General features: G+C 73.6%; 54 protein-coding genes (1 of these 54 only partly in view). 31 read left to right on the top strand and 23 right to left on the bottom strand.

Annotation, left to right across the window (positions count from 1 at the left end; all coding sequences use genetic code 11):
* Positions 1-553: TetR/AcrR family transcriptional regulator C-terminal domain-containing protein (locus tag ACH9D3_RS11515; RefSeq protein ID WP_396411019.1), on the bottom strand; the 553-nt coding region annotated here is incomplete at its 3' end.
* 185 nt (positions 554-738) lie between these two features.
* On the opposite strand from ACH9D3_RS11515, the gene ACH9D3_RS11520 reads away from it, so the two are divergent.
* The 3 genes from ACH9D3_RS11520 (at position 739) to ACH9D3_RS11530 (ending at position 2,437) form a co-directional block, all read left to right on the top strand.
* Entirely contained in the window at positions 739-1,032 is a 294-nt protein-coding gene (locus tag ACH9D3_RS11520) for a hypothetical protein (protein ID WP_396411020.1), read from the top strand.
* A 107-nt stretch (positions 1,033-1,139) separates the two neighbouring features.
* A complete protein-coding gene (locus tag ACH9D3_RS11525; RefSeq protein WP_396411021.1) occupies positions 1,140-1,361 on the top strand; it encodes a hypothetical protein in 222 nt (73 codons plus the stop codon).
* Between the two features lie 356 nt (positions 1,362-1,717).
* Positions 1,718-2,437 (top strand): GAF domain-containing protein, encoded by a 720-nt coding sequence (locus ACH9D3_RS11530; protein WP_396411022.1) that lies wholly within the window; start codon positions 1,718-1,720, stop codon positions 2,435-2,437.
* Between the two features lie 295 nt (positions 2,438-2,732).
* Here ACH9D3_RS11530 and ACH9D3_RS11535 read toward each other — a convergent pair whose 3' ends face one another.
* Positions 2,733-2,993: a hypothetical protein gene (locus ACH9D3_RS11535; protein ID WP_396411023.1), complete on the bottom strand. Its 261-nt coding sequence runs from the start codon at positions 2,991-2,993 to the stop codon at positions 2,733-2,735.
* Between the two features lie 121 nt (positions 2,994-3,114).
* Between ACH9D3_RS11535 and ACH9D3_RS11540 the strand changes: the two genes are divergently transcribed.
* Positions 3,115-3,984: an NAD(P)H-binding protein gene (locus tag ACH9D3_RS11540; RefSeq protein ID WP_396411024.1), complete on the top strand. Its 870-nt coding sequence runs from the start codon at positions 3,115-3,117 to the stop codon at positions 3,982-3,984.
* Positions 3,985-4,110: 126 nt separating this feature from the next.
* Entirely contained in the window at positions 4,111-5,148 is a 1,038-nt protein-coding gene (locus ACH9D3_RS11545) for a zinc-dependent alcohol dehydrogenase family protein (protein ID WP_396411025.1), read from the top strand.
* A 282-nt stretch (positions 5,149-5,430) separates the two neighbouring features.
* On the opposite strand, the gene ACH9D3_RS11550 is transcribed toward ACH9D3_RS11545, so the two are convergent.
* Positions 5,431-6,372 carry an ornithine cyclodeaminase family protein gene (locus ACH9D3_RS11550; protein WP_396411026.1) on the bottom strand — a complete coding sequence of 314 codons (942 nt, stop codon included), beginning with the start codon at positions 6,370-6,372 and terminating at the stop codon, positions 5,431-5,433.
* A gap of 413 nt (positions 6,373-6,785) precedes the next feature.
* Here ACH9D3_RS11550 and ACH9D3_RS11555 point away from each other — a divergent pair, with 413 nt between their 5' ends.
* Positions 6,786-7,682: an NmrA family NAD(P)-binding protein gene (locus tag ACH9D3_RS11555; RefSeq protein ID WP_396411027.1), complete on the top strand. Its 897-nt coding sequence runs from the start codon at positions 6,786-6,788 to the stop codon at positions 7,680-7,682.
* Positions 7,683-7,810: 128 nt separating this feature from the next.
* On the opposite strand, the gene ACH9D3_RS11560 is transcribed toward ACH9D3_RS11555, so the two are convergent.
* Entirely contained in the window at positions 7,811-8,527 is a 717-nt protein-coding gene (locus ACH9D3_RS11560) for a prolyl oligopeptidase family serine peptidase (protein ID WP_396411028.1), read from the bottom strand.
* Between the two features lie 200 nt (positions 8,528-8,727).
* On the opposite strand from ACH9D3_RS11560, the gene ACH9D3_RS11565 reads away from it, so the two are divergent.
* On the top strand, positions 8,728-9,849 hold the full coding sequence (locus ACH9D3_RS11565) for a DUF808 domain-containing protein (protein WP_396411029.1): 1,122 nt from the start codon (positions 8,728-8,730) through the stop codon (positions 9,847-9,849).
* 59 nt (positions 9,850-9,908) lie between these two features.
* On the opposite strand, the gene ACH9D3_RS11570 is transcribed toward ACH9D3_RS11565, so the two are convergent.
* Positions 9,909-11,897: a VWA domain-containing protein gene (locus ACH9D3_RS11570; protein ID WP_396411030.1), complete on the bottom strand. Its 1,989-nt coding sequence runs from the start codon at positions 11,895-11,897 to the stop codon at positions 9,909-9,911.
* An 86-nt stretch (positions 11,898-11,983) separates the two neighbouring features.
* Positions 11,984-13,399 (bottom strand): magnesium chelatase, encoded by a 1,416-nt coding sequence (locus ACH9D3_RS11575; RefSeq protein ID WP_396411031.1) that lies wholly within the window; start codon positions 13,397-13,399, stop codon positions 11,984-11,986.
* 118 nt (positions 13,400-13,517) lie between these two features.
* Here ACH9D3_RS11575 and ACH9D3_RS11580 point away from each other — a divergent pair, with 118 nt between their 5' ends.
* On the top strand, positions 13,518-14,162 hold the full coding sequence (locus ACH9D3_RS11580; protein ID WP_396411032.1) for an MSMEG_4193 family putative phosphomutase: 645 nt from the start codon (positions 13,518-13,520) through the stop codon (positions 14,160-14,162).
* A gap of 10 nt (positions 14,163-14,172) precedes the next feature.
* Positions 14,173-14,868 carry an SCO1664 family protein gene (locus ACH9D3_RS11585; protein WP_396399460.1) on the top strand — a complete coding sequence of 232 codons (696 nt, stop codon included), beginning with the start codon at positions 14,173-14,175 and terminating at the stop codon, positions 14,866-14,868.
* A gap of 116 nt (positions 14,869-14,984) precedes the next feature.
* Here ACH9D3_RS11585 and ACH9D3_RS11590 read toward each other — a convergent pair whose 3' ends face one another.
* The gene (locus ACH9D3_RS11590; RefSeq protein WP_396399459.1) at positions 14,985-15,947 is read right to left on the bottom strand and encodes a helix-turn-helix transcriptional regulator; all 963 of its coding nucleotides are present in this window, start codon (positions 15,945-15,947) and stop codon (positions 14,985-14,987) included.
* Between the two features lie 6 nt (positions 15,948-15,953).
* Positions 15,954-16,913, bottom strand: a complete 960-nt coding sequence (locus ACH9D3_RS11595) for an AraC family transcriptional regulator (protein WP_396399458.1) — start codon at positions 16,911-16,913, stop codon at positions 15,954-15,956.
* 359 nt (positions 16,914-17,272) lie between these two features.
* On the opposite strand from ACH9D3_RS11595, the gene ACH9D3_RS11600 reads away from it, so the two are divergent.
* Positions 17,273-18,961 (top strand): ATP-binding cassette domain-containing protein, encoded by a 1,689-nt coding sequence (locus ACH9D3_RS11600; RefSeq protein WP_396411033.1) that lies wholly within the window; start codon positions 17,273-17,275, stop codon positions 18,959-18,961.
* Between the two features lie 8 nt (positions 18,962-18,969).
* Here ACH9D3_RS11600 and ACH9D3_RS11605 read toward each other — a convergent pair whose 3' ends face one another.
* Positions 18,970-19,869, bottom strand: coding sequence for a serine hydrolase (locus ACH9D3_RS11605; RefSeq protein ID WP_396411034.1), 900 nt, complete (start codon positions 19,867-19,869; stop codon positions 18,970-18,972).
* Positions 19,870-20,070: 201 nt separating this feature from the next.
* Here ACH9D3_RS11605 and ACH9D3_RS11610 point away from each other — a divergent pair, with 201 nt between their 5' ends.
* The 5 genes from ACH9D3_RS11610 to ACH9D3_RS11630 all read left to right on the top strand — a co-directional run bounded on the left by ACH9D3_RS11610 (position 20,071) and on the right by ACH9D3_RS11630 (position 25,417).
* A complete protein-coding gene (locus tag ACH9D3_RS11610) occupies positions 20,071-20,283 on the top strand; it encodes a hypothetical protein (RefSeq protein WP_396411035.1) in 213 nt (70 codons plus the stop codon).
* Positions 20,284-20,354: 71 nt separating this feature from the next.
* Complete coding sequence (locus ACH9D3_RS11615; RefSeq protein ID WP_396411096.1) at positions 20,355-21,035, top strand: YqjF family protein; 681 nt, start codon at positions 20,355-20,357, stop codon at positions 21,033-21,035.
* A 193-nt stretch (positions 21,036-21,228) separates the two neighbouring features.
* Positions 21,229-21,672 (top strand): hypothetical protein, encoded by a 444-nt coding sequence (locus tag ACH9D3_RS11620; RefSeq protein ID WP_396411036.1) that lies wholly within the window; start codon positions 21,229-21,231, stop codon positions 21,670-21,672.
* A gap of 308 nt (positions 21,673-21,980) precedes the next feature.
* On the top strand, positions 21,981-22,823 hold the full coding sequence (locus tag ACH9D3_RS11625; RefSeq protein WP_396411037.1) for an FAD:protein FMN transferase: 843 nt from the start codon (positions 21,981-21,983) through the stop codon (positions 22,821-22,823).
* A gap of 95 nt (positions 22,824-22,918) precedes the next feature.
* Complete coding sequence (locus tag ACH9D3_RS11630) at positions 22,919-25,417, top strand: ABC transporter (RefSeq protein ID WP_396411097.1); 2,499 nt, start codon at positions 22,919-22,921, stop codon at positions 25,415-25,417.
* A 192-nt stretch (positions 25,418-25,609) separates the two neighbouring features.
* On the opposite strand, the gene ACH9D3_RS11635 is transcribed toward ACH9D3_RS11630, so the two are convergent.
* The 3 genes from ACH9D3_RS11635 to ACH9D3_RS11645 all read right to left on the bottom strand — a co-directional run bounded on the left by ACH9D3_RS11635 (position 25,610) and on the right by ACH9D3_RS11645 (position 27,225).
* Positions 25,610-25,819: an Rv0909 family putative TA system antitoxin gene (locus tag ACH9D3_RS11635; RefSeq protein ID WP_396411038.1), complete on the bottom strand. Its 210-nt coding sequence runs from the start codon at positions 25,817-25,819 to the stop codon at positions 25,610-25,612.
* Between the two features lie 117 nt (positions 25,820-25,936).
* Positions 25,937-26,437 (bottom strand): deaminase, encoded by a 501-nt coding sequence (locus tag ACH9D3_RS11640; RefSeq protein WP_396411039.1) that lies wholly within the window; start codon positions 26,435-26,437, stop codon positions 25,937-25,939.
* Positions 26,438-26,475: 38 nt separating this feature from the next.
* Positions 26,476-27,225, bottom strand: a complete 750-nt coding sequence (locus ACH9D3_RS11645; protein ID WP_396411098.1) for an FCD domain-containing protein — start codon at positions 27,223-27,225, stop codon at positions 26,476-26,478.
* Positions 27,226-27,347: 122 nt separating this feature from the next.
* On the opposite strand from ACH9D3_RS11645, the gene ACH9D3_RS11650 reads away from it, so the two are divergent.
* From ACH9D3_RS11650 to ACH9D3_RS11670, 5 genes are all read left to right on the top strand, one after another.
* Entirely contained in the window at positions 27,348-28,727 is a 1,380-nt protein-coding gene (locus ACH9D3_RS11650) for a GntP family permease (protein WP_396399450.1), read from the top strand.
* A gap of 8 nt (positions 28,728-28,735) precedes the next feature.
* Positions 28,736-29,503: an SDR family oxidoreductase gene (locus tag ACH9D3_RS11655; RefSeq protein ID WP_396411040.1), complete on the top strand. Its 768-nt coding sequence runs from the start codon at positions 28,736-28,738 to the stop codon at positions 29,501-29,503.
* 55 nt (positions 29,504-29,558) lie between these two features.
* Entirely contained in the window at positions 29,559-30,581 is a 1,023-nt protein-coding gene (locus ACH9D3_RS11660) for a zinc-binding dehydrogenase (RefSeq protein ID WP_396399448.1), read from the top strand.
* Positions 30,581-32,128, top strand: a complete 1,548-nt coding sequence (locus tag ACH9D3_RS11665; protein WP_396411041.1) for an FGGY family carbohydrate kinase — start codon at positions 30,581-30,583, stop codon at positions 32,126-32,128. The genes ACH9D3_RS11660 and ACH9D3_RS11665 overlap by 1 nt, the downstream gene beginning before the upstream one ends.
* A gap of 139 nt (positions 32,129-32,267) precedes the next feature.
* A complete protein-coding gene (locus ACH9D3_RS11670) occupies positions 32,268-32,591 on the top strand; it encodes an antitoxin (protein WP_396399446.1) in 324 nt (107 codons plus the stop codon).
* A gap of 131 nt (positions 32,592-32,722) precedes the next feature.
* Here ACH9D3_RS11670 and ACH9D3_RS11675 read toward each other — a convergent pair whose 3' ends face one another.
* From ACH9D3_RS11675 to ACH9D3_RS11685, 3 genes are all read right to left on the bottom strand, one after another.
* Complete coding sequence (locus ACH9D3_RS11675) at positions 32,723-33,559, bottom strand: alpha/beta fold hydrolase (protein WP_396399445.1); 837 nt, start codon at positions 33,557-33,559, stop codon at positions 32,723-32,725.
* A gap of 128 nt (positions 33,560-33,687) precedes the next feature.
* Complete coding sequence (locus tag ACH9D3_RS11680; RefSeq protein ID WP_396411042.1) at positions 33,688-34,356, bottom strand: class F sortase; 669 nt, start codon at positions 34,354-34,356, stop codon at positions 33,688-33,690.
* Positions 34,357-34,377: 21 nt separating this feature from the next.
* Positions 34,378-35,148, bottom strand: coding sequence for a hypothetical protein (locus ACH9D3_RS11685; protein ID WP_396411043.1), 771 nt, complete (start codon positions 35,146-35,148; stop codon positions 34,378-34,380).
* Between the two features lie 303 nt (positions 35,149-35,451).
* On the opposite strand from ACH9D3_RS11685, the gene sigK reads away from it, so the two are divergent.
* From sigK to ACH9D3_RS11700, 3 genes are all read left to right on the top strand, one after another.
* On the top strand, positions 35,452-36,060 hold the full coding sequence (gene sigK / locus ACH9D3_RS11690; protein WP_396399442.1) for an ECF RNA polymerase sigma factor SigK: 609 nt from the start codon (positions 35,452-35,454) through the stop codon (positions 36,058-36,060).
* Complete coding sequence (locus ACH9D3_RS11695; RefSeq protein ID WP_396411044.1) at positions 36,057-36,863, top strand: anti-sigma factor; 807 nt, start codon at positions 36,057-36,059, stop codon at positions 36,861-36,863. Before sigK ends, ACH9D3_RS11695 begins: the two co-directional genes overlap by 4 nt.
* 413 nt (positions 36,864-37,276) lie before the next feature.
* Positions 37,277-38,236 carry a hypothetical protein gene (locus tag ACH9D3_RS11700; RefSeq protein ID WP_396411045.1) on the top strand — a complete coding sequence of 320 codons (960 nt, stop codon included), beginning with the start codon at positions 37,277-37,279 and terminating at the stop codon, positions 38,234-38,236.
* 106 nt (positions 38,237-38,342) lie between these two features.
* Here the strand turns inward: ACH9D3_RS11700 and ACH9D3_RS11705 are convergent, their stop codons facing one another.
* Positions 38,343-38,501, bottom strand: a complete 159-nt coding sequence (locus tag ACH9D3_RS11705; RefSeq protein WP_396399439.1) for a hypothetical protein — start codon at positions 38,499-38,501, stop codon at positions 38,343-38,345.
* 84 nt (positions 38,502-38,585) lie between these two features.
* Positions 38,586-39,224 carry a hypothetical protein gene (locus ACH9D3_RS11710; RefSeq protein ID WP_396411046.1) on the bottom strand — a complete coding sequence of 213 codons (639 nt, stop codon included), beginning with the start codon at positions 39,222-39,224 and terminating at the stop codon, positions 38,586-38,588.
* 329 nt (positions 39,225-39,553) lie between these two features.
* Here ACH9D3_RS11710 and ACH9D3_RS11715 point away from each other — a divergent pair, with 329 nt between their 5' ends.
* Positions 39,554-40,690, top strand: a complete 1,137-nt coding sequence (locus ACH9D3_RS11715; protein ID WP_396399437.1) for a Gfo/Idh/MocA family protein — start codon at positions 39,554-39,556, stop codon at positions 40,688-40,690.
* A 221-nt stretch (positions 40,691-40,911) separates the two neighbouring features.
* Positions 40,912-41,274 carry a YciI family protein gene (locus ACH9D3_RS11720; RefSeq protein ID WP_396411047.1) on the top strand — a complete coding sequence of 121 codons (363 nt, stop codon included), beginning with the start codon at positions 40,912-40,914 and terminating at the stop codon, positions 41,272-41,274.
* A gap of 96 nt (positions 41,275-41,370) precedes the next feature.
* Here ACH9D3_RS11720 and ACH9D3_RS11725 read toward each other — a convergent pair whose 3' ends face one another.
* From ACH9D3_RS11725 to ACH9D3_RS11745, 5 genes are all read right to left on the bottom strand, one after another.
* On the bottom strand, positions 41,371-41,919 hold the full coding sequence (locus ACH9D3_RS11725; RefSeq protein WP_396411048.1) for a gluconokinase, GntK/IdnK-type: 549 nt from the start codon (positions 41,917-41,919) through the stop codon (positions 41,371-41,373).
* Complete coding sequence (manD, locus tag ACH9D3_RS11730; protein ID WP_396411049.1) at positions 41,916-43,145, bottom strand: D-mannonate dehydratase ManD; 1,230 nt, start codon at positions 43,143-43,145, stop codon at positions 41,916-41,918. The genes ACH9D3_RS11725 and manD overlap by 4 nt, the downstream gene beginning before the upstream one ends.
* Positions 43,146-43,214: 69 nt before the next feature.
* Positions 43,215-44,591 (bottom strand): mannitol dehydrogenase family protein, encoded by a 1,377-nt coding sequence (locus ACH9D3_RS11735; RefSeq protein WP_396411050.1) that lies wholly within the window; start codon positions 44,589-44,591, stop codon positions 43,215-43,217.
* Positions 44,588-45,994 (bottom strand): glucuronate isomerase, encoded by a 1,407-nt coding sequence (gene uxaC, locus ACH9D3_RS11740; RefSeq protein ID WP_396411051.1) that lies wholly within the window; start codon positions 45,992-45,994, stop codon positions 44,588-44,590. The genes ACH9D3_RS11735 and uxaC overlap by 4 nt, the downstream gene beginning before the upstream one ends.
* A gap of 27 nt (positions 45,995-46,021) precedes the next feature.
* Positions 46,022-47,074 (bottom strand): substrate-binding domain-containing protein, encoded by a 1,053-nt coding sequence (locus tag ACH9D3_RS11745; RefSeq protein WP_396411052.1) that lies wholly within the window; start codon positions 47,072-47,074, stop codon positions 46,022-46,024.
* A 251-nt stretch (positions 47,075-47,325) separates the two neighbouring features.
* Here ACH9D3_RS11745 and ACH9D3_RS11750 point away from each other — a divergent pair, with 251 nt between their 5' ends.
* The 4 genes from ACH9D3_RS11750 to ACH9D3_RS11765 all read left to right on the top strand — a co-directional run bounded on the left by ACH9D3_RS11750 (position 47,326) and on the right by ACH9D3_RS11765 (position 52,931).
* Entirely contained in the window at positions 47,326-48,342 is a 1,017-nt protein-coding gene (locus ACH9D3_RS11750; protein WP_396411053.1) for a TRAP transporter substrate-binding protein, read from the top strand.
* Positions 48,339-48,974 (top strand): TRAP transporter small permease subunit, encoded by a 636-nt coding sequence (locus ACH9D3_RS11755; protein ID WP_396411054.1) that lies wholly within the window; start codon positions 48,339-48,341, stop codon positions 48,972-48,974. The genes ACH9D3_RS11750 and ACH9D3_RS11755 overlap by 4 nt, the downstream gene beginning before the upstream one ends.
* Before the next feature lie 6 nt (positions 48,975-48,980).
* On the top strand, positions 48,981-50,288 hold the full coding sequence (locus ACH9D3_RS11760; protein WP_396411055.1) for a TRAP transporter large permease subunit: 1,308 nt from the start codon (positions 48,981-48,983) through the stop codon (positions 50,286-50,288).
* Positions 50,289-50,537: 249 nt separating this feature from the next.
* Positions 50,538-52,931: a glycoside hydrolase family 3 protein gene (locus ACH9D3_RS11765; RefSeq protein ID WP_396411056.1), complete on the top strand. Its 2,394-nt coding sequence runs from the start codon at positions 50,538-50,540 to the stop codon at positions 52,929-52,931.
* Between the two features lie 141 nt (positions 52,932-53,072).
* On the opposite strand, the gene ACH9D3_RS11770 is transcribed toward ACH9D3_RS11765, so the two are convergent.
* Positions 53,073-53,897: a hypothetical protein gene (locus tag ACH9D3_RS11770; protein ID WP_396411057.1), complete on the bottom strand. Its 825-nt coding sequence runs from the start codon at positions 53,895-53,897 to the stop codon at positions 53,073-53,075.
* Positions 53,898-54,057: 160 nt separating this feature from the next.
* Between ACH9D3_RS11770 and ACH9D3_RS11775 the strand changes: the two genes are divergently transcribed.
* Together ACH9D3_RS11775 and ACH9D3_RS11780 are read left to right on the top strand one after the other, a co-directional pair.
* Positions 54,058-54,606, top strand: coding sequence for a CueP family metal-binding protein (locus tag ACH9D3_RS11775; RefSeq protein ID WP_396411058.1), 549 nt, complete (start codon positions 54,058-54,060; stop codon positions 54,604-54,606).
* Between the two features lie 25 nt (positions 54,607-54,631).
* Positions 54,632-54,837 carry the 5' portion of an alpha/beta hydrolase gene (locus ACH9D3_RS11780; RefSeq protein WP_396399433.1) on the top strand. It continues 706 nt past the right edge of the window, so 206 of the gene's 912 nt are visible here — the first part of the coding sequence; the start codon lies at positions 54,632-54,634; the stop codon falls past the right edge of the window.

The raw sequence follows: 54,837 nt of genomic DNA on the forward strand, positions 1-54,837 counted from the left end.
CGTCCACGACGATCTCCTGGAGCTCGTTGAGGATGTGGCCGTAGAGGAACCCGTAGTAGGCCCGGTAGACGTGCAGGGCATCGGCCGGGGCGAATCCGGCGTCGATGAGCAGGGCCAGGATGTTCTCCAGGGGGCGCAGGGTGCCCAGCGGGCGCAGTCCCAGCGGGGTGGACAGCGGCCGGGTGACCAGCAGCGGCACCACGTGCGGGTGGGCCAGGGCCAGGGCGCGGACGTCGTGGGCGGTGGCGCGCAGCTGGTCCTGCCAGTCGTCGCCGTCGGTGGGGATGACGAGCTGGTCCAGCACCCGTTCCGTGATCCCGTCGAGGAGGTCCGCCCGGTTCTTCGCGTAGCGGTACAGGGCCATGGGGTCCCGGTCCAGTTCGGCGCCCAGCCGGCGCATGGAGAGGGCCTCCAGGCCTTCGGCGTCCACCAGTTTCAGGGCGGCGGTGAGCACGACCTCCCGGCTGAGCCGCGGCTTGCGCGCCCTGACGTCGGAGGTCTGTGCGGGGTCCTCGACGGGGCCGGTGTCGGGGTCTGCGGCAGGGGAGCTCATGGGCATCAGGGTCCTTCAATCAGGGGGCTTTGCTTAATCTGTAGTCTACACGTACAGTCTACGGCGTAGGCAAGACGTCGAGCACACGGCGTCCACCGCCTTCCACTGACTGCGCCGACGGCGATCTGCTGTCCGGCGCCCTGCCGAATCCGGCGACCCCTTTTTCACTTCTTCAGGAGAATCCCTTGACGAACACTGCTTCCCACACCGCTGCCACGACTGCTGCCACTGCCGACACCGGAGTGCGCCGGGCCACCGAGACCAAGGCCGCGACCAAGACCACCGAGTTCATCGCCTACCTCGGAGTGCTGGTGGCCATCGTCGTGACGGCCATCCTGGTCGGTGACGGCGGAGCCGAGGACGGCGCCGATCTCTTCGACGCCCGTCAGGCGATGGAGTACATCACGTACCTGACCATCGGCTACCTGGTGTCCCGCGGGCTGGCCAAGTCCGGCAGCCGCGAGTACTACACCGCCTGATAGCCCCTTCCGGTCTGCGGGGATCCCCGCCCTGGACCAGGGCGCGGATTCCCGGGGCCGTGCGCAGCACGTTGAATCTCCCCGGACGAACTCGAACAGGAAGCATCATGACCACCACTGATCCATGGATCCATGACCTGGACCGGGTGCGCCCCGGGGACCGGATCGAAGTATGGGACCAGCACCACCTGCGCCATGCCGGCACCGTGAGCGAGGTGGCAGACCACCTCGGGGTGCTGTGGGTGCGCGAGGCCAGCAGTGGGCTCCCCAAGCTGGTTCCCACCGAGGGTCATCGCCTGCGCCACGCCCCGGTGGCCCAGGCCGTCTGAAGCGGCCGCAGACGCCCCGGTGACCCGTGCTTCCCCGTCGGCGGAGGCTTCCGGGTGGGGTGATGCACCAGGACGCATCGTGACACCCGCCTCGGCCCGGCCACCCCGTGCCGGGGCGGGCATCACCATCTCTGAAGGCCACCCGTGTCTCCGGATTCCCGACCCGCCGCGGCCACGGCAAGAAAAGCGGCGCCCACTCCGTGGTCAAACACCGGTCGCCAGGTCCTGTACGGCCCGGCGTATCCCTGAGCAACGGGGCAATCATCGTGCGAGAAACCATCGGCCATCGGGGCCGTCATGACGGCGCACGGTGCCCCGTGGACCCGACCCGCCCCGTCGGACCGAGAGAGGTCCTCATGCCACCCGAATCCTCCGCGACGGAGTCGACCACGGTCATCGCCCGCATCCAGAACATGCTGCTGTCCCAGGAGCACGCTGCGGTCGCGGTGCACCAGCTGGCCCAGGTCGTCCGGGACCTCATCCCCGCCGCCGCCGGGGCCGGGGTCCCCCTGCTCGACGCCCAGGGCACCAGGACCAGCACCGGGGCCACCGACCGACTCGTGGAAGCCGCCGACGCGCTCCAGTACGACCTCGGGAACGGCCCGTGCCTGAGCGCCTGGGCCACCGCGACGCCTCAGCGCATCAACGACACCACCGACGACGACCGCTGGCCCGAGTGGTCGACGGCCGCGGCAGCCTCGGGGATCCGCTCGATGCTCAGCGTCCCGCTGGTGTTCCAGGACCGGTGCCTGGGCGCCATGAAGGTCTACGCCACCGTTGATGATGCCTTCACCGACCACGAGGAGCAGCAGCTGGGCCTGCTGGCCGCAGTGGCGGCCACCTTGCGGGGTGCAGCTCAGACCCGCGACGCCCCGCAACGGCTCAGCGCTGTGCTGCAGGCCGGGTTGGAGGACCGGCAGGCGATCGACCGGGCCACCGGGATGCTGATGGAACAGCGGGCCACCGACCCCGACGACGCCCATGCCGTGTTGATCACCGCCTCACTCGCCCACGGGCGCCCCATGGCTCAGGTCGCCCGCCAGATCCTTCAGCGGCATCCGGACCCGGAGAACTGAGGTCCGGTGATGGATCACGACGAGGTCGGGGCGGAACAAGCCCGCCTGCTGCTCCACCGCGAGAACTCCGACGGCGCAGAGTGAACACCTCTTCCATGGGCGCTGCACCCCGCTTCCCGGAAACGGTTCCAGGTAGGCCGTAGACAGCAGAGCCGAGAGCGGATCCGTCCCCTCCGCTTCACACATGGCCGGTTACCGGACATGTCCCACGAGAACGACATTGCAATAAGGGTCCCCCACTGCTGGGGCTGATGCAGGGTCAGATCTCACCTTGTGCATCATCCTCAGCCGCCTCTCATGGGTCCGCGGTGGCGTGGGTGGAGGACGAGTTGGACGAGGGCGGCAACCGCTCCGTCGCGGCGACGGCGGGCCGGTGCCGCACGACGAAATTCAGCATGGCTCCATCGGTCAGTGCCACGGCGAGCTCGGCGGGTACGCCGTCGAACCCGCTCGCCCGCAGCAGGCGCTCGGTCTGATCTTCGACGGCACGGTGTTGACGGGACAGCTCAGCGCTGAGGTCGCTGCTCTCGCGCGTGGTGTCGATGAGCCAGCCCATGGCCCCACGCAGCCCGGTCCCGCCTCCTCAACGGCCGTTCCTGTCGGAACCTGCATCCCCTCCGGCCCGCCCGGCGGTCGGACACCATCCGGGCTGGGGTGAATCCGGTCATGGAAGCGAGATGAACGAGGGCAACAGCGTGGCAACGATCGCCGTCACCGGAGCTACCGGACAACTGGGATCCAGGGTCGCCCGCATGCTCGCCGGGCGCGGAGTGCCGCAGCGGCTCGTCGTGCGCGATCCCTCTCGCGCACCCGAGCTGGACGGCGCGGAGGTCGTGGTCGCCTCCTTCGAGGAGGAATCCGCGATGCGCACCGCACTGGCCGGTGTGGACACGCTGTTCCTGATCTCCGCGCCCGAGAGCGTGGACCGGATGCCCGTGCACCGCAGTGCTGTGCGCGCGGCTGAAGCGGCCGGGGTGAGCCGGATCGTCCACACCTCCTTCATGGGTGCGTCCCCGCAGGCCACCTTCACCTTTGCCCGCGACCACTCGCTGACCGAGCAGCTCATCGTCGAGAGTGGGCTGGGGCTCACCGCCCTGCGCAACTCCCTGTACGCCGACGAGGTGCCGGAACTCGTCCAGGACGGCGTGATCCGCGGCCCGGCCGGGCGGGGCAAGGTTGCCTGGGTGGCCCGGCACGACATCGCCCGGCCGGCGGTGGAGACCCTGCTGGACCCGGTGCACGCTGACCGCATCTACGACGTCTCCGGTCCCGAGCCGATCGACCTGCACGAGACGGCGCGCATCCTCAGCACGGTCACCGGCCGCACGATCGGCTACCTCGCCGAGACCGACGAAGCGGCCCGCGCCTCCCGCGCAGGTGCCGAGGAGTGGGAGATCGCCGGGTGGAGCGGCTCCTACCAGGGAGTCGCCACCGGCGAGATCCCGGTGACCAGCCACACCATCGAACACGTCACGGGCCACCGTCCCTGGACGCTCGAGGAGCTCCTGCGGAACGAACCAGCGACCTGGCGGCACCTCGCTGCGTGAACCGGTGGGGCAGACGCGGAGGACCCAGGGCTGCCGCCCACGGCCGACGGACCGGCCGCCGGCCGCGGGGACGCCCGGAACCTGGTCACCTGGCTCGGTGCCGCGCGGCCGTGCGAGGATCGGTGCATGCGCGCAGTGGTGGTCGATGCCGTCCGTGGTCAGCCCGAGGTCCGGGACGTGGCCGAGCCCACGGCACCACCGGACGGGGTGGTTGTCCGGGTGATGGCCACGGGCATGTGCCGCAGCGACTGGCACGCGTGGGCCGGGCACGACGACATCGTCCTGCCCCACGTCCCGGGGCACGAGCTGGCGGGAGAGGTCGTCGCCGTCGGCGCGGGCGTGCGCCGGTGGAGGACCGGGGACCGGGTGACCGTCCCGTTCGTCTGCGGCTGCGGTCGGTGCGAGTGGTGCCGATCCGGGAATGCACAGGTCTGTCCCGCTCAGGAACAGCCGGGCTTCACCCACTGGGGATCCTTCGCTGAGTACGTCGCCCTGCACGCCGCCGACACGAACCTCGTGGCCGTCCCCGAGGGCGTCGACCTCGCCACCGCGGCCGGTCTGGGGTGCCGGTTCGCCACGGCGTACCGGGCCCTGGCCGACCGGGCGCGCGCCGTCGAGGGGGAGTGGGTGACCGTGGTCGGCGTCGGCGGTGTGGGTCTCAGCGCGGTGATGATCGCCCGCGCGCTGGGCGGACGGGTGATCGCGGTCGACCGCAACGAGGAAGCACTCACCACCGCCCGCCGGCTCGGCGCGGAACACACGCTGCGCGCGGACGGGTCCGACATTGCTGCGGCTGTCGCCGACCTCACCGGCGGTGGCAGCCACGTCGCCGTCGACGCCGTGGGCACCGAACAGACCTGCGCCGATGCCGTCCTCAGCCTCCGCCGACGAGGACGTCACGTCCAGATCGGTCTCCTGCCGCCGGTCGACGGCCACCCGCGGGTGCCGATGGCGCGGGTCATCGGCTGGGAGCTCGACCTGCTCGGCAGCCACGGCATGGCGGCGGCCGACTATCCGGCCATGCTGGCGCTCATCGAGCAGGGCGTCCTGCACCCCCAGAAGCTCGTCGAACGCACCATCGGACTCGAGGAGGCAGCCGCGCTGCTGCCGGTCTTCGACACGGCGACGGTCGCCGGCATGACGATGGTCGACCCCGCGCTGTAGACGGAGTCCTGCAGGGTCGCGGTGAGCAGGCGGTGGCGCAGCCGCTCTTCGCGCTCAGGTCCCCGGCCACCACGCAGGGCTCCAGCCCGGCGGCGCTCATGGCGGCCTCGTCGGCGTGCAGGGCTTCGCGCACCGGGGTGCTCGAGGCGTCGAGCTTCTGGACGATCTCCCCGTTGGAGTACGTGGAGCCCGGCGCGAGTCCTCCCCGGACGCCGTGCGCGCGGACGAACCGCGGGTCGACGGTGGGGTGACGCAGAGCGGTCTGTCCCGGCGCAGCAGACCTCAGCCCCGGGCCGGGGCGATGTTCTCGTACGCGGCGCGGGCGGTGATCAGGTCCTCCCAGCCCATGCCGACCGACTTGAAGAACGCGGGGCCCGACCGTGTGCGGGGTCCGGAGCGGACCAGCGAGGAGAGGTCGTGCAGGTCCTCGCTCGTGATGGCTCCGTGCTCGATGCCGATGATCACGTCGCCGGCCTCGCGGAGGGCGGTCTCGACGTCCTCGACGTAGACGGTGCTGCGGATCAGCAGGGCGTCGTCGACCTCGCGGGCGTCCGCTTCGTGCGATCCCATGGCGACCACCACCGCGTCCTCACGCACGAGGGCGCCGTCGAAGAGCGGTTCCCGGGCGCTGGTGCAGCACGTGATCAGCTCGGCCTCGGCCACGTCGGCGGCGGTGCCGCGGCGGGCGTCGTGGCCCTCGGCGCGCAGCCGTCCGAGCAGAGCCTCGGTCCTCGCCTCCGACCGTCCCACCACCGTGACCGTCGTCAGGTTCCGCACGGCCGCCACGGCTCGCACGTGATACAGCGCCTGGGGCCCGGTGCCGAAGACCAGCAGCGAGGAGGCTCCGGCCGGGGCGAGCCGTTCGACGGCCAGCGCGGAGACGGCCGGGGTGCGGACGGCGGTGAGGACCTCGCCGTCGATGAGCGCGAGCGGTCGCAGGGTGTCGGCGTCGAAGAGCAGGTAGTTGCCCTGGATCTTCGGCAGTCCCCGCGCCGGGTTTCCCGGTGCCACGGTCAGGACCTTGACCCCGGCGTAGGCGCCGTGCTCGCCCGGCATGAGCAGGAAGCTGCCCTGTTCCAGTGGGACGCTGGTCCGTGCGGGAGAGTTCTGGGGGTCCAGCCCGGACCGGAGGGCATCCTCCAGGGCCGCGATGGCAGTGCCCATGGGCAGGTGGTCGGACACCTGATCGGCGGTGATGACGGTGATGTCACTCGACGGCGTCATGGGCATGGCGTGCCTCTCCGGGGTGGTGGGGTCGGGGCGGGTCGGTCCGCGTCCCCTGGCGGACGGTGCGGCATCTCGTGCGAGCACCGCGGCGCCCAGCGGTGCCAGCCGCCTTCCGGCCCCCGGATCCGGCGGGCCGGAGGATCGTGCCCCCCGGTGCCGCATCCGGTCCGCGGAACCCGTGGCGGATCTCCCGCATCGACAGCCTAACGAACCGAGGTGCAGCGCCTCGCAGGGCGGACCAGTCCATGCCCGCCTGGAAACACTGCCGTGGCGGGGGCCCGAGGAACCGCACGGGGCTCCTCTTCGTGCTGAGGTCCCACACATCCCGGTGCGGAGGCGTGTTCCTCGTACTTCCACGCCGTTCCGATGCCCATCACTGTCAGCACCTGGTGGTTCGGTAGGGTCGGGGGATGTCGTCCCCGATCCTGGTCACCGGCGCCACCGGCAACGTCGGTGCCCCGCTGGTGGAGGCCCTGCGGGCCAAGGGGGCCGCGGTCCGCCCGGCGTCCCGCCACCCGGTGGATCCCGAGGGGGTCGGGTTCGACTTCGTCGAACCCGGCACGTGGGGCCCGGCCTTCGACGGCGTGCAGACCATGTTCCTGGTCCGCCCGCCCCGACTGGCCGACATCGCCGAGGACATGGCCCCGGCCCTGGTCGCCGCCCGGGCCGGCGGAGTGCGCCACGTGGTGCTGCTCTCCGTCCAGGGCGCCGGGCACGTCCCGGTCCTGCCGCACGCCGCGCTCGAACGGTGGTTGCGCCGCTCCGGGATGGACTGGACGTTCCTGCGACCGTCCTACTTCGACCAGAACCTCTCCACGGTCTTCGCGGCCGACATCCGCGAGCGGGACCAGGTCGTGGTCCCGGCCGGCAACGGGCGCACCGCGTTCGTCGACGCCCACGACGTGGCCGCGGTGGCCGCGGCGGTGCTGCTGGACCCGGCCGCCCACGCAGGGCGGATCTGGACTCCCACCGGCGCGGAGGCGCTGACCTGGACCGAGGCCGCCGCCCGGCTGAGCACCGTGCTGGGCCGGACCATCAGCTACCGGCGACCGGGTGTCGCCGCCTATCTCCGCCACGCGCGCACGACGCTGGGGATGGACCGGGGCATGGCGGTGACGACCGCCCTCATCCACGCCACCGCCCGTCTCGGGGTCGCCGGGCACCTCACGGACGATGTCCGCATCGTCACCGGCCGTGCCCCCACGTCCCTGGCCGCCTTCGCGCGCCGGGAGCGCGGCGCCTGGGAGCCGTCCGCGGAAGGCGGCCACGGCCGGGCAGGTGGCACGGGACCGTCTTCCGGCCGGTGACCCGGCCGGGGGAACTCCCCGTGGGTCCTCGGCTCCGAGGGAGACCTGCCGACCGCGTCGAGGCATCGTCCTGCCGGGCGGGTCCGCGCGGGAACGCGAACCGGTCCACGGGGCCGGACCTGCGGGTGTCACGGCGTGCCGTCCGCCGGCTCCCGCTGATCCAGTCCCGCCAGCCACGCGGCGCACAGGGCCGGCCAGGACGCGGGGGCTCCGGAGCCGGCGGCCAGCCCGAGACCGTGCGCCCCGTGCGGGAAGACGTGCAGGGCATGGGGCACGTCCCGGCGCGCCAGCGCCTGGGCCAGCAGGTAGGAGTGCTGCACCGGCACGGATGCGTCGTCGGCGGTGTGCCAGACGAAGAACGGCGGCGCCGACCGGGTGACCAGCCGGTCGAGGGACGTGGCCGCCCGCACCTCGTCCGCGGGCTCCGGGCCCAGGAGCTCGTCCTGGGAGCCCCGGTGCGTGTCGAGCTCCATGGACACCACCGGGTAGCAGAGCACCGCCGCGTCGACCCGCTCGGGTCCCGAGGAGGACGCGGTGAGCGCGGCGTGCCCCGCCAGGTGCCCGCCGGCGGAGAAGCCGAGCAGGGCGACCCGCTCGGCGCCGGCCTCCCTGACCCGGCGCACCTCCGCGCGCACCGCCTGCACGGGGCCGGGGTGCCGGGAGCTCACGGGGTAGCGCAGGACGCCGGCCGAGAGGCCGAGCGTGCGGAGCCACCGGGCCACCGGTTCGCCCTCGTGGTCCGCGTGCCTCGTGTACCCGCCGCCGGGGAGGACGACGACGTGCAGGGCGGGCGGCGTGGGCCGGCGACGGCTCGCCGGTCCGGGGATCGGGGAATCGGGGTCCACGGGGCGGTGCCTCCTGGTCGGTGTGCTCGGGTCGTGCTCGGGGTGTCGTGCTCGGGCCGGTGCTGCCGGATCGGCGCACGATTCGGCTCGTGTTCGCCGGATCCGGATCCATCCGGCCCTCCGAGGCCCTACTCTTTCATCATGCTGATCACCACCGGGGCTGCGTGCGCCCCTGCCGAGACCGCGTCGGAGGCCCTCCGATGAGCGGCGGTCTGATGGCCCTGCTGGACGACGTCGCCGCCCTGGCCCGTGTCACGGCCGCCTCCGTCGACGACATCGGCGCGGCCGCGGGCCGGGCGAGCATGAAGGCGGCCGGCGTCGTCGTCGACGACACCGCCGTGACCCCGCAGTACGTCCAGGACGTCTCCCCGGCGCGGGAGCTGCCCATCATCTGGCGCATCACCAAGGGCTCCCTGCGCAACAAGCTGATCTTCATCCTCCCGGTCATCCTGCTGCTGAGCCAGTTCGCGCCGTGGCTGCTGACCCCGATCCTCATGCTCGGCGGCAGCTACCTGTGCTTCGAGGGCGCCGAGAAGATCTGGGCCAAGGTCTCGGGCCACGGGGCCAAGACCAAGACCCCGGTGGTCCAGAAGGGCAAGGACGCGGAGGACACGATGGTCGGCGGCGCGGTGCGCACCGACCTCATCCTCTCGGCCGAGATCATGGTCATCTCCCTCAACGAGGTGGCCGGTGAGCCGCTGCTCTCGCGCGCGGCCATCCTGCTGGTCGTGGCCATCGGCATCACCGTCCTGGTCTACGGGGTGGTGGCCCTGATCATCCGGATGGACGACTTCGGCCTGCACCTGGCCGGCCGGTCCTCCCCGACCGTCCAGAAGATCGGCCACGGGCTGGTCAAGGGCATGCCCGGGCTGCTCGCGGTCATCTCGGTCGTGGGCACCGCCGCCATGCTCTGGGTGGGCGGGCACATCGTCCTCGTCGGCCTCGACGAGCTGGGCTGGACCGCCCCGTACGAGGCCGTGCACCACGTCGAGGTGCTCGTGCACGACGCCGTCCCCGGCGCCCTCGGCGCGGCGCTCGCCTGGCTCACGAACACCTTCTTCTCCGCGGTCCTCGGCCTGGCCTGGGGCGCGGTCCTGGTGCTGGTGTGGGAGCTGCTGCCCTTCGGCAAGGGCGGGCACGAGGCGGAGCACGCCGCCCACGGCGCCCACGAGGCGCAGGGCGAGCACCACGGGAAGCACTCGGCGGCGGCCTCCCCGGCGGCCCCGTCCCCGGCAGGGTCCCCGGGGGAGGCCGGCGGCGCCCCGGGCGGCCCCTCCGACCCCACCCCGCCGGCCGACGGGGGATCCACCGCGGCCCGCTGACCTCGGTCCGGTGACCGCGGCCCGGCGGATTGCTGCCCGGTGGTCGCCGGGGCCGTCCGTCAGAGGTCGTCGGGGTCCGCGAAGCGGGCGTTGAGGTACTCGTCCAGGACGGCGGAGCCCAGGTCGCCCGGATCCGGTGCCACCACGCGTCCGTCCACCCGCTGCGCCATCCGCCCCAGGAAGCGCTCCAGCCCGGGGTCGTCGCCGAGCCGGAAGAACGTCGCCTGGGCCCCCATGCGCCCCAGCCGGTCGAGCTCCTCGACCGTGGCGCGCAGGGTCTGCGGCTCCGTGGGCCAGGAGAACCAGCTCTCGCCGTCGGGCAGCAGGTGGGCCGTGGGCTCCCCGTCGGTGACGACGAGGAGGACGGGCTGCATCGACGGGTGCTTGCGGAAGAACCGCGTGGCGAGCAGCAGCCCGTGGTGCAGGTTGGTGCCCTGCTCCCGCACCGGCGGCAGGGCGGTCAGCTCGTCGACCGGGAGGGCGCGGGCGTAGCGTCCGAACGCGACGATCTGCAGCTGATCCCCCCGGAACCGGGTGGAGACGAGGTGGTGGAGCGCCAGCGCCGTGCGCTTCATCGGCACCCAGCGTCCCTCGGCGGCCATGGAGAACGAGGTGTCCACGAGCAGGACGACGGCGGCCTGCGTGCGCGCCTCGGTCTCCGCCACCTCGATGTCGCGGACGTCGAGGCGCAGCCCCCGCCGGGCGTCGCCGCCCTCCGCGACCGTGCGCCGGATCGCGTTGGTCACGGTGCGGGTGACGTCCCACGGCTCGGCGTCCCCGAACTGCCACTCCCGCGTGGCGCCGGACGGCTCGCCGGCCGCCCCGGCCAGCCGGGTGTCGCGGCGGCCGCTCCGGGCCGAGAGGTTCCGCGCGGCGTCCCGCAGCAGCGCCTTCCCGATCCGCCGCACCGCGCGGGGCGAGAGCCGCAGGTCCCCGTCGGCGCCGCGCTGCAGGTAGCCGCTGCCCCGCATCGCCCGCTCCAGCTCGGCCAGGGTCCGGGCCGACACCGCGGCGTCGTCGCCCAGCTGGCGCGCGAGCGCGTCGAGGTCCATGTCGTCCAGGTTCGCGCCCCGGTGGTGCTGCGCGAGCTGCTCCGCGAGCGCGTCGAGCTCGGCGATGTCCTGCAGCACGCCCGTGCCGTCGCCGAGGCCGAGGCCGTCCTGGCCCCCGAAGTCCTCCGACCCGCCCCAGTCCTCGCCGGGGCGCAGCGCCTGGAGGTTCGCGTCGAGCTGGCCGAGCTGCGCCATGAGCTCCGGCGAGCCGAACGCCTGGGCGGAGAGCTGCATCAGCTCCTGGCGCTGCTCCGGGGTCATCGAGTTCAGCAGCCGCTGGGCCGCCGCGGCGCGCTGCGCCATGGCGTCGATCAGCTCCTCGACCGACTGCGGGCCCTCGGGGAAGTAGTCCCCGTGCTTGGCCATGAACTCCTGGAAGTCCTCGTCGGTGTCCTCGCCCCGCCCGTGCTTGTCGAGCAGCGCGTTGAGGTCCTGGAGCATCTCGGCCACGGCCTCCCGGTCGGCGTCCGTGGCGTTCTCGAGGGCCTGCTTCATGCCGGCGAAGCGCTGGTCCAGCATCTCGCGGCCGAGGAGGTCCTTGATCTGCTCGTACGCCTCCCGTGCGGAGGGGGACTGCCAGTCGTAGGACGCGAGCTCGCTGACGGCGGCGGCCGTGGAGTCCGGCAGGCCGTCGAGCTGCAGCTCCCGGAAGGAGCGGTCCATCGGGTCCATCCGGGCGTCCCGCAGGAACTGCTCGCGCTCCAGGCGCAGGGCCTTCTCGAGCAGCTTCTTCGCCTCCTCGAGCGTGCCGCCCAGGCTGTGCCGCTTCAGGAGGTCCCGCCGGCGCTGCTGCACCCGCCAGGACAGGTCGTCGAGGCCGTCACGGCCGCGGCCGCCCCGGCGGAGGAACTCGCGCAGCGCCTCCTCCGGGGAGTATCCGGCCATGACGTCCTCGGAGACGGCCTCGAGCGCCTCGGACAGGTCCACCGGCGGGGCCAGCGGATCGGGCCCCCCGGTGTACCGGCCGTACCTCGAGGACCGGTGGTGTGCGGGCATGACGCCCCCTCTGTGTCGCTGCTGTGTCCCTGTGTGGTTCTCGGGCGGTCGTCGCGGGGCGGCCGGCCCCGGTGCGGTCCGGTCGGTCAGCCGTAGACGGTGCCGCTCTCGTCGGCGTCCTTGGAGATCTTCTGGGCGAGGTAGAGCCCCTCGAGGGCCAGCTCGATCGCGCTGGCGCGCTGCCCCGCGGTGGTCGCGCCGAGGCGTGCGGCGATCTCGTCGTAGGCGGAGCCGGCCCCGTCGTCGTCGTGCTCCGGGAGGCCGGGGAGCCCGGCGAGGAAGTCGTGGGCGGAGACGTCGTCGCCCGTGGACACGGTGCTACGGCCGTCGAAGGCCTCCACGACCGGTCCGAGGTCGAGACCCCGGAAGCGGCCCCGGACGGTGTCGGCGGTCGCCCGGCGGAGCAGGTGGTCGAGGATCGCCCGCTCGCGGCCCTCCTCGCCGGACTCGAACTCGATCTTGCCGGCCAGGACGTCGGTGGCCGTCTCCATGTCCACCATCCGCGCGACGGCCTCCGGCTCTCCGCGGACCGTGGCGCGCCGCAGCGCCGCCGCCGCGACCGTCTCCGCGCCCGCGATGGCGAACCGCGCCGACACCCCGGAGCGCTGGTCCACCGCGGAGGACTCCCGCAGCAGGCGGGTGAACCGGGCCAGGGTCTCGAGGATCGTGTCCGGGACCTCGGCGATCAGCTCGGCCTCCTGCCGGATCACGGCGATCTCGTCCTCGAGCTCGAGCGGGTAGTGGGTGCGGATCTCGGCGCCGAACCGGTCCTTGAGCGGCGTGATGATCCGGCCGCGGTTCGTGTAGTCCTCGGGGTTGGCCGTGGCCACCACCAGCACGTCCAGCGGCAGCCGCAGGACGTACCCGCGGATCTGGACGTCCCGCTCCTCCATGACGTTGAGCATGGCCACCTGGATGCGCTCGGCCAGGTCGGGCAGCTCGTTGATCGCCACGATGCCGCGGTGCGAGCGGGGCACGAGCCCGTAGTGGATGGTCTCCGGGTCCCCGAGCCGCCGGCCCTCGGCGACGCGCATCGGGTCGACGTCCCCGATGAGGTCCGCCACGGACGTGTCCGGGGTCGCGAGCTTCTCGACGTAGCGCTCCGACCGGTGCCGCCAGACCACGGGCAGCTCGTCGCCCTCGAGCAGGATCCGGCGCCGCGAGGCCTCGGTCAGGGGTTCCAGGGGGTGCTCGTTGAGCTCCGACCCCTCGATGGCGGGGGACCACTCGTCGAGCAGGCCCGCGAGGGTGCGCAGCAGGCGGGTCTTGCCCTGGCCGCGTTCGCCCAGGAGCACGACGTCGTGGCCGGCGAGCAGCGCCCGCTCCAGCTGGGGCAGGACCGTGCGCCCGAGCCCGTGCAGGCCCGGCCAGGGGTCACCGCCCTCGGCCAGCGTCCGCAGGAGGTTCTCGCGGATCTCCTGGCGCAGGGTCCGGTGGGCATCGCCGGCGGCGCGGAGCTCGCCGAGCGTGCGGATGTCGGGGTGGTCCGTCCGATCTGTCACAGCGCCAACCTAACCCCGGCGTCAAGGGGTGCCGCAGGACGGGTCCCGGGGCCGTCGGCGGCCCCGCCCGCGGACGGCCCCTGCGGCCGCGGGGGCCGCGACAGTACGCTGGTGCATCATGGTCACGCGGAAGACACCACGGAGCACCCTCGTCCTGCTCGTGCGGCACGGGGAGACCCCCACCACGGGCAAGGTCCTCCCCGGGCGCGCGCCCGGCCTGCACCTGTCCGACCGCGGCCGGGCCCAGGCGGACCGGGTGGCGGAACGGCTCTCCGGCGTGCGCGTCGACGCGGTGTACACCTCCCCGCTCGAGCGCACCCGTGAGACCGCGGCGCCGACCGAGGCCCGGACCGGCCGGGAGGCCGCTGTGGAGCCGGGGCTGCTCGAGTGCGACTTCGGGGAGTGGACGGGCGAGGAGCTCAGCCGGCTCTCCCGGCTCAAGGCCTGGTCCACCGTCCAGCGGGCACCGTCGACCTTCCGGTTCCCCGGCGGCGAGAGCTTCCCCGAGATGCAGGCGCGGATGGTCGGGGCCGTCGACCGCCTGCGCGCGCTCCACGAGGGCGGGGTGGTGGTCTGCTTCTCGCACGCCGACCCGATCAAGGCGGCGCTCGCGCACGCCCTGGGCACGCACCTGGACCTCTTCCAGCGGATCGTGGTCAGCCCGTGCTCGGTCTCGGCGATCTCGTACGCACCGGGGCAGGCGCCGGCGGTGCTCACGGTCAACGCCGCCGACGAGCCGCTGGCCGGCCTGAGGGCGTCGTGAGCGGGCGCTGATGGGCGAGCTCGTGCTCCTGACGGAGGGCCGGATCGAGCTCCTCGGACTGATCCGGGAGAGCAGCAACTCGGCGCTGCTCGTCGAGGTCACGCTCGAGGAGGAGTCGGCCTGGGGGATCTACAAGCCCCTGGAGGGCGAGCGGCCGCTGATCGACTTCCGCCCCGGGCTGCACCGCCGGGAGCGCGCCGCGTACGTGCTGAGCGAGTTCCTGGGCTGGGGCCTCGTCCCGCCGACCGTCGTGCGGCAGGACGGCCCGTTCGGCGCCGGGTCCCTGCAGCGGTTCGTGGAGCACGACCCGCTGCAGCACTACTTCACGCTCTACGACGCCGCCCCCGACAGCCACGACGCCCTGCGCCGGATCGCGCTGTTCGACCTCGTGGCCAACAACGCCGACCGCAAGGGCGGCCACGTGCTGCGCGGGGCCGACGGCCGGATCTGGGGGATCGACCACGGGCTGTGCTTCGCGGCGGCGTTCAAGCTGCGGACCGTCGTCTGGGACTTCTCCGGGGAGGCCGTGCCCGAGGACCTGCTCCACGACATCGCCCCGCTGGCCGACGACGTCCCCGCCGAGCTCGCCGATCTCCTCGACGCCACGGAGGTGGCCGCCCTGCGGCGGCGGGTGCGCCGGCTGCTGGACGAGGCGGTCCTGCCGGTCGACGTCACCGGTCGCCGGATCCCCTGGCCGCTCCTGTGACCGCGGACCGCCGGCCCCGGTACGGGACCGGCGAGCGTGTCCGTGCACGGGTGCCACGACCACGGCGGTGACCCCGGCCCGCGGCCCGGCGGCCGGACGTGCGGCCGGGGCACGGCCTAGCGGCGCAGGGTGTCGGCCGGGTTCTCGCCGTAGGCCTGCCGGTGGCGGCGCGCGAAGTCCCCGGGGTGGGTCATGCCCCAGCGCCGGGCGATGCCGCGCACGGTGTCGCCGTGGCCCGCGTCCCCGCGCACGAGGTCGTCGTGGGCGGCCGTCAGCCGCAGCTCGCGCAGGAAGGCGCCCGGTGTGGTCCCGGCGTGGGCCCGGAAGGCCCGGGTGAGCTCCACGGTGCTGAGCTCCACGTGGCGGGCGACGTCCTCGACCGTGACCGGCGAGGACACGGCGGCGTGCAGGTACTCGACGGCGCGCCGGTAGGCCGCCTGCTGCTCGGCGGCCGAGACGCGCCGGACCCCGGGGATCCCGGCGAGGGGGAACGCCTCCAGGGTCGCCACCGACATCTGCCGCAGCAGGTCCGCGCGCAGCAGGGGCACGGAGGAGACCGCGGGGTCGGACAGGGTCTGCTGCACGTGCGCGACCGTGCTCCGCCAGTGCCGCTCCCGCGCCGGGGAGCGCGGGCGGGGATCGTGGAAGGCGACCTCCAGGTCCTCGTCCCCGTAGACCGTGCGGGCGGTCTCCCGCAGCGTGGACAGGCTGAGGGCGACCGAGTCGACCAGCAGCTGGTCCACCTCGCCGTAGTACTCCTGCCCCGGCTGCACCAGGAACACCCCGAGCCCGGTGCCCGAGCGGCCGTCGATCGTCCAGTCGACGCCCCCGGCGCGCGGCAGCACCACCGAGAAGACCTCGTCCAGCACCATCCGGCCGGCGATGCTGCCGCGGAAGGTGAGCCGGCTCAGACTCAGATCGGCGTCCCCCTGCACGTCCTGGCTGTACAGGAAGGACGACGCGTCGGAGACCGTGCCCATGCGCGCACTGGTGTAGATCTGCTGCAGGGCGTCGTTGGCCACCTCCGGGTCGGTGGTCGCCACGTACCGGTGCATCGGCCTCTCCGGCTCCTCGGTCATCCCGGCTCAGCTCCGCAGGGTGGTGGCCGGTGCCTGCCCGTACCGGTCCCGGTAGGCGGCGGCGAAGCGTCCGCGGTGGGTGAAGCCCCAGCGCGCCGCGACCGCCTCGACGGTCGAACCGGTGGTGGGGTCGGCGGCCAGCAGCTCGCGGTGGACGGCGTCGAGACGGGCGGCGCGCAGGTAGGCGGTCGGGGTGGTGTCCAGTTCCCGGCGGAAGGCCGCCTGGAGTCCGCGGACGCTCATCCTGGCCGCCGCCGCGATGTCGGCCGGGCCGATGTCGGCGTCCACGTGCGCGTCGATGTAGGCCACCGCCCTCCGCACCCCGACCGGGGCGGGACGGGCCTGCCCGGCCGGGGCCTCGGTGCGCTCCAGGAAGGAGCCGGGGAAGGTGTGCAGCAGCACGGTGGTGAGGGACCGGATGAGCTCGGACCGGATCAGGGGATTGCTCATCGCGTGGTCGTCGGGCAGGAGGTCGCGGCCCAGGTGGGAGACGGTCCCCAGCCAGTACTGGGTCATGGCCGGCGTCGCCGGGCGGGTCCCCGAGAACGTGAGGCGGAAGGCGTCGTCCCCCAGCAGCCGCCGGGCGTGGTCCTCCACCGCCGCGGGGTCCAGGGCCACGGTGATCGCCTCGAGATCCTCCCACCAGGTGGTGAACGTGCGCTGCGGGAACAGGAACGGCCCGGTGCGGGGGAAGCGGTCGCCACCGCTGGTGGCGGTCAGCGCGCCGGCCGTCACGTGGCACACCCGCAGCACCCCGGCGCCGTCCGTCCGGCCCGCGCAGGAGGAGCCCCGCAGACGCACGCGGTCGTAGGTCAGGGAGCCGACGCCCGTCGTGGCCAGGCCCATGTCGAAGGCGCCGTGCGGGGACCGCCGCACTCCCCGGAGGGAGAAGACCTCGTCGAGCACGGCGAGGCCCTCCGCCGGGTCGCGGGTGGTGAACACCGACCGCCGCACCTGGGAGTCCATGTCCGGCAGGCTACGCCCGGAGGCGGAGGGAGTCGACCGCATCGCCCCCGGGACCCGGAACGTGACGTCGGCCTGCCCGGATCAGCCGGCGGAGCCGGAGAGCTCCACCGGCACCGCGGTGCCCCGGCCGTCCGGGTGCGCCCGCACGGTCCCCGGCCGGCGTCCGGGAGGGCGCGGACCGCCCACCGGAGCACTTGCTGCGCGCCGGGCGCGAGCGTAGCTTGGTGGCCATGTTCCTGTCCTGATGCCCCGGCCCGCGTCCGCGGCCGGCACCGTCGATCCGAGCCCAGGCGGCTTTCGCGCATCCGGTGCCGCACCTGCCCGGTGGGCCCGCCCCTCAGCGTCGACAGGACCTCACCATGACCTCCTCCGCCCTCTCGGCGGCGACCGCCGCCCCGCGCCCCTCCGCCCATCTGCGCCTCGACGGCATCAGTGCCGGCCACCCCGGCCGCCGGGTCCTCACCGACGTGTCGCTGACCGTCTCCGCCGGTGAGCGCATCGGGCTGATCGGGGAGAACGGCGCCGGCAAGACCACCCTGCTGCACGTGGCCGCCGGGCTCCTCGTGCCGAGCACCGGCACCGTGCACCGGCCCGAGCGCACCGGGCTGCTCCGGCAGGAGCTCGACCCGTCCGCCGGCACCACGCTGGGGCAGGTCGTCGAGCACGCCGTCGCGGAGGTCCGCGCCCTCGAGCACCGTCTCGCGGCGCTCGCGGCCCGGATCACCGAGAGACCCGACGACCCCGCGACGGCCGACGCCTACGACGCCGCCCTCCGGGACGCCGAGGCCCAGGGTCTGTGGACACTCGACGCCCGTGTCGAGACGGTCCTGGGCGGGCTCGGCCTCGGCCGGACGGCGCGGGACCGGGCCGTCCGCGAGCTCTCCGGCGGGCAGCGCCGCCGGCTCGCGCTCGCGGCGCTGCTGCTGGCCGAGCCCACGGCGCTGCTGCTCGACGAGCCGACCAACCACCTCGACGACGCCGCCGCCGACTTCCTCACGGGCCGGTTGGCGGCCTGGCCGGGCCCGGTCCTCCTGGCCAGCCACGACCGCTGGTTCCTGGACGCCGTGGCCACCGGGCTGGTCGACCTCGACCCGGCCCTGGGCGCGGACGAGTCCGCGGGCGGGCCGCCCCGGCAGGGCGCGTCGTGCACCGGCGGCTACACCTCCTACCTCGAGCAGCGGGAGGACGCCCGCCGCCGCTGGGCCGAGCGGTTCACCGCGCAGGGGCAGGAGCGGGCCCGGCTCCAGGAGATCGCCGACGTCTCCGGCCGGGAGATCTTCCACACCACGGCCCCGAAGTCCGAGGGGCGGATCACCCGGAAGTTCTACAGCGACCGGGCCGCCAAGACGGTCGGCGGCCGGGTGCGCTCGGCCCGCCACCGGCTGGCCGAGCTCGAGCGCACCGCGGTGGACGCCCCGCCGGAGCCCCTGCGCTTCACCGGCTTCGACCGGCGTGCGGCCACCTCCCGGGACGGCGGCGTCCCGCTGGTCCGGCTGACCGGGGCTGCGGTCGAGGGGCGCCTGGCGCCGATCGACCTGGTCCTGCGCGCGGGGGACCGGCTGCTCGTCGAGGGCCCGAACGGCACCGGGAAGTCGACGCTGCTCTCCGTGCTGGCGGGGGATCTGCGCCCCGACGGCGGGACCGTGGAGCGGCAGGCCTCCGTCGTCGTCGGCCGCCTGGCCCAGGACGACTCCTGGCCGGACCTGTCGTGCACGGCGGAGGCGGCCTACCGGTCCCGGCTGCGGGACGGGGAGCGCGCCCCGGCGCTGGAGGAGCTGGGCCTGTTGCGCGACGGCGACGCCTCCCGTCCCCTCCGGGAGCTGTCCCCGGGGCAGCGGCGGAGGGTCGCGCTCGCGGCCCTGGTCGCCGAGCCCGCACCGCTGCTCCTGCTCGACGAGCCGACCAACCACCTGTCGCTGGCCCTGGCCGAGGAGCTCGAACGGGCCCTGGAGGACCATCCGGGCACGGTGGTGCTGGCCACCCACGACCGGTGGGTCCGGCGGCGCTGGCGGGGTCGCGTGGTCGCGGTGCCGCCGGGGGCGGCCTGAGCGCCCGCCTACGGCGCCGCCCGCGCCAGGGGAGGGGCGAGGGGGGAGGCGGAGGCGTCCGCGTGCACGTACGCGTCGAACTCGCGCCCCGCGTCCTCGAACCAGGGCCTCGAGTCCTCGTAGCCGGACCACCCGTCGGTGAGCACGGCGAGGACGTGCTCGCGCCCGCCGTGCTCGACGAGCCCGGCGTCGTGCGAGACGTCCTCGAGCAGGCCGGTCTTGTGCGCGAAGCCGACGTCCGGGGAGAAGCCCTCGGACAGGGCGTAGTCGAGCTGCTGGTCCTCGAGGAGGCGGAGGAGCAGGGCGGTGGAGGGACCGGTGAGCAGCTCGCCCCGGCGCAGCCGGTCCAGGAAGGCGGCGACGTCGGCGGGGGTGGTGGTCATGGCCACGACGTCGGCGGACCCGGTGCCGGGGTCGAACGTGGTGGCTGCGAAGCCGTGCCCGTGTGCGAAGGATTCGACCTCCTCCCAGCTCAGCCATCCCCCCAGTGCCGCTCCGGCGGCGTTGTCCGACCAGCTGATCATCGCGCCGAGGGCCTGTTCGACCGTGAGGCCCAGCCCCGGTGTGACGTCCGAGAGCGCGATGGCGCCGCGGTCGACCCCGTCGAGGACCGCGTGGGCCACGAAGAGCTTGTAGAGGCTCGCGCTCGTGAACGGACGGGCGGCGTTGCGCGACACCACCTCGCCGCCCTCCGGATCGAGCAGCACGACCCCCAGCTCCCCCGGCACCTCCTCGGCGAGATCGTCCAGGTCCGCGGCCAGCTCGACGGCGGCGGGAGCGGTGGCCGCCGCCGTCGGGGCGGTGCTCGTGACGGCCGGCTGCCCGCCGCACCCGGCCAGCAGCAGCGCGAGGGCTGCACCGAGGGCCACGGTGCGGCCGGCGGGGCCTCGTCGACAGCTCGTGCGCACGCTGCGCCTCCGTTCCCGTACGGACGTGGGGGAACGGCCGGAACGCTCTCCCGGGCGGTGCGGTCCCCGTACTCGACAGTAGCGGCAGCACCCCGAGGTGTTCCTGAGCATGTTCCGACAATGACGACCCACCATCTCTTGCACCGCATTGACAAGCGTGCTTACCATCAGGGTTCCACAGGACAGCACGGAGGGGGAGCCATGGCGGCAGCAGCGGGCGAGAACTGGTGGCGCAGGACGCTGGCGATCGGCCTCCTGTCCTTCGGCGCCCTGGGACTCGTGGGGTGCGACGACACGGGGGCCGGCGGTGCGGACGCGCCGGCCGGCGACGAGGCCACCGACGCCATCGAGGACGAGGCCACCCCGGACGGCGAGGGCCCCCGGGAGGGTGAGATCCCGGCCGAGCAGAACTGAGGAGCCGGAGGGCGGGAGCTGACGTGACCGGCCCGTGGCCGGCGGCGCCGGAGCTGCCCCGCCCCGTGCTGATGGACCAGCGCTGGGAGGACGCCGTCTTCCTGCACTGGCGGATCCCCCCGTCCGCGGCGTCGGCGCGCCTGCCCCCGGGGGTGCGGCCCGACGTGGTCGACGGGTCCGCCTGGGTGGGCCTCGTGGGCTTCCGGATGCACCGGCTCCGCCTCGGCGCCGCGGTGCCCCTGCCCCGACTCGGGACCTTCCCCGAGATCAACGTGCGCCTGTACTCGCGCGAGGAGGACGGCACGCGCGGCGTGGTGTTCCTGTCCCTCGACGCCCCCTGGCTCGCCGTGGTCCTCGGTGCCCGGGCCGCGGGACTGCCCTACGTGTGGTCGCGGTGCCGCGCGCGGGTGACCGACGCCCCGGAGCCCGACTACGGCTACGACGTCCGACGGCGCCGCGGCGGGGCCGCCTCCTCCTTCGCCGTGCGCCCGGACCGCGCGGCCCTGGCCCGGGACGATCTGTCGCTGGAGCTCACCGCCCGGTTCGGCCTGCACAGCCGGTTCGCCGGCCGCACGGTGCACGTCCCCGTCTCGCACGAGCCCTGGCCGCTGCACCCCGCCACGACGACGCACCTCGAGGACGGGCTGCTGGCCGCGGCGGGCCTCGACGTGGACGGTCCGCCCGAGTCGGCGCTGTTCTCGCCCGGCGTCCGGACCCGGATCGGACGGCCCCGGACCCTGCGCGCCTCCTGATCCGCCGGGACGGCCGTGGCCGTGGCCGAATCGTGTCCGTCATCTTCGCTCCACGTGGCCGACCTCCCCTGACCTGGGATTACGTTGGTGACGTCGGACCCGACACGGGGCTCGAGGGGCGTTCGGGGAACGCGCCGCGAGCCGGCACCAGTCGCGAAGCGGTCTCCGCTTCTCCACCGGATGGGACAGAACCATGAGAAGAACCACCAGAGCAGTCGCCGCCGCCGCCTTCGCCGGGGGGGTCGGCCTCGTCGCCGCGGCACCGGCCCAGGCCGTCGTGGAGCTCTACGACATCAGCGACGCCACACGGGTCGCCGAGGGAGCCGCCATCACGGGGACGTACACCGTGACCTGCACCGAGGGGACCGACGTCTTCGTCTCGCTCAGCGTCACCCAGCGGGTCTCCGAGGGCCGGATCGCCAACGGCAGCTCCTTCGAGCAGTGGACGTGCGAGGGCGGCGAGGTCACGCTCGACTACGAGATCGTGGCCTTCACCATGGCCTTCGACGAGGGCCCGGCCGTCGTCTCCGGTTTCCTCCAGGAGTGCCCCACGCCGGAGCAGTTCTGCGGCCCCGGCACCCAGCTGCCCCTGCAGGTCATCGAGATCAGCGACGAGGACCCGTACCTCGCCGAGTAGGACGGAACCGGACGGCCCCGTCCCCGCGCCGCCGCGGGGGCGGGGCCGTCCGCCCGCCGGTCCCCTGGCCCGGGAGATCTGCCCGAAAGTCCAGTGACCCGGGACACGCCCAGATCTATAGTCAGAAGCATCGACCGTACACACCTCCCCCCACGCCCCCCGCAGCGGCTCGACGACCGCACCGTCCCCGTCCTCCGCGAGGAGACCCTCACGCGGCGACCGGCGCGGGTCGACGTCGTGAGCGGCGCCGACCGCGCCGTGCAGGGCTACCGCACGGCCTGCCGGGAGCTCCTGGGGCGGGCCGGGCTGTGAGCGCCCCCGTCGTCGAGCTCCGCCGCCCCGAGGGCCGGTCGCGCCGCCACCGCGAGCTGATCTGGGGCACCTCCGTGACCGTCGACGTCCGCGCCGGCGAGGAGGGCCTGCCGCCCGGGCCCGCCGTCCAGCACGCCCTCGACACGGCCGTGGCCAACATGCGGTGGGTCGACGCCGTCTTCTCCGCCTACCGCCCCGACTCCCTCGTGACGGCCCTCCGGACGGGCCTGCTCGACGAGCGCCGGCTCACCCGGTGGGACGCCGCGCAGGGAGCCGTGCTCGACGTGCTGCAGCGCTGCCGGGAGGGGCTGCTGCTGACCGACGGCTGCTTCGACCCCTGGGCCGTGCGCGGCGGCTTCGACCCCTCCGGCTACGTCACGGCGTGGGCCGCGGAACGGATCGCCGACGACCTCGTCCGCGCCGGGTGCGCGAACGTCTGCGTCGACGCCGGCGGGGACGTCGTGACCCGCGGGCTCGCCGGGCCGGGCGAGCCGTGGGAGGTCGGGATCCGCCACCCCGACGACGCCGGCGCCGTCACGTGGACCGTGCTGCCCGGCAACGGCGCGGTGTCGACCTCGGGCACCTACGAGCGCCCGGCGCACATCGTGGATCCGCGCACGGGCCGGCCCGCCAGGGGTGCCCGGTCCGCGACGGTGGTCGGCCCGGACGCACGGCTGGCCGGGGTGCTCGCCACGGCGCTCGTGGTCGCCGGCCGGGACGGTGCCCGCTGGTTCACCGGCCTGGACGAGTGGTCGGCCCACGTGGTGGATCCCGCCCCCGCGGACACGGCGTGGTCGATCGGCCGGGAGCGGCACCGGAACGACCGGATCCTGGGCTGACCACGGGGGCGGCCACGGCGGTCGCTAGGGTGGAGGCGGTGAGCACCCTTTCCGGCACCGCCCCGGCCCCCGCACCCGACGTCCCCCGCACCGGCATGGTCCGGGTCCGGGGAGCCTCCGAGAACAACCTGCGCCACGTGGACGTGGACGTCCCCCGGGACGCGATCGTCGCCTTCACCGGTGTCTCCGGCTCCGGGAAGTCCTCCCTGGCCTTCGGCACGATCTACGCCGAGGCCCAGCGGCGGTACCTGGAGTCCGTGGCGCCCTACGCGCGGCGCCTGATCCAGCAGGGGCACAACCCGGCGGTCGAGGAGATCACCGGGCTGCCCCCGGCCGTGGCCCTCCAGCAGCGCCGCGGCACGCCGAGCTCGCGCTCCACGGTGGGGACCCTCACCACGCTGTCCAACTCGATGCGCATGCTCTTCTCCCGGGCGGGCACCTACCCGGGGACCGCCGCGGGGAGCCTGGACTCGGACGCCTTCTCGCCCAACACCGCCGCCGGCGCGTGCCGGGAGTGCTCGGGCCTGGGCACCGTGCACGACGTCACCGAGTCCTCCCTGGTCCCGGACCCGGCGCTCAGCGTCCGGGACGGCGCGATCGCCGCGTGGCCGGGCGCGTGGCAGGGCAAGAACCTGCGCGACATCCTGACCCACCTGGGGCACGACGTCGACGTCCCCTGGCAGGAGCTGCCCCGGGCGGACCGCGACTGGATCCTGTTCACGGAGGACCAGCCGGTCGTGGAGATCACCCCGCAGCGGGACCGCGTGGCGAAGCCGTACAAGGGGCGGTTCTGGAGCGCCAGGAGCTACGTCCTGCACACCCTGGCGGACTCCGCGAGCCAGCAGATGCGCGAGCGCGTCCTGCGGTACGTGGTCACGGGGCCCTGCCCCGTGTGCGCCGGCAGCGGGCTGCGCTCCGAGGCGCTGGCCGTGACGTTCGCGGGCCGGAGCATCGCCGAGCTCAACGGGGCGTCCCTGGGCGAGCTGGCCGAGGTGGTCCGGCCCACGGCCGCCCTGGTGCACGCCGGCACCGCCTCCCGGGCCGTGTCCTCGGGGGAGCGCAGCGAAGCCGCCGTGACCATCGCGAAGGACCTGCTCGGACGGCTGCAGGTGCTCCTGGACCTGGGACTCGGCTACCTGAGCCTGGACCGGTCCACGCCCACGCTCTCCCCCGGGGAGATGCAGCGGCTGCGGATCGCCACCCAGCTGCGCTCCGGGCTCTTCGGCGTGGTCTACGTGCTCGACGAGCCCTCGGCGGGCCTGCACCCGGCCGACGCCGAGCCGCTGCTGGCGGTGCTCGAGGAGCTGAAGGCCTCCGGGAACTCGGTCTTCGTGGTGGAGCACGACATGGCCGTGGTGCGGCGCTCCGACTGGGTCGTGGACGTGGGCCCCCAGGCCGGGGACCGCGGCGGCGCGGTCCTCTACAGCGGACCCGTCCCCGGCCTGGCCGAGGTCACGGAGTCCGCCACCCGCCCGTTCCTGTTCCCGGACAGTTCCCCGGACGGTGTCCGGGACGGGTCCCCGGACGGCACGGCGACGGCGCGGACGCCCCGTCCGGTCGAGCGGTGGCTGCGGCTGCGCGGGGTCACGCGGCACAACCTGGTGGACCGCGACGCGGAGATCCCCCTGGGGGTGCTCACCGCGGTCACCGGGGTCTCCGGCTCGGGCAAGTCCACGCTGGTCAGCCAGGTCCTGGCCGAGACGGTCGGCCGGCACGTGCACGGCGGGGCGGAGCCGGGACCCGCCGACGCCGAGGAGGCCGCCGCCCCCGTCACCGGGGCGCGGCCGGACGCGGTCGAGGGCCTGGAGCACCTGGACCGGCTGATCCGCGTGGACCAGCGGCCCATCGGCCGCACCCCGCGCTCCAACCTGGCGACCTACACGGGCCTGTTCGACGCGGTCCGCAAGCTCTACGCCGCCACCGACGAGGCGCGGGCCCGCGGCTACGGGGCCGGGCGCTTCTCCTTCAACGTGACCGGCGGACGGTGCGAGACGTGCCAGGGCGAGGGCTTCCTGGCCGTCGAGCTGCTGTTCCTGCCCGGCACCTACGGCCCCTGCCCCGACTGCCACGGCGCGCGCTACAACCCCGAGACGCTGGAGGTGACCCACCGGGGCCGGAGCATCGCGGACGTCCTGGGCATGCGCGTGGAGACCGCCGCGGAGTTCCTCGCGGACGTGCCGGCCGCCGCGCGCAGCCTGCGCACCCTGCTCGACGTGGGGCTCGGCTACCTCCGGCTCGGCCAGCCGGCCACCGAGCTCTCCGGCGGCGAGGCCCAGCGGATCAAGCTGGCCACCGAGCTGCAGCGGGCCCGCCGCGGCCACACCCTGTACCTCCTGGACGAGCCCACCACCGGGCTGCACCCCCAGGACGTGCAGCTGCTGCTGCGCCAGCTGAACCGTCTGGTGGACGCCGGCAACACGGTGGTGGTCGTGGAGCACGCCATGGACGTGGTGGCGTCGTCGGACTGGGTGATCGACATGGGCCCGTCCGGCGGCGAGGCCGGCGGGCGGATCGTGTGCGCCGGGACGCCGGCGGACGTGGCCGGGTGCTCCCGGAGCCGGACGGCGCCCTACCTGGCCGACGCCCTCGCCTGACCCTCTCCCGTCCGTCCCGCGCCCGTCCGCGCGGAGGGAGCGGGCGTCGATGTCGCGGGCGCCGGCCACCGGGTGCGGTGCCCGCGCCGTCGGCCGCGACCTCGCCGGGCGGGTGCCCCGGAACGGGTCAGCCCCCGCGCGCCGGACGGCGGGCGGGGGCTGCGGTCGGCCGGTGCCTCCGGCCGGTGCGGATCAGCTCTGCTGCTGGTCCTTCTGCTCCTGCGCGTCGGTGCCGAGGTAGTCCCCGGCCTTCTCCTGGCCGGTGTCGACCTGGCTCTCGTACTTGTTCCCGGTGCGCTCGTCGACGGCGTCGCCGCCCCGGTCGATGCCCTGCTCCACCTTGTCCGGGTGCTGGTCCGCGAAGTTCTTCGCCTTGTCCCCGAGTCCTCCCATGTCCACCATGATCGTTCCTCTCGTCGAGCGGTTCCGGCGGGCTCGGCCCACCGGGGGTGCTCCTCCATCCTGGTCCCCGGACGGGGGACCTGGCCACCCCCGGGACCGTCCGCGTGCTCGCGCGGCTCAGCCGCGGGACCCGGCCTGCCGCGTCCGGTGCAGCCGGCGGTGCAGATCCCGCACCGCCGGGACCAGCTCGGGGCACGGCCCGTCCACGGGCAGCCCCGGGGCCACCTGGGAGATCGGCAGCGCCGCGACGGGCGCGGGTGCGGCGCCGAGCTCGTCCAGCCACCGGCTCAGCTGCGCCGAGGAGGAGGCGTGCACGATGCGGCCCAGCCCCACCCAGGCGTGCGCGGCCGCGCACATGGGGCAGTGCTCGCCCGAGGTGTAGACCGTCGCCGCCGAGCGCTCCTCCGGGAGCAGGTGGGCGGCCGCCCAGCGGGCGATCTCGAACTCGGGGTGCCGGGTGGCGTCACCGCCGGCCACCCGGTTGCGGTCCTCGAACAGGACCTCCCCGCGGGCCGAGACGAGCACCGAGCCGAACGGCTCGTCCCCGGCGTCGAGGGCCTCGCGGGCCAGCTCCACGCAGCGTCGCAGGTGTCCGCGGTCGGTCTCCGAGATGCCCATGGTGCCACCCTACGGGCGGGGGAGGCCTGCCCGGCGGATCAGTCCGTCCCCCCGGTCCCGTCGACCGCGTCGTCGACCGCGTCGACGACCTCGTCGAGCACCTCGGCGACCACGGCGCGCGCCCGGTCCTCGGCCGTGGCCGCGTCACCGGAGGCGACGGCGGCGGCCGTGGCCTCGTGGTCCGCGAGCGCCGCGGGGGCCGGCTCGCGGGGCATGAGCCCGAGCGCGGTGCGACCGGAGAGCACCTCGGCCACCACGTCCTGCAGCGCGGCGAGCATCGTGTTGCCGCTCGCCTCCAGCAGCAGCGCGTGGTAGCCGGTGTCCACCTCGAGGTACTCCGGGTCCGTGCCGTGGCCGGCCTCGCCGAGCTCCCGCAGCCGGGCGGCGAGGTCCACGAGGCGCCGCCGGGTGGGCTCGTCGGCCCGGACCGCGGCCAGGCGGGCGGCCGCGGGCTCGATCGCGGCGCGCAGCTCCGTGAGGTCCCGCAGCTGGTCGTCCCGCCCCGGGCCGCCCAGCCGCCACCGGATCAGCCGGGGGTCGAAGGGGTTCCAGTCGCGGGGCGGGCGGACGGTGACGCCCACACGCCGCCGGGACTCCACCATCCCCATGGACTCGAGGACGCGCACCACCTCGCGCACGAGCGTGCGGGAGACCCCGAACTCCTCCTCCAGGGCCGCGAGCGTCAGGACGGTGCCCGGCGTCCGCGCGCCCGCGGCGATGCTCCCGCCGAGCCGGTCCAGCACCCCGCTGTGCTGCTCCACCCCGTGCATGAACGCTCCGTCCGTCATGTGGCGCACGAACGCGCCTCCGTGTTGCCAAAAGTATGATCTTTCTGCCAGCCTAGCGTGTGTCGTGGATCACGACGAGACCCATGGCCTGCCCGCAGGCACGAGAGCATCGGAGACGCCCAGTGGAAGACTGGACACAGACCCTCGGAACCACGCCGCTGCTGCTGATCGCAGTGGGAGCGATCGCACTGATCCTGATCCTGGTGATCAAGTTCAAGCTGCACGCCTTCTTGACCCTGATCCTCGTGGCGCTGCTGACGGCGTTCGCCACCGGCATCCCGCCGGGCCTGATCCTCGACACCGCGGTCGGGGCCTTCGGCAGCACCCTCGGCGCGGTGGCCCTGCTCATCGGCCTGGGTGCCATGCTCGGCAAGCTCGTGGAGCACAGCGGTGGCGCGAAGGCGCTGGCCGACAAGCTGGTGGAGATCTTCGGCGAGAAGCGGGCGCCCTTCGGGCTCGGCATCGCCTCCCTGATCATGGGCTTCCCGATCTTCTTCGACGCCGGCCTGGTGGTCATGCTGCCGATCATCTTCGCGGTCGCCCGCCGGGTGAGCGGCAACAACGTGCTCCTCTACGGCATCCCCGCCGCCGGTGCGTTCTCGGTCATGCACGTCTTCGTGCCGCCGCACCCCGGTCCCGTGGCCGCCACCGAGCTCTACGGCGCCGACCTCGGCGTGGTCCTGCTCATCGGCCTGCTGCTGGCCTTCCCGCTCTGGTACGTCTCGGCGTACCTGTGGGGCAAGCGCGTGGGCAGCAAGTACGTCCTGCCCGTGCCCGCGCTCTTCGGCGACGTCGACGAGGACCAGCCCGTCAACCCGCCCCGGGTCTCCACGATCGTCGCCCTGCTGCTGCTGCCGCTCCTGCTCATCTTCATGAACACCGGCCTGGACTTCCTGCGCGCGGCCGGCACGGTCTCCGAGGAGGCCCCCTGGTTCCCCGTGCTCTCAGCGGTCGGGGCGTCCCCGGTCGCCCTGCTGATCTCGGTGCTCGTGGCCCTGTTCGTCCTCGGCACCCGCCGTGGTGAGCACGGCACGGCCCTCGAGAAGGTCATCGACTCCTCGCTGGGCCCGGTCGCCTCGGTCATCCTGATCACCGGTGCCGGCGGCATGTTCGGCGGCATCCTGCGCGCCTCCGGCATCGGTGACGCCCTGGAGTCCTCGCTGGACGGCATCGGCCTGCCCGTGATCTTCGCGGCCTACCTCATCGCCGTGGTGCTCCGCCTCGCCCAGGGGTCGGCCACCGTCGCCCTCGTCACCGCCGCCGGCCTGATGGCCCCGGCCGTGGCCGCCGGCAACTTCAACTCGGTGGAGGTCGCGGCCGTCGTGCTGGCCACCGCCGCCGGCTCGGTCTTCGCCGGCCACGTCAACGACTCCGGGTTCTGGCTCGTGGGCCGGCTCATGGGCATGGACGTCAAGACCACGCTGAAGACGTGGACCGTCCAGCAGGCCCTCGAGTCCGTCGTCGGCTTCGCCATCGTCCTCGTCATCTTCTACATCGCCTGAGGCTCCCCGTGCACAACATCTTCGACATCACCGGCCGGCTCGCCCTCGTCACCGGGTCCTCCCGGGGGCTGGGGCGGACCCTGGCCACGGGCCTCGCCGAGGCGGGCGCCCGCGTGGTCCTGCACGGGCGCGACGGTGACGCCCTCGCCCGGGTGCGCGACGAGATCACCCGGAGCACGGGCACGGCCCCGGCCACGGCGGCCTTCGACCTCACCGACGCCGAGGCGGTCCGGACGGGGGTCGAGGCGGTGGTGGCCGAGCACGGCGTCCCGGACATCCTGGTGAACAACGCCGGGATCCAGCGCCGGGCCCCCTTCGCCGAGTTCGCGGCCCAGGACTGGGAGGACATCGTCGCGGCGAACCTCTCGAGCGTGTTCCACGTGTCCCGGGCCGTGGTGCCCGGGATGCAGGAGCGCGGGTCCGGCAAGGTCGTCAACATCGCCTCCGTCCAGTCCGTGCTCGCCCGGCAGACCATCGCCCCGTACTCGGCCACCAAGGGCGGGGTGGCCATGCTCACCAAGGGGATGGCCGCGGACCTCGCCCGGCACAACATCCAGGTCAACGCGATCTCCCCCGGCTACTTCGCCACCGAGATGAACCAGGCACTCATCGAGGACGAGGCGTTCAACTCCTGGGTGGTCGAGCGGACCCCGGCCCGGCGCTGGGGCCGGGTCGACGAGCTCGTGGGCACGCTGGTCTACCTGTGCTCGGACGCCTCGAGCTTCGTCTCGGGGCACAACGTCCTGGTCGACGGCGGCATGACCTCCGTGCTCTGACCCGGGCCGCCAGCACCGCCCCCGGACCGTCCAGGAAGTACCAGGAGGAGAACTCATGAAGGCCATCGTGATCCACGGCAAGGACGACCTGCGGGTCGAGGAGGTGCCCACCCCGGAGCCCGCCGAGGGGCAGGTCCGGCTCCGGATCGCCTACGGCGGGGTGTGCGGGTCCGACCTGCACTACTGGGCCGAGGGCGCCAACGGCGAGTACGTGGTCCGGGAGCCCCTCGTGCCCGGCCACGAGGTCTCCGGCACCGTGGACCTCGACCCGGCCGGGGAGCTCCCGCCGGGCACCCCGGTGACGGTCCACCCGGCCACCTTCGGCATCCCCGAGCCCGGGATCGAGGACCGGCGCCACCTGTGGCCCGGCGGGGCCTACCTCGGCAGCGCCTCCACCCGGCCGCACACCCAGGGCGGGATGAGCGAGTACCTGCTGGTCCGCCGGGACATGGTCCGGGTGCTCCCGGCGGACCTCCCGCTGCGCCGGGCCGCGCTGGCCGAGCCGCTGGCGGTGGCGCTGCACGGACTGGCCGTGGCGGGGGGCGTGGGCGGCCGGCGCGTGCTCGTCTCCGGCTCCGGGCCCATCGGCCTGCTCGCCGCCGCGGCGGCCCTGGCCCGGGGTGCGGCGGAGGTCGTGGCCACCGACGTCCTCGAGGGCCCGCTGGACCGGGCGCGCCGGCTCGGCGTGCACGGCACCGTCCGGGTCGGGGTCGACCAGGTGCCGGCCGGGGCGTTCGACGTGGTGCTGGAGTGCTCCGGCGTGCCGGCGGCCGTGAGCCCCGCCCTGGTGGGGGCCCGTCGCGGCGGCGTGGTGGTCCAGCTGGGGATGGTGCCGGACGCGGCCCGGCCAGTGAACCTCGCCCCGCTGGTCTCCAAGGAGCTCCAGCTGCGCGGGTCCTTCCGGTTCGACGACGAGATCGACGAGGCGGTCGAGCTGCTCGCCGAGCGCCCCGGGATCGAGGACGTGGTCACGCACGTGTTCCCCGCCGACCGGGCGGTGGAGGCCTTCGCCGCGGCCCGGGACTCCGCGGCCTCCGGGAAGGTCCTCGTGTCCCTGGGCGCCGAGGACCCCCGCTGATGCCGGGGCCGGACGCGGACGGTGCGCCGGATCCCGTGGTGGTGGGCGTCGACATCGGCACCACGAGCACCAAGGCCGTGGCCTTCGCCGTGGGCGGTGAGCAGCTCGCCTCCTCCTCGGCCGGCTACCCGCTGGAGGAGCCGCACCCCGGCCACGCCGTGCAGGACCCCCTGCTGATCCTGCAGGCCGTGCTGGACACGGTCCGCGCCGTGGTCGAGGAGGTCGGGGCGGAGCGCGTGGCCGGCCTGTCCTTCAGCGCCGCGATGCACAGCCTGCTCGGGCTCTCGCCCGAGGGGGAGCCCCTCACCCCGCTCGTCACCTGGGCCGACACCCGGTCAAGCGTCCAGGCGGAGCGGCTGCGGGTGAGCACGGGCGGGCTCGCGCTGCACCGGCGCACCGGCACCCCGGTGCACCCGATGTCGCCGCTGACCAAGCTCGTGTGGTTCCACGACCAGGAGCCGAAGCTGTGCGAGCGCGTCGCCTTCTGGGCCGGCATCAAGGAGTTCGTGCTGCTGCGGCTGTGCAACGCGCTCGTGGTGGACCACTCGGTGGCCTCCGCCACCGGGCTCATGGACATCCACGAGCTGTCCTGGGACGGCGAGGCGCTCGCCCACGCCGGGATCCTCCCCGAGCAGCTGCCGGAGCTCGTGCCCACCACCCACGTCCTGCCCGGGCTGACGGACGAGGGCGCCCGGGACACCGGGCTGCCCGCCGGAACGCCCGTCGTGGTGGGGGCCAGCGACGGGCCGCTCGCCAACCTCGGGCTGGGCGCCGTCCGGCCCGGGGTCGCGGCGTGCTCGATCGGCACGAGCGGCGCGCTGCGCGTCGTCGTCGACCGTCCCGTGGTGGACCCGCTGGGACGGGTGTTCTGCTACGCCCTGACCCCGGGGCGCTGGGTGGTCGGCGGGGCGATCAACAACGGCGGCGTGGTCCTGGGCTGGGCGGGCGACGCCATCGCCCCGGACCTCGGGGAGGAGCCCGAGGAGGAGCTGCTCGCGCTCGCCGCGAGCGTCCCGGCCGGGTCCGGCGGGCTGCTCATGCTGCCCTACCTGCTGAGCGAGCGCGCCCCGCACTGGAGCTCGCTGCCCAAGGGCGCCTACGTGGGGCTGACCCGCGCCCACCGCCGCGAGCACCTGGTGCGCGCCGCCCTGGAGGGGGTGTGCCAGCAGCTGGGACTGGTCCTGCAGTCGATGCGCTCGGCGGGTCTGGCGGTCGAGCAGATCCGGGCGACCGGGGGATTCGCCCGGAGCCCGCTGTGGCGGCAGATGCTCACCGACGTCCTGGGGACGGACATCTCCTTCGCCTCGGGGCACGAGGGCTCCGGCTTCGGCGCCGCGCTGCTCGGGATGCAGGCGCTGGGACTGATCGAGTCGATCGACGTGGCCTCCGAGCTGGTGGAGGTGGAGTCCACCCTGCGCCCGGACACCGCCGACGCGGCGGTCTATGCGTCCCTGCAACCGGTGTTCGAGCAGCTCTACGAGGCGCTCGTGCCCACGTTCGCGTCCCTGCGCCGGCTGGCGCCCTCCCTGCCGCTCGAGCGCGACTGACCGTCCGGCGCCCACCGGGCGGTCACGGACCGGCTTACCGGGGCCCGGCCCTGGCCAGCCGGCGGACAGCTCCGCATGATGGACTGGTGGCAGCACCGCCGCGGGTCCGCGGGGGTGACCTCTCTCGGAAGGAGACGTGATGGTGAACTTCAAGGGGCTCACGGCCAAGGCCAAGCAGCTCGCCCAGCGCAACCCGGACAAGGTCGACAAGGCCCTCGACCGGGCCGGCAGCTTCGTGGACAAGCGCACCGGGCGCAAGTACGAGCGCCACGTGAGCACGGTCCAGCAGAAGGCACGGCAGTTCCTCGGCGGCGACCGGACCGGTGGGGACCGGACCGGTGGCGACCGGACCACGGGAGAGCACCCGGGCGGCCGGCCGGACCAGCCGGGAGGACCGGGCGTGCAGGACCGTCCCGGTGACGTGCCGGGCACCGAGGGCCCGGACCGGGGCCCGCGCCACTGAGCGGCCTCCACGGCGCCGCCCGGTCCTCGCCGGGCGGCCGGGACCGGACGGGTCCGCCTGCCGCGCTCGGCGGGCGGACCCGTTCCGCTGCGGCCGCCGGACGCCCGGGTCCCTCGCCGCGGGCGAGCGGGTCACCCGCCGAGGAAGTCCAGCAGCGCCTCGTTGACCTCGGCCCCGTGGGTCCAGAGCAGCCCGTGCGGGGCACCCTCGATCTCGACGTACTGCGCCTGCGGAAGGGCCTTGTGGAACTCCCGGCCCGTGGCGTCGATGGGCAGGATGTTGTCGGCGGTGCCGTGCACGATGAGGGCCGGGACGTCGATCTTCGGGATGTCGGCCCGGAAGTCCGTCAGCCAGGTGGGCTGGGCGGCCACCGACGCCACGGCCCCGGAACGGCTGGCGACGTTCCAGCTGACGTCCACGACCTCCTGGCTCAGCCGGTCCGTGCCCAGGAACGTGTCCGTGTTGTAGAAGTTGCCGAAGAACTCGGTGAAGAAGGCGTAGCGGTCGGCGGTCACGGCGGCGGCCAGTCCGTCGAAGACCTCCTGCGGCACTCCCGCGGGGTTGTCCTCGGTCTGCAGCAGGTAGGGCTCCAGCGAGCCCAGGAAGACCGCCTTGGCCACCCGGGAGGACCCGTAGGTGCCGAGGTAGCGCCCCACTTCCCCCGTCCCCATCGAGAATCCCACCAGGACGGCGTCGTCCAGGTCGAGGGTGCGCAGGACCGCGTCGAGGTCCGCGGCGAACGTGTCGTAGTCGTAGCCGGTCGTGGGCCGGCTGGAACGGCCGAACCCGCGGCGGTCGTAGGTGATGACGCGGTAGCCGGCCCCGAGCAGGGCGGTGGTCTGCTTCTCCCAGGACGAGCCGTCCAGGGGGTACCCGTGGATGAGGACAACGGGCTGACCGCTGCCGTGGTCCTCGTAGTACAGCTCGATGTCGGTGCTGTTCTCGGTGCCGACGGTGATGTGACCCATGAAGATTCTTCCTCTCGCTGGTGCGACGGATGGCGGGAAACGGTTGTTCCCTGCCGGCAAGCCTAGGGAACGGGCGTCTCCCGCGACATGGGCCCGGGGCACGGATTCCACGGTCCCCGCAGCGGCCCTCAGGAGACCAGGCTGGCGTAGACCACGTAGTTGTCGTCGAACTCCCCGGTGTCCGGGTCGTACCCGTCGCAGGTGATCAGCCGCAGCTCGGAACCCTCCGTGTTGCCGTAGACCTCGAGCGTGGGGAACTCGTCCTTGCCGTACTGCTCCCCGCGGTCGACGGCGAACACGGCCGTGGTCCCGTCCGCGCGGTCCACCTCGATCGTGTCCCCGGCCCCGAGGCGGCGCAGGTCGGCGAAGACGCCCGGCCCGCCGCCGGTGGCGTTGACGTGGCCCAGCAGCACCGCCGGGCCGCGCTCGCCCGGCGTCGGGGAGCCGGTGTACCAGCTCGCCGGGGCGCCCGGGTGCTCGGGCGGGACCTCGAGCGAGCCGTCCTCGCGCAGCCCCAGGTGCAGCAGCTCCGACCGGGTCCCGGTGGCCGGAACGGACAGGGAGACCGGCTCCGACGCGCCCAGGACCGCGGGAGCGTCCGCCGGGACGGCGGCCGGTGCGGTCGGAGGTGCGGGTGCCGCCGTGCTCGGGGCGGCGTCCGAGGACGCGGCGGGCGTGCCGCCCGGAGCCGCCGGGGCACCGGCGCCGGGTCCGGCGGCGCAGCCGGTGGCGAGCAGGACGGCGGTCGCCGCGGCGGCCCGCAGGCCTCCGCGGCGACCGGTGGTCGATCCCGTCATGGCAGGAACCGTCCCGCGGGATCAGGCCCGGGCAGCGCGCCGGCGCAGGGCCCAGGCGCCGCCGGCGACGGCGGCCAGGATCCCGCCGCCGAGGGCCACGGCCTCGGTGCTGGAGCCGGTCTCCTGGGCCACGCCGGTGTCGGCGCCGCCCTCGGGCATGGCGCCCATCTGGGAGGCGGTCAGCGTGCCGCACGCCGCCGGCAGGGTCGCGGCCAGGGGCAGCTCCTCGTTCAGCGAGCTCATCTTCTCGGCGGCGGCGGCCGGCATCTTGGCCGGGTCCACGCCGTGGACGACCACGACCGCAGTGCCGTTCTGCAGGGACTCGGCGGTCGCCGCGTCCAGCTCGAAGGTCCGCTCGTAGGTGTAGGAGCTGCCGCCGGGGAAGCGCTCCACGGCCAGGGCCGACTCGGCGCTGGTGTCGCCCTCGGTCGTGAGGGACGCGCCGATCATGCCGTAGAACGGGTGGCCCTCGGGGGTGGACACCACGCCGTCGCCGTCCGTGTCCGCGCCGGCGGGCGGGCACACGCCCTGGGCGCCGATGTGGATGTGCTGGGCGTGGGGGAACGGGCCGTCCATGAACGTCTCGGCCGCGCCGGAGACGTTCATGCTGACGGTCGCCTCGGTGCCGTGGACGTCGACCATGACGTCACCGGTGGTGCCGCTGCTGTTCAGGGTGTTCAGCGCGGCCTGGGCGGACCACGAGTCGTGCTCGTGGGCGGAGGCGGGGACCGCCGCCATGGTGAGCGCGCCGAGGGCCAGGGTGGGGACTGCGAGGAGCGTGGTCTTGCGCATGGGTTTCTCTCCTGTGTCGTACCGGGGATCGTACCGGGGGTCGTGCTGGTGCGCACTGTCGGAGTGTGCACGGTCAGTTCGGCGCGGGACGTCCCCCGGACGGGTGCCGGACGAAAAAAATCTTCGGGGCCCCGGACGGGGGAGCCGACCCGTCCGGTGCCGGTCCCGCGACGAACAGGAGCCATGGAGACAGCGCGTGTGTCGATGGCATTGCATCGAATTGGTGTGGCAGGGTGCAGAACGACACCGCTCTCGTTCGAGTCCCGGGCGAGGTGCTGCTCTCCGAGTGAACAGCGAGATCGTGTGAGCCAAGGACCCGCCGGCCGGAGCCGCGGAACCAGGAACCCGGCGCCGGCGCCGGGGCGGGCCGAGGAGCAGTCCGAGCTGCTGCGCCGCAGCGCCGGCGGTGACGAGGACGCCTTCGCCCGGCTGTACGACGCGACGTCGTCGACGGTGCACGGGCTCGTGCTGCGGCTGGTCCGCTCCCCGGAGCTGGCCGCCGAGGTGGTCCAGGAGGTCTACCTGATGGCCTGGCAGCAGTCGGAGCGCTTCGACCCCGGACGCGGTACGGTGCTGGCGTGGTTGTGCACCATGGCCCACCGCCGCGCCGTGGACCGGATCCGGCAGAGTCAGCGGGAGCGGGACCGGGACCAGCAGTACGAGGTCCGCCAGGTGCAGACGCCGGCCGACTCGACGTGGGGTGCGGTGGAGCAGTCCCTGGAGTCCGCGGAGGTCCGCGCGGAGCTCGGGGCGCTCAGCGCGCTCCAGCGGGAGGCCGTCTGCCTGGTGTACTACCGCGGGTACAGTCACCGGCAGGTCGCGGAGCACCTGGCGGTCCCGCTGGGCACGGCGAAGGCGAGGATCCGCGACGGGCTCAACAACCTGAGATCAGCACTGGGGGTGCAGCCGTGAAGGACGATCCGGGGAACGACCGGACCGACGACATCCACGACGACATCCATGAGGATGTCCACGACGACGCGGCACTCTACGCCGTGGACGCCCTCGAACCCGGCGAGCGCGCCGCATTCGAGCTCCATCTGCGGGGCTGCGCGGCGTGCCGGGCGGAGGTGGCCGCGTTCGGTGCGGTCGGAGCGCGCCTGGCCTCCGCCGTCGCCGTGCCGCCGCCGCCGGAGCTGCGGGCGGACGTCCTCGAGGCCGTGCGCGGGGCCCGGCGGTCGGAGCAGCAGGAGACGCCGGCCGGGACCCCGACCGGCACCCCGGCCGCGGCCACCGTGGTGCCCCTGGCGGATCGGCGCCGCTCCCGGCGCCGGTGGCTGGTCGCCGCCGCGGCCGCTGCCCTGCTGCCCGCCGCCGCCCTGGGGGGCTGGGCCGCCGGCACGCAGGCCGAGCAGCGGGAGCAGCAGCTCCTCGCCCAGCAGCAGGAGCGGCAGAACCGACTGCTCGGCGCGCCCGACGTCACGACCCGCCAGCTCGAGGTGGACGGGAGTCCTGCCACCCTGGTGCTCTCGGCGCAGGAGGATGCCGCCCTGTTCGTCGCCTCCGACCTCACGCGACCGGGGGAGGGGCGGGAGTACCAGCTGTGGCTCGTGCAGGACGAGACCGCGGTGCCGGACGTCCGTTTCGGCGGGGGGCAGGTGCAGGTCTGGCTGGACGGCGACGTCGACCGCGCCGAGGCCGTGGCCATGACGGTCGAGCCCGCCGGCGGCTCCGCGACGCCCACGCTGCCCGTGCTGGCCGCCGCGGAGATCTGAGGGCGGGCGCCCTCCGCGGCGACCGCGCCGGCAGCTCCCGGAGCGCCCGTCCTGAGGTCCCGCACGACCGGCCGGCGGGAAGGCGCCGCACCTCGGTGCGGTGACCGCTGTCCCGGGTGCCGGTCCGCGGCCGACCGCCCGCCGGACGGGTCGCACCGCCCGGCACGTCCGGCAGACGGCCGACGGTGCGCGCCCCGGACGCAGCGTCCGGGGCCCCGGCGCCACCGATGTGCTCCGCGGAGGCGGCGACATGCAGGCCGCAACCACGCATTCGGCCTCGGACGTGGAAGAGTTGGACCGTGCACCGGCGGCCGAGGGGCCCCGGGCACGAGGACGGGCGGTTCCCCCGCTTCCCGTCCACCGGCCGTCCCCCAGCGGCCGCTGTCCGCGCTCCCATCCCCCCAGGAGTCCCCATGCCGAACGACCACCGCCGCCCGGGCCCGCACGAGCACGCCGACGTGCCGCCGCGCGCCGCGGGGCACTCGATCGTCTTCGACTCGCCGGCCGACCTGGCCGCCTACACCCGCCACGACCGCCTGTCCCGCAGCGGGCCGCTGCTGCTCGCCCGTCGCGCCGGGTACCACCCCGACGGGTCGTGGCCCTGCTCGGCGCTCGAGTCCGCCCAGAACGTCCTCGCCACCCGGGCGCGCACGATGATCGAGATCGAGCTGCGCACCACGGTCGACGGCCGGTGCGTGGTGCTGCACGAGGCCGTCATGGGGCACGGGAGCACCGGGGCCGGGCCGGTGAGCGACCAGTCGGCCGACTACGTGCTCAGCCAGCGCCTCGTGGACAACTACGGCGAGGTCACCCGGTTCCCGGTCCGGGAGGCCGCCGACTTCCTCGACTGGGCGGTGACGGCCGGCGCGGTGCTGTGGCTCGACGTCAAGAACGTGTCGCCGCAGCACGTCGTCGAGCTCGTCCGCACGCACCGCGCCGAGAGCCAGGTGGTCGTCGGCGTCAACGGCCTGACCGAGCTGACCGCCTACCGCCGGATCGCCCCGGACCTCGTCTACTTCGTCCCGACCCACCCGGACGGCCTGCCCACGGTCGACGACGTCCGCCGGGAGGTGCCCGACATCGAGCGGGTGGTCGGGTTCGCCGGCCACTACGTCCCGGACATGGAGGAGAGCCTGCGGATGCTGGGCTGGAACGTGCCGATGCGGCTCGAGCTGCACCGCTACGACGAGAACCTGCCCACCGACGCCCTGGACGTGCACTACTACCGCCGCGCGGTCGAGGCCGGCTTCGGCATCCTCTCCACGAGCCACTACCGGGAGGTGTCCGACCTCCTCGGCCTGGCCGGGTGGGCGCCGAAGCGCGTCGACGGGGCGCCGCACCGGTCGGGCGGGAGCGCGCACCGCCGCAGCTGAGCCGGACCCGGCGTCGCGGAGGCCGGCCGCCGGGTCCCGGGCGGGCGCCCCCACGACGACGCCGGGCACCCCGGGGTCGGGGTGCCCGGCGTGCTCGTGCGGACGGTCAGTCGTCGCCCGGGGCGTCCTCGGGCGCGTCGCCCTCGGCCTGGGAGGGCTTGTTGTCGTCGGGGTCGACGGCCGACACCACGTGCTGGTCCTCGGGGACGTCCCCCTCGGCCTGGGTCGGCTTGTTCTCGGCGGGGTCCGGGGTGGTCTCGCTCATGGCGTTCCTTCTTCCTCAGCAGGGTGACGGTCCGGTGCCACGCTACGCCTGCGCTCGGAGCGGCGACAAGGCGGCAGGCACCCCCTACGCCGCGCGGCCGGCGACGACCGCGGCGTAGAGCTGCGCGGGGATCAGCCCGGTCCGGTGGGCGCGCTCGACCGCGGCGAAGCCCTCCTCGGTCTCCTCGTACGGGAAGTGGATGAGGTCGGCCGCGAGCTCCCAGTGGTCGATCATGCCGCCGGCCCAGAGCTGGCAGATCTGCCAGGGGGTGTCCGCCGAGAAGCTGGGGACGTCGGGCAGGACGTACTCGCCGACCGGGACCCGCCACGCCTCGAGGCGGTCCAGGTCCGCGGCGAGCTCCTCGAGGGTGTCGTAGTGGCCCGCCCGGTCCGGGTCCACGGTCCCGCCGGGACTGGCGAGCTCGACGTCGTAGCCGCCCTCGGCCGCGGCGAACACGGAGGTGGGTCCGGGCTCCCCGCCGACGCCGGCGTCGAGGGGCAGCTGCGACGGCAGCCACTCCCAGCCGTCCCCGAGCTGGTCCATCTCCAGGTCCCGGTAGGCCACCCAGCCGCGGGCGACGAGCAGCTCCTGGGCGTCGTCGTCCCACGTCCCCTGCGCAGCGCCGTCGACGTCGACGACGGGGTTGCCGGCCGCGGCGTGGAACTCCCGCCGCTGCTGCTTCTTCTTGGCGGCGGCCTTCTTGCGGGGCTTGCTCTTGGGCACGGATCCTCCTGACGGGCGGGGACGGTCGGGTCAGCGGTCCCCCGGACCTCCCATGATCGCGCATGCGCGGCGGTTCAGGGGCGCCGGGTCCGGTCGCCGGGCTGCCGCACGACGGCCAGCAGGTCCGGGGCGGCGCCGCGCACGGGCCGGGCGTGACCGGCGCCGGTCCCCGCCCACCGGGGCGTCGGCCCCGCCGGTCCCACGGGAGTGCTGGCCCCGCGCCCAGGGTCGGGCGACCGGCCCCCAGTGCTGGGCCGCTGCCCCGCCCGCGGCTAGTCTGGCCGGGACCCTGCCGACCGCCCCGGCCACCCCGACCGAAGGATGCCCCCATGACGTCACCCCGGACCACCCCCTCGCCGACCGGCCCCGTGCGCTACGCGGTGGTCGGACTCGGGCAGATCTCCCAGCAGGCGTTCCTGCCCGCCATGGCCCGGGCCGGCAGGTCCGTGCTGGCCGCCCTGGTCACCGGCACCCCGGACAAGGCCCGGGAGCTCGCCGCCGAGCACGGCGTGCCCGCGTACTCCTACGAGGACTACCCGGCGCTGCTGGCCTCCGGCGACGTGGACGCCGTCTACGTGGCCACGCCGGTGTTCCGGCACCGCGAGTTCGCCGAGCCGGCGCTGGAGGCGGGCATCCACGTCCTGGTGGAGAAGCCGATGGAGACGTCCGTCGAGGACTGCCGGGCGATGGTCGAGGCCGCCGAGCGCGGCGGGGCCCGCCTGATGGTCGCGTACCGGCTGCACCACGAGCCGGGCACCCTCGAGCTGCTCACCCAGGTCCGGGACGAGGGGCTCGTGGGGGACCCGCGGCTGTTCACCGCCGTCTTCACCCAGGACATCGACGAGGCCAACCACCGCGGGCACTCCGGGTTCTGGGGCGGGCCCATCCCGGACATGGGCAGCTACCCCCTCAACGCGGTGCGCAACCTGTTCGCAGCCGAGCCCCTGGAGGTCCACGCGATGGGCGTGCGGACCCCGGGGCGCGGGTTCAACTTCGACGACACCGTGGCGGTGACGCTGCGCTTCCCCGGGCAGCGGCTGGCGCAGTTCAGCATCAGCTACGCGGGCGAGGCCACCGAGCAGTTCACGGTGGTGGGCACCGGCGGCGTGGTCGCGGCGCAGCCGTGCTTCGGCTTCGGCCCCGAGGTGGGGATCGGCTGGACCGTGACCCGGGACGGGCGGACCGAGACCCGCACCCACGACCCGGTGGAGCAGTTCGCGGGCCAGACCGAGTACTTCTCGGACTGCATCCTCGACGGCACCGCCCCCGAGGCCGGCGGCGAGGAGGGGCTGCTGGACGTCCGGGTGCACGAGGCGGTGCTCGCGTCCCTGGAGACCGGCCGGCCCGTGCGCCTGGAGCCCGCGGACCGCGCGGTGCGCCCGTCCGCGGACCAGGTGCGGGCCCTGCCGCCCGTGGCGGAGCCCGACGACGACGAGCTCGTGGCCCAGGTCCCGCAGAACGGCTGAGCCCCGGCGGGGCGGGTGGTCCGGGAGCGGCCGCTCCCGGCGCCCGAGGCGGAGCCCGTGCCCGTCCGGTGCGGGCACGAGCTCCGGACCGGGGATCTTCCGCGGCACGGGAGCGATCGCCGGGCGGGACGGTCGGGTCGTGGAGGTCCGGGTCTGTTTCGGCGGACCGCCGCGACCGTAGACTCCGAGGACCATCCGACGCCCAGGGAGGCTCGCCCACCATGAAGCACTACCTGCTCAGCATCGAACAGCCCGACGGCGGACCGGCGGCCCCGGAGATCCTCGAACCGGTCATGCGCGACGTCGCCGCCTTCAACGAGGAGCTCAGGGCGGCCGGGGCGTGGGTCTTCGCCGGGGGCCTGGACCGGGCGGAGGCGTCCGTCGTCGTGCGCTTCCACGGCGACGACGTGGTGACCACGGACGGCCCCTACGAGCGCGAGGACGAGCACGCCGGGGGGATCTGCATCGTGGCCGCGCCGGACTACGACGCCGCCATCGAGTGGGGGCGGAAGCTGGCGCAGGCGACCACCCTGCCCGTGGAGGTGCGGGAGTTCCAGGGCGAGCCGCAGGAGCACCTGGCGTAGGACCCTGCCGGCTCCTCCTCGACCCGGGGGCAGGAGCTGTTCATGCCGGTTGCCTGCCGGCCCTCGGGGCGTTCCACGCGATGGTACGGCTCCCCTTCAGCGGGAGCGTGCAGCGGCCTTCTCCCGGAGCGCGTCGAGGGCTTCGGCGACCACGTCCTCGACCGGCCGGCCGATGTCGAGAGCGCGGCCGGGCTCGTCCGGACCCAGCGGCTCGAGGGCTTCGAGCTGGGAGGTCAGCAGCGACGCGGGCATGAAGTGCTCGCTGCGCCCCTCGAGCCGTGCGGTCAGCACGTCGGGTGTCCCGTGCAGGTGCAGAAACACCATCCGGGGCGCCGCGCGGCGGATGCGGTCCCGGTAGCTTCGTCTGAGCGCGGAACAGGCGAGGACCAGCCCGGTCCCGTCCCGGTCCGCGTCGCGCAGCCTCTCGCCGACGCTGTCCAGCCACGGCCGGCGGTCGGCCTCCTCCAGGGGCGTGCCGGCAGCCATCTTCCGGACGTTGGCCAGCGGGTGCAGGCTGTCGGCGTCGAGGAACGGCATCCCCGCCTCGTGGGCCACCAGGGCGCCGATGGTCGTCTTGCCGGACCCGGAGACGCCCATGACCACCACGAGCGGGGCGCCGGCCCGGGCGCCGTCCTGAGCGCTCACCAGTCGTGGACGGTGCCGTCGGCCAGCCGGTTGTACGGCAGGTAGGCGTTGGCGTAGTCGTACTTGGCGGCCTCGTCCTCGTCGATCTCCACGCCCAGGCCGGGGGTGTCGCCGGGGTGCAGCAGCCCGTTCTGGAAGGTCATGTCCTGCCGGAACACGGTGTTGGTCCGCTCGGAGTGCGGCATGTACTCCTGGAGACCGAAGTTGTGGATCGCCATACCCACGTGCATCTGCGCGGCCAGGCCCACCGGGGAGACGTCGGTGGGTCCGTGGAAACCGGACTTGATCTGGTACATCGCGGCGAGGTCCATGACCTTCTTCAGCGGCGAGATGCCGCCGAAGTGGGTGGAGGCACACCGGACGTAGTCGATGAGCTGCTCCTGGATGAGGTCCTTGATGTCCCACACGGTGTTGAACACCTCGCCGATGGCCAGGGGGGTGGTGGTGTGCCGGCGGACCAGGCGCAGGGCCTCCTGGTTCTCGGCCGGGGTGCAGTCCTCGAGCCAGAACAGGTCGTAGGGCTCGAGGGACTTGCCGAGCTGGGCGGCCTGGAGCGGCGTCATCCGGTGGTGGCCGTCGTGCAGGAGCATCATCTCGGGGCCGAACTCGTTGCGCACGCCCTCGAAGACGGTGGGGATGTGGCGCATGTAGGCGCGGGTGTCCCAGTCCTCCTCGGCCGGCAGGGCCGAGCGCTGGGCCGGCTCGTAGTCGTAGCGCTCGCCGGAGGCCTGCGGCTGGGAGGCCACGCCGTACAGGGCGGTGATGCCTGGCACCGAGGACTGCACGCGGATGGCGGTGTATCCGTGCTCTTGCTCGGAGCGGATCGAGTCGAAGATCTCCTCGAGATCCCGGCCCGAGGCGTGCCCGTAGGTGGCCAGACCGCGGCGGGAGGCCCCACCGAGCAGCTGGTAGACGGGCAGTCCGGCGACCTTGCCCTTGATGTCCCACAGGGCCATGTCCACCGCGGCGATGGCGGCCATGGTGACCGGGCCGCGGCGCCAGTAGCCGGAGCGGTAGAGGAACTGCCAGGTGTCCTCGATGTTCGCCGGATCCCGGCCGATCAGCAGCGGCACGAGGTGGTCCGAGAGGTACGTGGCGACGGCCAGCTCACGGCCGTTGAGCGTGGCGTCCCCGATGCCGGTGATTCCCTCGTCGGTCGTGATCTTCAGGGTCACGAAGTTGCGGGTGGGGCTGGTGACGATGACCTTCGCCTCGGTGATCTTCATGGTGTTCCTTTCGTGGGGAGGGTGGTGAGTGGCTCCGGGTCGGCCGGCCACGGGTGCTGTGGGCGCAGGTCAGTGGGGCGCGGCGGCGAGCTCGGCGGCGAGCCGGCTGACACGGGCGACGACGTCGTCCTGAGCGGCGAGCTCCGGATCCAGGAGGTCCAGGAGCGCACGGACGCGGTCCGGGGCGGCGTTGGCGGCCAGGACCTGCTCGGCGGCGGTGTCCTGCACCTCCGTCCGCCCGTCGAGGAAGGCGGTCCAGGCGGCGATCATCCGGGCGGCGGCCTCGCCGTCCCGGCCCGCGGTCCGTTCGGCGGTGAGCACCGGCACGGCGCGCATCTGCAATTTGGCGGAGCCGTCGATCCCGATCTGAGCCAGGTGGTGGGCGATCCGCGGATTGGTGAAGCGCTCGAGCAGAGCCGTCCGATAACCGGGCAGATCCAGGCCCGGTGCGGTGAGGTGGGCGCACGCCTCGTCCCAGAACTCCTCGATCCAGCTCCGGCAGGCCGGGTCGGCGAGGGCCTCCGCCACGGTGGCGTGCCCGCGCAGCTGCCCGGCGTAGGCCAGCAGGGAGTGGGCGCCGTTGAGCAGCCACAGTTTCCGGTTCTCGAACGGCTCGATCTCGTCGACGAACACCGCCCCGGCGCGCTCCCAGTCGGGTCGCCCGGCCGGGAAGTCCCCGGAGAGCACCCAGCTGCGGAACGGCTCCGTGACCACGGGGGAGCGGTCGGCCCGGCCCGTCTCGCGGGCCACGGTTCCGCTCAGCTCCTCCTCGGCGCGCGGGGTGATCCGGTCGACCGAGGTGGACACGAAGGACACGTGCTCCTCGACCCAGCGGCCCAGCCCGGGGTCCACGGCGGCCGCCAGGCCCTGCACGGCGTGGCGGGCGGCGGTGCCGTTGGCGGCGAGGTTGTCGCACGGCACCACGGCGATCGGCCCTGCACCGGCGCGACGGCGCGCGACGAGGCCGGCGACGAGCCGGCCCGCCATCGTGGCCGGGGCACCGGAACCGGTGCGCAGCCGCTCCAGCTCGGCGGCGACCGCGGGCACGGACGGGTCGAAGGACAGTCCCGGGCCCAGATGGTAGGCGGCCTCGGTGACCGTGATGGTCACGGCGGCGGTGCCGGGGGCGGCGAGCAGCTCGCGGAGCCGATCGACGTCGTCGGCGGGGCGGGCTTCGGCGACCGAGCCGATCACCTCGTAGCGGTCGCCGTCGCCGGCCCGCTCCACGAGCGTGTAGAGCCCGTCCTGCGACTCCAGCAGCTCGGCCACCGCGGGGCTGCGCCCGGTGAAGGCGGCGTAGCCCCACTGCGGGTCGGCGGGGTCCGCCTCCGCGTGCTGGGTGTACCAGGCCTGGTGGGCGCGGAAGAAGGCGCCCAGACCCAGGTGGACGAGGCGCACCGGGGGCCTGGGCAGGTTCAGGTCGGCGCGGTTCAGGGGGGTGCTCACAGCTTGAAGGCCCTTCGGGGTGCGGTGTCGACGACGTCGACGATGATCTCGGCGGCCCGTTCCGCCGAGATCCGGTGCTCAGCCACGAGCCGGGCGAGGAAGGATGCCTCGGTCCGGCGGGAGGCGTCGTGGCGGGCGGGGATGGAGCAGAACGCGCGGGTGTCGTCGATGAACCCGGAGGACCGGGAGAAGCCCGCGGTGCCTGTGACGGCGGAGCGGAAGCGGAGCATGGCGTCGGGCTCGTCGATGAACCACCACGGCGCGCCCACGTACACCGAGGGGTAGAAGCCGGCCAGCGGGGCGATCTCGCGGGAGAAGACGGTCTCGTCGATGGTGAAGAGCACGAGGTGGAAGTTCTCGGCCGTGCCGAAGTCCGCGAGCAGCGGCTGCAGGGCCCGGGTGTACTCCATGGCGAACGGGATGTCGTGGCCGGTGTCGGCGCCGTGCCGGGCGAACGTCTCCGGGGAGTGGTTGCGGTGGACGCCCGGGTGCAGCGTCATGACGAGCCCGTCGTCGACGGCCATCCGGGCGAACTGGTAGGTCATGTTCGCCTCGAACGCCTCGGCCTCCGCCGGGGTGGCCTCCCCGCGCAGGCCCTTCTCGAACAGGCGTCCGGCCTCGCCGGCGTCCATCCGTAGCGTCCGGGCGGTGAGCGTGCCGTGGTCGGTGGACACCGCACCGTGGGCGAGGAAGTGTGCGCGCCGGTTCTGCAGGGCGCGCAGGTACCCCTCGTAGCCGCCCACCCCGTCCCCGGCGGTGTCGACCAGCCGCCGTGCCTTTTCGGCGAAGCCGGCCCCGGAGAACTTCACGTAGGCGTCGGGGCGGAAGGTCGGCAGCACCCGCCCGGCGAACGTCTCGTCCGCGGCCAGGCGGGCGTGCGCGGCGAGGTCGTCCAGCGGGTCGTCGGTGGTGGCCATGACCTCGAGGCCGAAGCGCTCGAACAGCGCCCGCGGCCGGAACTCCGGCTGCTCGACGAGAGCCTGGAGCCGGTCGTAGAGCTCGTCCGCGTGCTCCTCGCCGATCAGGGCGTCGTCGATGCCGAACACGTCGACGAACTCCGAGCGCAGCCAGTACCCCGAGGCCGTGCCGTCGAAAAGGTCCCAGTGGCGGCAGAAGAGCCGCCAGGCCTCCCGCGGATCCGCGGGGGATCCGCCCACGCCGAGGTCGGCCAGGGCCACGCCGTTGGCGTGCAGCAGACGGGTGACGTAGTGGTCGGGGCTGATCAGCATCCCGGTGGGATCCGGGAAGGGCGTGTCCTCGGCGAGGATCCGCGCGTCCACGTGGCCGTGCGGGGAGACGATCGGGAGGTCCTCGACCAGGGCGAGGAGGCCCCGGGCGATGGACCGGGTGCCCGGGTCCGCCGGCAGGAGGCGGTCGGGATGGGCTGCTATCGACGCTGACATGCTTCCATGACAGTCCCGCCGCAGGGGTCAGGACAACGAGTTGCCGTCTGTTGCTGGTGACGCGGCCGAGGACTCTCGCACCACCAGACGGGTCGGCAGCACCATGGGCCGGCTCGAGGTGGGGGAGGCCCCGCGCGTCATGGCCAGGAGGTTGTTCACCGCGGTCGCGCCCAGGGCCTGCATCGGCGCCGCCACGGAGGTCAGCGAGGGGCTGATGAAGTCGAGGCCCTGGATGTTGTCGAAGCCGACCACGGCCACGTCCTCCGGGACCCGCACCCCGTGCCGGCGTAGCTCCCGCAGGAAGCCCATCGCCATGAGGTCGTTGTAGAGGACCACCGCAGGGACGCGGTGCTCGAGCCAGCGGGCCGCTGCCTGCCGGCCTCCCTCCGTGGTCGGTTCGAAGGGGCCCAGCCGGTGCACCCTCAGCTCCAGCTCCAGGGCGGACTCGCGCAGCGCCCGCCACCGCGTGCCGTCCGTCCACGAGGCCTCCGGACCGGCCACGTAGAGGATCGAGCGGTGCCCCGCAGCGGCCAGATGCTCGGCGGCGCGGCGCATGCCCCGCGGGTTGTCCGGGACCACACAGGCGACACCGTTGACCGCCCGGTTCACCACGATCGTGGGCTTCTGCTTGGCCATCATGCGAATCGCCGAGTCCGACATCCGCGAGCTGGTGAGCAGGACGCCGTCCACCAGGGGCAGAGTCCGCTCCAGCGCCTGACGCTCCTTGCGGTCGGACTCGTGGGTGTGTGCCAGCAGGACGATGTACCCGGCCTCGGCGGCGGCCTCCTCGGCCCCGCGGATGAGCTCGAAGTACGCGGGGTTGGAGATGTCCGAGACCACCACGGCGATCATGTTCGTGCGCCGGTCCTGCTCCGTGCCCGACCGGGACACGGACGTGGAGCGGTAGCCCAGCTCCTCGGCCGCGAGCCGGACCCGCTGCGCCGTCTCGAAGGACACGCGGCCGGGGCGGGCGAACGTCCGGGAGACGGTGGACGGGGCCACCCCCGCGGCGCGGGCGACGTCGTAGATGGTGGGGCGCGGGCTGCGCGGTGCCCGCTCCTGACCGGTGTCCACCGCCATCGCCACCCCTCGTCAGCCCGGACCCTCCCGCTGTCCCCCGATCATAGTCATCGGGGTCCTGAGGGAGACCGGCCGTGGCAACGCAGCAGCGACGCGGGGGCAACGCCGTGGCAACAAGGAGCAACCCGCTGACGCCCGGATGAGTCCGATCTCACACTGGGGGACACGGTTCCTGCGACGGTGCGAAGGTCTTCCGGCCCGCCGCCGCACGGTGATCCGTCCAGGCCACGTCGACCAGAAGAAGGACCCCCATGCCGCCCGTCCGACCATCGGTACCACGCCTCGTGCTCCTGGCCACCGGCACCCTGCTGCTCACGGGCTGCACGGGAGCCCCGGGGGCGGACGGCGACGGCAGGACCCTCGTGCTGTCGCTGAACCAGACCGAGTCCCACCCCTCCTACATCGCCCTGACCGCGTTCGGCGACCGGCTCGCGGATCGCACCGACGGGCGCTGGGACGTAGAGGTGTACGCCAACGAGACGCTCGGGGCCCAACAGGAGGTCGTCCAGCTGGTCGGCGACGGCGCCGTGGACATGGCCGTCGCGTCCGGCACGCAGCTGGAGAACCTCAACGCCGACTTCCGGACCTTGAACCTGCCCACGGTCTTCGACGACATCGAGCACCAGCTCGACGTGATCAATGACGACGCGATCGTGGGCGAGCTGTTCACCTCCTTGGAGGAGAGCACCACGCTCACCGTCCTCGGCGGGCTGACCCAGGGCGCGCGCAACGTCTACACCGCCGAGGGCCCGGTCGAGCGTCCCGAGGACCTCAACGGCAAGAAGATCCGCGTCCAGGAATCCGACATCCACATCGACATGATCGAGGCGATGGGCGGCTCCGCCACGCCCATGGCGTACGGCGAGGTCTACACGGCCCTGCAGTCCGGGGTGCTCGACGGCGCGGAGAACAACGAGATCTCCTACCTGTCCCAGAAGCACAACGAGGTGGCCGAGCACATGGCGCTGACCGAGCACCTCGTCGGCCTCGACTACGTGGTGATGAACACCGACGTGCTCGAGGGCATGTCCCCCGAGGACCGCGCGGTCTTCGAGGAGGAGTGGGTCACCACCTCCGAGCAGCACGCCGAGCTGTGGACGACCGAGACAATCGCCGCCATCGAGGCGGCCGAGGAGTCCGGGACCGTGTTCACCGCAGTGGACGAGGCCGCGTTCGACGCGGCCCTTGCCCCGGTGGTCGACAAGTACCTCGAGACCGACGACGCCCGGAAGCTCTACGACGACGTCCGAGAGGCGGCCCAGCAATGAGCGCGATCAAGAACGTCCTGGACCAGCTGCTCGCAGGGCTGTGCATCGCCCTGTTCACGGCGCTCGTGCTCGTGGTCACCTGGCAGGTCTTCACCCGCCAGGTGATCGGCGACCCCAGCACGTGGACCTCCACGACGGCCCAGTACCTGTTCGTGTGGCTGTCGCTGTTCGGCGCGGCGTACGTGTTCTCGGAGCGCGGCCACATCGCCGTGGACTTCCTGGCGCGCAAGACCGGTGGACGGGCCCAGAAAGCGGTCGGGGCCTTCACCATGCTCGTCGTTCTCGCCTTCGCGCTGATCGTGCTCATCTGGGGCGGGCTGCGCGGCGTCGGCCTGACCTGGGCCCAGAACGTCTCCGGCCTGCCGGTGAACGTTGGGCAGATGTACCTGGCTTTGCCCGTCTCCGGCGCGCTGATCACGTTCTACGCGCTCCACCACCTCCGCAAGATCGCCGTGGGCCGCGAGGCCGGCCTGCCGATCAACGAGGACGAGGAGATCGGCCGGCACACCAGCTCCATGCCACTGATCGCCTCCCAGGACCCGCGGATCACCGAGACCCGCCTCGATCCCCGCCTCGATCCCCGCCTCGACGGGTCCTCGGATCCCGACGACGACACCCAGAAAGGACGGTGAGGTCCCGTGGATCCCGCCATCATCGCCGGCATCATCCTCCTGGTCGGCATCGTCGTCCTCCTGGCCCTGGCCGTGCCGATCGCCGTGGCCGTCGGGTTCTCGTCGTTCATCGCCCTGGCCGTGGTCATCGGCCCCGAACCCGCGTCCTTCGTGGGCGCCCAGCGGCTGTTCACCGGCATCAACTCCTTCACGCTGCTGGCCATCCCCTTCTTCATCCTCGCCGGGGAGCTGATGAACACCGGCGGCATCGCGGCCCGTCTCATCGACGCCGCCAAGGTGCTCGCGGGCCGGATGCCCGGCTCGCTCGCCCAGACCAACGTGGTGGCCAACGCGCTCTTCGGCTCCGTCTCCGGAGCCGCCGTGGCCTCCGCCGCGGCCATCGGAACCGTCATGGGTCCGCGCCAGCGCGAGGAGGGCTACACCCGGTCATACTCCGCCGCCGTCAACGTCGCCTCGGCGCCCGCCGGGATGCTCATTCCGCCGTCCAACACCCTCATCGTCTACTCGCTGGTGTCCTCCACCTCGATCGCGGCCCTGTTCATGGCCGGCTACGGCCCGGGCCTGCTGTGGGCACTCGCCTGCATCGTCGTAGTGCTCCTGTACTCCCGCCGCCATCCCGGCGCCGGGAGGACCCAGCGGGTCCCCCTCGGCGTGGCCGTGCGCACGCTGCTGAAGGCCGTCCTGCCGCTGCTGATGATCGTCATCGTGATCGGCGGCATCCTGACGGGCGTCTTCACCCCGACCGAGTCGGCCGTGATCGCCGTGCTCTACAGCTTCGTGCTGGGCCTGGCCTACCGGCAGATCTCGCTCCGCCAGCTGCCGGGGATCCTGCTCAACGCGACCCGCACCACCGCGATCGTGATGCTGCTCGTGGGCGTGTCCACGATCATGGCCTGGGTCATGTCCTACTCGCGGATCCCGCAACTGATCTCCGACGGGCTGCTGGGAGTCACGGAGTCCCCGACCCTGATCCTGCTCATGATCCTGCTCGTGCTGCTCGCCGTGGGCACCTTCCTGGACCCCACCCCGGCGATCCTGATCTTCACCCCGATCTTCCTGCCGGTCGTCGTGAGCTTCGGCATCGACCCGATCCACTTTGGGCTGATCATCGTGTTCGCCCTCTCCCTGGGCACCATCACCCCGCCGGTCGGCAACGTCCTCTTCGTCGGCGCCCGGGTGGCTGGGCTACGCGTGGAACCGGTGATCAAAGCGCTTGTGCCGTTCTTCCTGGCCCTGGCGATCGTGCTACTGGTCGTCACCTTCGTGCCCCAGCTGAGCCTGTGGCTGCCGGGGGCCGTGGGTCTCCTGGAGTAGGCGGCAGGCCGCGAGAATCAAGGCCCGGCTCCGGGAAAGGCGCATGCCTTTCCCGGAGCCGTCATCGTGCCGGGTGGACCCGCAGGGGCCGTGCCCGGTGCCCGAATACCGCCAGGTGCAACCGGCGGCAACTCATTGAGGCTCCACAGTGACGCGGATCACTATGGGGCATTCGCTCAATCGCCTACGACCGCGGTGGCTCACCCCGGTGACCCGTCCTTGGCGGAGGCTCGAAAGAAAGTCACCACCATGCATCGATCGTCGCAGCACCGGCGCACCCGGACCCTCGCCCTGGCCGTCGTCGCCGTCCCCCTGTCCCTCGCCCTCGGTCCCGGCGCCGTCGCCGCGCCCCCGGAGCATGCCGGCGGCAGTGCGGACAAGGGGAGCAACCAGGGCAACCACGGAAAGCCGCCAGAGCTCCAGGCCCGGGTGAAGGACATGATCGAGGTCAGGGGCCGGGCTTTCAAGGACCTCAACGCCAACGGGAGGCTGGATCCGTACGAGGACTGGCGGCTGCCGGTCGCCCAGCGCGTGGACGACCTGGTCGCGCAGATGACGCTGGAGGAGAAGGCCGGCCTGATGCTGGTCGACACCCTCAACGCCGAGTGCGACCAGGGAACCGGCACACGGGGCGTGCTCGGCCCGGCGGCCGACGACTACATCAACACGCAGCACATGCACCGGTTCATCCTGCGCAACACCGTCACCAGCGAGGATCGGGCGGTCTGCGGCGAGCCCGGCAGCGGCTTCCGCGCCAGCACGAGCCTCACCCCCGGAGAGGCCGCGGGCTACATGAACACGGTCCAGGAGCTGGGAGAGGCCACGCGCCTGGGCATCCCGATGCTCTACAAGTCCAACGCGCGCAACCACATCGACCCGGACGCCCGCGCCGGCATCAACGAGTCCGCCGGCGCTTTCACCGCTTTCCCCAAGGAAGCCGGCATCGCCGCCGCCGCCCTGGGCGAGCAGGCCCACAGGACCGGGGAGGACCCGACCATCGGCGACATGTCCGTGGTGGAGGACTTCGCCGAGGTGATGGGCGCGGAGTGGGCCTCGATCGGGCTGCGCGGGATGTACGGCTACATGGCCGACCTCTCGACCGAGCCGCGCTGGTACCGAGCGCACGAGACGTTCACCGAGGACGCCGACCTCGGCGCGAACATCATGGGCAGTCTGGTGGAGAGCCTGCAGGGCCCGGCCGGCGAGGACGGGGTGTCACTGAGTCCGGACACCTCGGTCGCCCTGACCATGAAGCACTTCCCGGGCGGCGGCCCGCAGGAGTTGGGCCTGGACCCGCACTACTCCTTCGGCAAGACCCAGGTCTACCCCGGTGACGCCTTCGGCTACCACCTCAAGCCCTTCGAGGCCGCGATCGACGCCGGGGTGTCCTCGATCATGCCGTACTACGGCGTACCGATGGGCGTGACCCACGACGGCGTGACCTACGACCAGACCGGGATGGCATTCTCCGACCAGATCGTCAACGACCTGCTGCGCGAGGAGCTCGGCTTCGCCGGCTACGTGAACTCCGACACCGGCATCATCAACGACCGCGCCTGGGGCCTCGAGGAGAGCACCGTCCCGGAGCGCGTCGCCGCGGCCGTCAACGGCGGCACCGACACCCTGTCCGGCTTCCACGACGTGGCCACCATCACCGACCTGGTCGACAGCGGACTGGTCACCGAGGAGCGCGTGACCGAGGCCGCCGAGCGGCTCGTCGAGCCGCTGTTCCGGATGGGCCTGTTCGAGAACCCCTACGTGGACGCGGCGGCGGCCGGAGACGTCGTCGGCAACGATTCCCACCGCGAGACCGCGCTGGACGTCCAGCGCAAGTCGGCCGTGCTGCTGCAGAACCAGGACACCCCCGCAGGCGGCAAGGCGCTGCCGCTGCAGGACGGGTCCGATGTCTACATCCTCGGGGACTTCACGCAGGAGACGGTCGAGAGCTACGGCTACCAGGTGACCGACGGCAACACCGAGGATCCTGCCGACCGCCCCAGCGCTGAGGGCAGCGACCACGTGCTGATCTCGGTGACCGCGCAGAACGCCAACACCGGGGCCTACGCCAGCGACGACCCCGCCACCGGGCTCAATGAGGAGCACACCAATCCCATCGTCCTGCCGGGCACCGAGGGCCTCGACGGGCAGAGCCCGTACGGTGCCGCCGACGCCTGCGTGGCCCAGAGCGCCGAGGAGTGCACCGACAGCGGTCTGCGCTTCGGCGGATCCTTCCCCTGGGAGGCCTCCAGCCTGGACTTCACCTCCATGGCGGCCTCCGAGTCCTGGGAGATCACCCCCTCCCTGGACACCATCCAGCAGGTCATGGACGAGGTCGACGACCCGTCCAAGGTGGTGCTCCACGTCTACTTCCGCCAGCCGTTCGTCCTCGACGAGGCGAGCGGGCTGCGCGACGCCGGGGCGATCGTCGCCGGGTTCGGGATGACCGACACGGCCCTGCTCGACGTCCTGTCCGGGAAGGTCGCCCCGCAGGGCCGGATGCCCTTCGCCCTGGCGGGCACCCGGGAGGCGATCGAGGAGCAGTACAGCGACCTGCCCGGCTACGCGGAGACCACCGACGGCGAACTGTTCCCCTTCGGCCACGGGCTGACCTACGAGGAGGGAAGCGGGACCGGGGGAGACTGATCCGCTGCCGCCACGACGGCACCGGTCCCGATGGGACCGGTGCCGTCGTGGATGCGGTGGAGGACCCGGCGGAGGTCTGCCGCCGCTGCTGCGAGGGGATGCGCCCGATCGTCGGCCGAGCGCCCCCGCCCGGCCCCTGGGTCAGCGGCCGATCCGCGCGGCCTGCGCCTCCCAGTCCGCGTGGGCGCTCCGCGCCCGGACCGGCCGGCGGGTCTCCCGCAGGGCGTGCAGCGCGGCGTTGCGCTCCCGTGCCAGGGAGTCCGCGGCCTCCTGCACGGCGGCGTCCTGGCGGGCCCGGGCGCGGACCGCGGTGATGGTGCCCATGATGGTCTCCACGCCCTGGGACCCTCCCGCCAGGTAGGCGGTCCGGACCGCGTGGTCCTCGTGGTACAGGTAGCGGTCGTCGGTCTGGCCCCGGTGGGTGTCGAAGTCCCCGTCGGTCAGCTCGGAGATCATGGCCGCGACCCGGTCCAGGCGGGCCTCGACCTCCCCGTGCAGGGGGGTCCGGCCGGCGGCCTCCCGGACGGACCACAGGGCCTGCCCGTGCCGCCGGAGCCGGGGCGCGTCCCAGTCGGCCCGCGGCGTCTCGGCCAGCCGGGCGGCGACGAAGGACGCGTTGGCGTGGCGCTGCTGGGGCGGCACCACGCCGAGCTGCCACTGGATCCAGGCGGTGCGCATGTCCTCGGCGGCGGTCCGCCGGGCCTGCTCCGCGGTCTTCGCGTCCACCCGTCCGCCCGTCCGACGGCCCGCCCGCCGCAGGCTCCGGCACCGGGCGGCCGCGCGCTCGCGCAGGGAACGGACGAGCCGTCGCAGGAGCACGCCGAGCAGGTACAGGGCGGCCAGGACCAGGACCACGAGCAGGATCGTGCGCAGGTTGCTGAGGACGAACGAGACCACGGACAGGACGACCGCCCCGGCGATCAGGAGCACGTACCCGGAGACGTCGTTGTTCTGGGTGTTCTGCATGGCGGATCCTCCCGAACCCTGAGACCACTGGACATCCACTCTAGCCGCCGGCGCCGGCTCTGTGACCGGTCCGCCGTGCACATCTCGGCCGGGCGTGCCCCGGCGCCCGGGACACCGGCCCGGGGCGGGCGCCGTCGACCTCCCCCGATATCCTGGACCCATGAGAACCGCTGTGCTGTCCGTGGCCGCCGCCGTCCTGCTCCTCGTACCCGGCTGCGCCGGTGGGAGCTCCGGGCCGGACGCCCTGCTCCAGGAGCACGGTCTCGAGGGCGCGAGCACGCAGGAGGTCGTCGACCGGCTCGATCGCACCCACGAGGACCGCGACGCCGGGCTCGCCGGCTCCGTGGGCTACGACGAGGTGGTCCTCAGCGACGGCACGGCCGAGACCTCACTGCCCATGCCGGAGGACCGCTTCTACCTCGCGGTCGCCCCCTGGACCACCACGACCCACGAGTGCTTCTCCCACAGCCTCTCCGGATGCCAGGGCGAGCTCGTGGGGGAGGACTTCGACGTGCGGATCACCGACGACTCCGGAGCCGTGCTCGTCGACGAATCCGTGACCAGCTACGAGAACGGGTTCGTGGGCTTCTGGCTGCCCAAGGACATCACCGGCACGCTCGAGATCGGCTCGGAGCGGGGCAGCGCGGTCGAGGCCTTCGCCACCTCCCCGGACAGCCCGACCTGTCTCACGACCCTGCAGCTCGTCTGAGCCCCGACCGAGGAGGAGAGCCCGGATGAGCCTCAGCATGGCCCTGACGTCGCAGGCGGTCCGCCTGCGGACGCGCCTGCAGCCCTGGACCCCGGTGGAGCGGCTGCACGGGCGGCGGTATCCGGAGCCGGCCAGGATCCCGGGCGGTCTGCGGCGCTCGCACGCCGTGGAGCGCACCGAGGTGGCCGGCCGGCCGGTGCTGCGCCTGACCCCGCGCGCCGGGGCGGACGG

The organism is Kocuria kalidii (assembly GCF_044462225.1).
GTDB classification, from domain to species: domain Bacteria; phylum Actinomycetota; class Actinomycetes; order Actinomycetales; family Micrococcaceae; genus Kocuria; species Kocuria kalidii.

Excerpts from the sequence above, each read along its gene's own strand:
- ACH9D3_RS11525 (WP_396411021.1), top strand. The coding sequence starts at position 1,140 with ATGACCACCACTGATCCATGGATCCATGACCTGGACCGGGTGCGCCCC.
- ACH9D3_RS11530 (WP_396411022.1), top strand. The coding sequence starts at position 1,718 with ATGCCACCCGAATCCTCCGCGACGGAGTCGACCACGGTCATCGCCCGC.
- ACH9D3_RS11535 (WP_396411023.1), bottom strand. The coding sequence starts at position 2,993 with ATGGGCTGGCTCATCGACACCACGCGCGAGAGCAGCGACCTCAGCGCT.
- ACH9D3_RS11540 (WP_396411024.1), top strand. The coding sequence starts at position 3,115 with ATGAACGAGGGCAACAGCGTGGCAACGATCGCCGTCACCGGAGCTACC.
- ACH9D3_RS11545 (WP_396411025.1), top strand. The coding sequence starts at position 4,111 with ATGCGCGCAGTGGTGGTCGATGCCGTCCGTGGTCAGCCCGAGGTCCGG.
- ACH9D3_RS11550 (WP_396411026.1), bottom strand. The coding sequence starts at position 6,372 with ATGACGCCGTCGAGTGACATCACCGTCATCACCGCCGATCAGGTGTCC.
- ACH9D3_RS11555 (WP_396411027.1), top strand. The coding sequence starts at position 6,786 with ATGTCGTCCCCGATCCTGGTCACCGGCGCCACCGGCAACGTCGGTGCC.
- ACH9D3_RS11565 (WP_396411029.1), top strand. The coding sequence starts at position 8,728 with ATGAGCGGCGGTCTGATGGCCCTGCTGGACGACGTCGCCGCCCTGGCC.
- ACH9D3_RS11570 (WP_396411030.1), bottom strand. The coding sequence starts at position 11,897 with ATGCCCGCACACCACCGGTCCTCGAGGTACGGCCGGTACACCGGGGGG.
- ACH9D3_RS11580 (WP_396411032.1), top strand. The coding sequence starts at position 13,518 with ATGGTCACGCGGAAGACACCACGGAGCACCCTCGTCCTGCTCGTGCGG.
- ACH9D3_RS11585 (WP_396399460.1), top strand. The coding sequence starts at position 14,173 with ATGGGCGAGCTCGTGCTCCTGACGGAGGGCCGGATCGAGCTCCTCGGA.
- ACH9D3_RS11590 (WP_396399459.1), bottom strand. The coding sequence starts at position 15,947 with ATGACCGAGGAGCCGGAGAGGCCGATGCACCGGTACGTGGCGACCACC.
- ACH9D3_RS11595 (WP_396399458.1), bottom strand. The coding sequence starts at position 16,913 with ATGGACTCCCAGGTGCGGCGGTCGGTGTTCACCACCCGCGACCCGGCG.
- ACH9D3_RS11600 (WP_396411033.1), top strand. The coding sequence starts at position 17,273 with ATGACCTCCTCCGCCCTCTCGGCGGCGACCGCCGCCCCGCGCCCCTCC.
- ACH9D3_RS11610 (WP_396411035.1), top strand. The coding sequence starts at position 20,071 with ATGGCGGCAGCAGCGGGCGAGAACTGGTGGCGCAGGACGCTGGCGATC.
- ACH9D3_RS11615 (WP_396411096.1), top strand. The coding sequence starts at position 20,355 with ATGGACCAGCGCTGGGAGGACGCCGTCTTCCTGCACTGGCGGATCCCC.
- ACH9D3_RS11620 (WP_396411036.1), top strand. The coding sequence starts at position 21,229 with ATGAGAAGAACCACCAGAGCAGTCGCCGCCGCCGCCTTCGCCGGGGGG.
- ACH9D3_RS11630 (WP_396411097.1), top strand. The coding sequence starts at position 22,919 with ATGGTCCGGGTCCGGGGAGCCTCCGAGAACAACCTGCGCCACGTGGAC.
- ACH9D3_RS11635 (WP_396411038.1), bottom strand. The coding sequence starts at position 25,819 with ATGGTGGACATGGGAGGACTCGGGGACAAGGCGAAGAACTTCGCGGAC.
- ACH9D3_RS11640 (WP_396411039.1), bottom strand. The coding sequence starts at position 26,437 with ATGGGCATCTCGGAGACCGACCGCGGACACCTGCGACGCTGCGTGGAG.
- ACH9D3_RS11645 (WP_396411098.1), bottom strand. The coding sequence starts at position 27,225 with ATGACGGACGGAGCGTTCATGCACGGGGTGGAGCAGCACAGCGGGGTG.
- ACH9D3_RS11660 (WP_396399448.1), top strand. The coding sequence starts at position 29,559 with ATGAAGGCCATCGTGATCCACGGCAAGGACGACCTGCGGGTCGAGGAG.
- ACH9D3_RS11665 (WP_396411041.1), top strand. The coding sequence starts at position 30,581 with ATGCCGGGGCCGGACGCGGACGGTGCGCCGGATCCCGTGGTGGTGGGC.
- ACH9D3_RS11670 (WP_396399446.1), top strand. The coding sequence starts at position 32,268 with ATGGTGAACTTCAAGGGGCTCACGGCCAAGGCCAAGCAGCTCGCCCAG.
- ACH9D3_RS11675 (WP_396399445.1), bottom strand. The coding sequence starts at position 33,559 with ATGGGTCACATCACCGTCGGCACCGAGAACAGCACCGACATCGAGCTG.
- ACH9D3_RS11680 (WP_396411042.1), bottom strand. The coding sequence starts at position 34,356 with ATGACGGGATCGACCACCGGTCGCCGCGGAGGCCTGCGGGCCGCCGCG.
- ACH9D3_RS11685 (WP_396411043.1), bottom strand. The coding sequence starts at position 35,148 with ATGCGCAAGACCACGCTCCTCGCAGTCCCCACCCTGGCCCTCGGCGCG.
- ACH9D3_RS11700 (WP_396411045.1), top strand. The coding sequence starts at position 37,277 with ATGCCGAACGACCACCGCCGCCCGGGCCCGCACGAGCACGCCGACGTG.
- ACH9D3_RS11705 (WP_396399439.1), bottom strand. The coding sequence starts at position 38,501 with ATGAGCGAGACCACCCCGGACCCCGCCGAGAACAAGCCGACCCAGGCC.
- ACH9D3_RS11715 (WP_396399437.1), top strand. The coding sequence starts at position 39,554 with ATGACGTCACCCCGGACCACCCCCTCGCCGACCGGCCCCGTGCGCTAC.
- ACH9D3_RS11720 (WP_396411047.1), top strand. The coding sequence starts at position 40,912 with ATGAAGCACTACCTGCTCAGCATCGAACAGCCCGACGGCGGACCGGCG.
- manD (WP_396411049.1), bottom strand. The coding sequence starts at position 43,145 with ATGAAGATCACCGAGGCGAAGGTCATCGTCACCAGCCCCACCCGCAAC.
- uxaC (WP_396411051.1), bottom strand. The coding sequence starts at position 45,994 with ATGTCAGCGTCGATAGCAGCCCATCCCGACCGCCTCCTGCCGGCGGAC.
- ACH9D3_RS11745 (WP_396411052.1), bottom strand. The coding sequence starts at position 47,074 with ATGGCGGTGGACACCGGTCAGGAGCGGGCACCGCGCAGCCCGCGCCCC.
- ACH9D3_RS11750 (WP_396411053.1), top strand. The coding sequence starts at position 47,326 with ATGCCGCCCGTCCGACCATCGGTACCACGCCTCGTGCTCCTGGCCACC.
- ACH9D3_RS11755 (WP_396411054.1), top strand. The coding sequence starts at position 48,339 with ATGAGCGCGATCAAGAACGTCCTGGACCAGCTGCTCGCAGGGCTGTGC.
- ACH9D3_RS11765 (WP_396411056.1), top strand. The coding sequence starts at position 50,538 with ATGCATCGATCGTCGCAGCACCGGCGCACCCGGACCCTCGCCCTGGCC.
- ACH9D3_RS11770 (WP_396411057.1), bottom strand. The coding sequence starts at position 53,897 with ATGCAGAACACCCAGAACAACGACGTCTCCGGGTACGTGCTCCTGATC.
- ACH9D3_RS11775 (WP_396411058.1), top strand. The coding sequence starts at position 54,058 with ATGAGAACCGCTGTGCTGTCCGTGGCCGCCGCCGTCCTGCTCCTCGTA.